A 57,671-nucleotide genomic window follows, 5' to 3' on the forward strand; every position below is an offset into this window, starting at 1 on the left:
GCAGAGATGACACCCCTAGCGACGGAGCTTCAGCGTCCGGCTGTCCTCTCGTCCGAAACCACGAACCTCGATATGGTCCGCCCGGATTTCGACGATGGCGAAGGTATTCTGGCTCTCGGTATCAACCATGCCCTTGAAATTCAGGAAATGGCATCCGTCGAGCGTGCCGAAATTGCCCGCGTGGTTATGTCCACTGAAATAGGCGGCCACATGGCCGTGCGCAGCCAGTAGCGCGATCATCCGTTCGCGGTCCCAGCCGTCATGCTCGTTCGGCGGATAGACTGGGTAGTGGTTCATGACGATGACGCGCTCGCCCGCGGCACCGGCGTCCTCGATCTGGTCGGAAAGCCAGGCGAACTGCTCGTCACCAGGCATGGCGTTCCAGTCCTGTGCGTTGGCGGCGCCGGTGGCCCGGAGCTCGGCCAGCCGGCGAGCGGCAACCTCCCGATCGGCATGCCCTTCCGGCGGCGCAAAGGTGCTGACCTCGTTGCCATTCAGTGCAATGAACCGCCAGCCCTGCCTGACGAAGCTGTAATAGGATGACGCCAGACCGACGCGGCTGGCGACATCGGCCAATCGATCGGCGGCAACCGCAAAATCATGATTGCCAAGCAGAAAGTAGTTTTCGTGCTTCAGCCCATCGTAGACCGGCAAGATGTCGTCGAAGCTCGCGAAATCCCGGTCGATGATGTCGCCGAGCGTGATGACGAAGCTCAAATCTTCGCCATTGAAGACTTCGATCGCCTCCGACAGCTTGGCGAGGCTATTGGCATAATGGCGGTCCATCCCGATATGCGGCTCCCTCGCCGCATATTGGGGATCTGCGACGACGCCGAAGCGGAGAACGGGAAAATCGGAAAAGGACGTCATGGCAGCGATTTAGGCGCGCCGCATGACACGCTTGTGACGATCTCGAAACAAAAACACCCGGCGTTTCGAGGCGCCGGGTGCTGACATCTGTTCTTGCGAACCGCTTACTTGGCGGCGGCTTCGTAGCGCTCCAGGACGTAGTCCCAGTTGATCAGGCTGTCGACGAAGGCTTCGAGGTACTTCGGACGCGCGTTGCGGTAGTCGATGTAGTAGGAGTGTTCCCACACGTCGACACCGAGGATCGGGGTTGCGCCGTGCACAAGCGGGTTTTCGCCGTTCGGGGTCTTGGAGATTTCGAGCTTGCCGTTCTTGACGGAAACCCAAGCCCAGCCGGAGCCGAACTGCGTCGTGCCGGCCGCGATGAAGTCGGCCTTGAACTTGTCGTAGCCGCCGAGATCGGAATTGACCGCAGCTTCGAGTTTGCTCGGCAGCTTGTTGCCGCCGCCGCCCTTCTTCATCCACTTCCAGAAGTGGACGTGGTTGTAGTGCTGGGCAGCATTGTTGAAGAGGCCGGCATTGGTGCCGAACGACTTCTTCACGACGTCTTCGAGGGAGAGATCGGAAAGGCCTGCCTCTGCCGCAAGCTTGTTGCCGTTGTCGACATAAGCCTTGTGGTGCTTGTCGTGATGGAATTCCAGGGTTTCCTTCGACATGAAGGGCTGAAGCGCTTCATAGTCATAGGGAAGTTCGGGCAATTCGAAAGCCATTGCGGGTCTCCTTTGGCAATAGTTTGCGTAATCGGCAGGTGAGGCGGAACATAGGAGCGCAAGCATGGAGAGGCAACCGGCGAAATATCAAAAAAGACGGACGGAGAGGAAAAATTGCCTTCGCCAAGCACTTGGCTTTGCAGCCCTAAATCGCTGATCATGGGCGCGTTTCGCAACAGCAGGAAGACGGGGCTCTTCAGATGCAGAGGAATAAAATCCGCTTTTGCATGTTTGCCATCGCAATCGCTGCGGCGGGGACCGCCCGCGCCTCCTCAGGCGACGCCTGGCAGCAGTTCGCGACCGAGGTTGAAGGAAAGTGCAAACAGGCGGCGCGGGCCTCGATCGAGTTTCCGCATGCCGTCGTCGATCCGTTCGGCAGCGAGCACTACGGCATCGCGCTGGTGACCGGCAAGCCGAAGGGTGCGAATGGCTTCGTCAGCTATTTCTGTGCCTATGACAAGCAGACGAAAGAGGTCGAGCTGGGCAGCGAAATTGAGACGGACGAGATGCGGATTCTACCCGACGAATAAGGTCGTCTGCCGTTGTTGCACAAACATCACAGGTACGCCCGTCAAACCTGTTGATTGTCATGTTGCGTATTTTGACACCGACACATAGCCGTTTCTAGATGCACGCGGAGCATGCGTTTACGGACTCACGGCAATTTTCGATCGGTCGCTTAATTAGCTGAAATCCATATTTCGCCGGCGTTTTTGGCAAGTACTTTTGGGGCACAAGTCATGGTCATGAACTTTTTTCGTCGCGCAGAAGACGGCGGCAAATCGCTGTCGACGACAGGATACCGACCCGCATCAATTACCGATGAGCGCCCGGCCGATGAGCCGCTGCGTTACGCCATTCCCGACGTCAACGACTTTGCAGCGTTCGGCTCGGCGCTGGAAGAAAACCAGCGGACGTCGGAGGATCTCATGTCGAGCCTCGCATCGCTGCAGGAACGCGTTTCCTCGCTGCTCGGCACCCACAGCCAGTCGCTGAACGAAACCGGCGCGCTCCGCGCCGAATGCGCGCGCATCAGCTCGCTTCTCGACTACGAAAGCAACGCTCGCCAGAAGGCCGACCAGGACAACCTTCGCCTCGGCGCCGAAAACAAGGATTTTCGTGCCGACAACACGCAGCTTCGCTCTGAGATCGAGGCGTTTCGTGACGAGCTGACGAAGCTGCAGGGCGTGCATCAGGTCGCTCGCGAAGAATTCACGATCATCGAAAATCGGCTGCTTGACGCCGAGCGAGAGCTGACGGATCGCGCCATCCAGTTCGACGAAGCCTCGACGCTGCTGAAGCGCGCCCAGACTGAGCTCGACCAGCGCAGCCGCGAACTCTCGGCCACCCGTGAGAAGCTCGACAACGAAGCGACGGCACACCAGCTGCTGATCGAAACGTCACGTCGCGAAAACGGCGTCCAGACCCGCGAAATGGCCCGGCTCAACGAGGAACGCAGCCATCTGAAGTCCAGCCTCATCGAACAGGAAGCCCAGGTGCGCAACCTGCAGATGGCCGTTGCCAATCTGAAGCAGGACCTTTCGCTCGTCGAGGAGCGCCACAAGAGGCTCGAGGTCGAGCATGAGACGCTGCAGGCGTCCTCGGCGCTGGAGATCGCGCACCTGACGACGAAGCATGAGGCGATCGGTTCCAAGGCCGAACTCGTGGAAAAGCTTCTCATCACCGCGAACGGCCGCAACAAGATGACCGACGAGGAGCTGCAGGCGGCACGCGCCGATCTGAAGCGCGTCAAATCGGAACTCGCCACGTCCCTCTCCCGCTCCGAGCGACTTGCCGAAGAACTGCAGCGCGCCCGCACGACCGGCGCTGAAAGCGAGGCCGCCCGCCGCGAACTCGCGACGCAGGCAAATGAGCTGACCCTGAAGTTGCGTGAAGCCGAAAGCCTGCGCGTGCGCCGCGACCGGGATGCCGACGCGCTGCGCCGCGACATCGACACACGCATGGATTCTGATCGCTACGAAATCGGCCAGCTGCGCACCAGCCTTGAGATCGCCAAGTCGGAGATCCGGCAGCTGCGCGCGGAGCGCGCCATTCTGACCGGCCAGCTCGAGGTCGCGCGCAGCGAACGGGCTGGTGGTCTTGTCCCCGCCGCCCCTCTTGATGAACACGACGACGTCCGCATGCCGGCGGCAAGCTTCACGCCAATGATCGACATCTCCGAGAAGTCACTGCGCGCACCGTCGACCGATGGCACGCCCGCCGAATGAGGCTTGACGGCATCGGGCCACGGCCTGATGCCAAGTCTTGCTTTTGCCTGTATTGTATTGGTTTCTTAAGGAGCTAAGGCGGATCGCGTGAACAAAGACTTGCGCGACCTGCCTTAGGTCTTTGTTCTTATGCATGTCCTCGCCTCGAAGCGGCTCGCTTTCGGCAGGCATGCATTGGCCAGGAGGAGACCATGGCGCTCGGCACGTCGCATCGCTTGCAGGATGGCATCGAAGCCGTCGAGAGCATGACCCGCTTCGCGTTCGCGATCCTGGCGCTTGCCTCCGGCGTTTACACCTACCTCGGGGTCCGAAGCATCCTCGACGGATCGGCAACGGCTGTCTTCTTCGCGGCGCTTATCTATTCCAGCGCCGTTTCGGTGGCGATCTATGCCTTCTGGACCTACATGGCCCGCTTCTATCCGCACGTAACCACCGCAGGCGGCCGCGCAGCGATGCTCGGCGTCATGGCGCTCGGCTGCGCGATGATCATCGCCATGTCGAGCTGGCTGAACGCGGCCGCGCTGGCGGGCTCCGCAGCACTCGAACAGCATCTCGCCGAAACGCTGGAAGACTACACGGCCGACCTCGACCAGGCGCACCAGAACGCGCTTGCCGCCCAAAGCCTGCTGCCCGACATCCAGCGCACGCAGGAGCGGTTTCAGCGGCTTGCCGATCAGGAGCGGGAAACCGGCGCGCTGACGGGTACGACCGGGGCCGGCAGCGTCGTGCAGCTTCTGTCACAAATGGCCTCGCAGCTGACCGAGCTGGAAAACGGCATCAACGCCTCGCGCGAGCGGGTGACGACGCTGTTTGACGAGGGTCGCAAGCATCTCGAAACAATGCGGACGCTGGTGTCGGCGCCGGGTGCGATCAACCCACGTGCCGACCAGTTCGCGGCCGAAGTCGTCGGGCTTTCTGGCGTCATCACCTCGCTGGAGCAAACCTCGATCGCACCGTCGGTCAAGCGCGCGGCAGAAGACCTGTCGCTCGGCTTCATCGCGCCGGTTGCGGATGGACGCGAGGCGGATCTCGCGACACGCCAGGACCAAGTGATGGAGACGATCCGATCCTCCGTTGCGGCGCAATCCAAGGTGCTCTCGCAGGCGGCCGACCAGATCCTCGAACGCAAGCCGGTGGCTGAACGGCGGTTCGTGCCACTCTCCTCGGCGGAGGCCGTGCTGCGCTATGCCGGCGATTTCATTCCGAGTTGGGCCGGCGCCATCTCGATCGACATCCTGCCGGCGGTGCTGATCTTCATGCTGTCGATCGTCCATTCGACGCTGCGCCGCCAGGAACAGCGCCTGCCCTTCGCAGAACGGATCACTGCCGCCGAGCTTCTGCAGGCGCTGGAAGTGCAGCGTGAAATCCAGCGCCACGGGGTTAACATCGAGACCGCCGTTGACTCTGCGGAGCGCACCGAAACAGCGGACCAATCGAACGTCGCGAACTTCGACCTGTCGGGCAAGGGACCGCGCAAGGGACCGCCCGCATGAGACTGGAAACAGCGGGGCAGAAGTTGAAGAACTACGTTCTCTCCGCCGATGACGGCAGGCTGATGCGGCATGCCTTCCACGCGCTGCTGACGATGGCCGCAATCTTCGTGGTCATCGACTGGCATGAAATCACCGCCACCAACACCGACACGCCAGCCTTCGATCCCACGATGCCGGGCGCCCTCCCCATGCTTCCGCCGGCTCTCACCGACGGCAAGCCACAAAGCGCACCGGCCGAGATCACCACAGACCCCGAGCTCCTCAAGAAGGCGATCCGCTTCGAACTGCAACCAGACGGAGTGCTGCTCGCGCAAGGCACGATCGAACCAGGCGCGGCCGCCCGTTTTGAGGCTGAGATCAAAGCTCGTGGCGAGTATGTCAAAACAATTTCGCTCGACTCACCGGGCGGGTCGATCGGCGACGCGATCGCCATCTCCACGGTTATCCGCGAACGCAAGATCGCAACCAGCGTTGCTGGCGGCGCACTTTGCGTCTCCTCCTGTCCAATCGTCATGGCGGGCGGCGTCGTGCGAATGGCGGAGAAGGACGCCGTCATCGGCGTGCATCAGATTTTCAATGGCACCAGCGAAAAGCTGTCGCCGGAACGTGCCATGTCGGAAGCGCAGCGCACCACCGCTGACGTCACCCGTCATCTCGACGAGATGGGCATCAAGCCCGGCCTCTGGATTCACGCGATGGAAACGCCGCCCGACCAGCTCTACTATCTCTCGCCCGACGAGATGAAGGACTTCGCGCTGGTTACGCCGACTGCCCCGGTAGCTAAGAAGACGAAATAGTGGCAAGTTCGGAAAGCTGCGCGGAGCTGCCGGCAAGTCAGCAGGAGCTGAGAGAATTGCTGGTTAAAGCTCGCAGCACGGCTTGACTGACGTTGGTAGCTTAGGGTTGCGTCGCCGCTTGAGCGGGACACACGCCGCAATTCCTCTCGAGCTTCTCCAGGGCGCCGGCACCGGCCCATCCTTCAAAGCGATATTCGCTAACGCGTTGCTTGATGAGGCAGCAGTCGGCGCGACCGGTCAAGGCCGGCTCAAGTGGATCATCGGTCCAAAACCTTTCTGCAGGCTTCCAGTAGCCTAGAACATCGAGCAGCGACACGCCGAAATAATATTCGTCCGCATAAGAGTCCCCGTAGCCGGGGTCATGCCGATAGCTGCCGTCTGCGTTCAGAGTGTTCTCGAGCGACCAGCGCAACATCTGGCGAATTTCCTCGCGGGCCATCCCGCGCTCTTCCTCGCTCATGTGCGGCCAGCCGAACTTGAAGATCGAAGCCACATCATAGAGGTTGTGGTTGGTAAACTTCCCGCCGCTGCGCCACCCGAAAGGATACGGATCGTCTTTGATGGCAAGCGTCGTCTTGATGATCTGCGGCCAATGCTCCACGTCGCCCTTGCTGTAGCGCACGACATGAAATGTCATGCTGAGATCGGCGGTCTTGCGTATCTTGCCATCGATCACGTACCAGGCGCCCCAATAGCCCGTTTCGGTATCCTGTGCGCCGTGGATGAAAAACCAGGCAGCTTCGCGCAGTTCATCCCAGGCGATGCTCTCGTCGAGTGCTACGTAGCCGGTAAGAATCTCCTGCAGATCACGTTTGTAGGCTGCCGTTGAATAACTGGTCATCACGCTGCTTAGTTCGCCACGGTTGTCGACACCCGTGTTTTCGATGTCCGAGATGAGCAGGCTCTGCAGATAATTGATGAGTTCCCGGCCGGTGCGGAGCCTCGGGCGCAGACGGTAGTGGGGCGGCTCCCCTTGGCTTGTAAGAAGGCCGATCGCCGCCGCTGTCGCCCCCAGTCGCATGAACCATTGCTCGTAGCAAAGCCCCCAGAAGCCATCGACCGCCGATTGCTCGCTGGCAAACTTCTGATCCTTATCCTTCAGGCTCCGCTCTATGCGATCCAGCTTGTCCTCCAGCGCCTTCCAGTTTGCCGTGTAGCCAAGCAGCCATTTTGCCTCGAGATAGAGCTGTTCTGAGCATTGCAGCGTATTGCCGGCGGCTTGTTCGGCGGCGATCCCGGCAGCGAGCGCCTCGAGACGCTCCGTGTATTGCTGACGACGCTCTCGATAGTTGGGGTCGAACGCCTCGAACTCGCGCACAATGACGTCCCGCATGTCGGTCTGGCCCGCGAACGCGGCTGACGGGGAGCCACCGAATACAACGAGTCCCGCGAGCGCCAGCCGAAGACCTGCGGCAATGCGGTGACTGAATAGCGTGTCCACCATGGTCTTTTCCACATCCACCAGGGCTGGTTGGTCTTCGAGACGGTCACATATGCAGGGCGTCAATCAGCTTTGCGTCTTTGTGGGCCTCGCAGGCGTTGTTGATTGCCACGAGCAGATTGCCCTGGCTGAGTTTGCCCAGCTTGGGATCGTTCTTTAGCGCCTGGCGCACCGTGGAACCAATCTCGACCATGCCGTCGTGGCTGGCTGCATTATAATCCTTGCAGGTCACCGTGGTCGGATCGATCGCGACGGCGCCAAGCGTTGGCAAAGCGGCGGTGGCGAAGACCAACGAAAGTGGAAGGCGGCTAACCATCGATCTTCCTCCCTCGGTTAACTTGCTCCGCAATAACACGCGGCCAAGACAGTCTAGCAGAAATTGAAAACCCAATCGCGCATGATGTCCGCTTTCGCTTCTATCGCTGCGACCGCCACGGTTGTACAGTTCGCCGGGAAAGCGAGCGTCGTGCGTCGGAGCACGCTCTGTAAAGGGAGGATGCCTTGCCTAGATCGTTGTTCCTGTCACTTGCGCTGGCTGTCGGCCTCTGCGTCCCAACAATATCCGTGCCGACCGAAGCAAGCGCACAGACCAATATAACCATCAACATCGGCACCAATCTCAATAGAGGCCGGGGAATTACCTGCAGTGAGGGCGAGAGGCTGCTCCGCAACCGCGGTTTTAGGGATGTCAGGAGGATCGACTGCCGCAGTCGTTTCTTCGTCTATCGTGCCTGGAGAGGCGGTAGCCGCTTCGAGATTGCCGTGCGGCAACACGATGGGCGCGTTGTCGATATGCGACGCATCAGTGGAAGGCGATAAGCCCCCAAAGCGGGCATCGGCTCTGTCAGTCATGCCCCCGAACGGACTGGCGAGAATGCCAGCCTATGCGACAAGACGTGCGGCAATCAATCCGGGCAGCGCCACCAAGACCAGCCCGGTGGCTACGAGGACCTCACGAAATTGCGGACCTACCTGTCGCCTCTGATAGCGTCCGGCAATGATGTCGCGCTCTTTGGTAAGATGATGGATTCCGTATCGACCGAACATTCCTGTCTCCATCAGACACATTAATGGAATGAGCGTCGCATGGTCCGGCGTATGAAATCGATACGGTGACGAGCCGCCAAAAATAAGTGTCGCATAAGCGTCGCGTTCAGAAGCAGCGCCACTATGAGATTTTGATTTCCGCGCGCTCGCGTTCGTCTGGAACCCTAACACGCCTGCAGCCATCTTCTTGCCACAGCCGATTTTTGAGAATTGGAGCACGAAGATGTATTTCGAACTCAAAGACGCTACCGCCGACATCCTCGCCAAGAGCCGGCGCCGCGAGGACACCTGCGATCTTCCACTGAACCTGATTGCCTCGGAAAAGGAGGCCTACGACATCCAGGCGATCGCGCAGGACGCGCTGGGCTTCGCACGAAGGGGCTATGCGCTTATCGGGACAAGCGACGCGTCGTTGCGGACATTGGGTTTGACCAAGCCAGTCTATTCCGAGATTCCCGCCTCCTTTTTGCTTGAGGGCGTCAAGGAGTTCAGACTTCCGCCAGAGACGATCGGCGTCCAATGCGAGTTCGTGTTCACGATGCGCCGGTCCTATCCGGAGGACAGCGAGCCTATCGACACCAAGACTGCCGGCGACGCCGTCCTGGGCTGCCGGCCGGCCATTGGGATCGTCGGCCGCCGGACTCGCCGGACATTCATCGGCGACCATGCGGCGATTGCCGACTTCGGCCTACATGTTGCTACGATCTGCGGCGACCCGGTTCCGCGCATCTGGCCTGGCGAAGTCGCCAAGATCGAGGTGACGACCTTTCTGTTCAAGCAAACCGTTTTTTCGGGAAGGGCGACGTCGGTCATGGGTGATCCACTGAACGCCGTCGCCTGGCTTGCGGCAGAGCTTGCGGCAAAGCGCCGACGGCTCGAACCGAACGACATCGTCGCGACTGGCTCATGCACGAAAATTCTCCAGGTCTGGGCGGGCCAGCACCTGGCAGCCGACTTCGGCCCACTTGGCCAAATCGAGTGCGTCTTCACCTGATACGGTGCTTTGGGCGACCCATTAGAAACCGGTGCCTCCGCATGCTAAGTGATGTCCACGGGCGGTGGTTCATCGAGCGAGACCGCATGGGTATCAGGAACTTTTTGATCGAAGGCGTGTCCGGCACTGGCAAGACCTCAATTGCCACCGGATTGCAGCAGCGCGGTTATCACGTCATCCACGGTGATCGTGAACTCGCATATCAAGGCGACCCTGAGACGGGTGAACCACTGGATGGCTCAGCGTTAAAGCGGAGCGTTCTGGATGTCGCCTTCGGCCACAAGCACCATCTTTGGGACGTCGACAAAGTCAAATCTATGGTGGCCGATCAAAGCCACCCGATATCTTTCTTCTGCGGCGGTTCGAGGAATTTCCATCACTTCATCGACCTGTTTGACGAAGTCTTCGTCCTCGACGTCGATTTGGACACCTTGAAGAGGCGGCTCGCCAGCAGACCTGAAGGCGAGTTTGGCGCAAAGCCCGCCGAACAAGAGGTGATCATGCGACTCCATGCGACGAAAGAAGACATTCCCAGAAACGCGACGGCCATTGACGCCACCGCGCCGCTCGCCTCCGTTATCGACGATATCCTGTCGAAGTGCGGAGAGACCAGAACCGTGGTGGCTGCCTTTGGTTCTGTGCGGCCCTGAAGTATCGGCTGCCGCTTGTCCGTTTCAGTCCTTCGGACAGCCGAAAGAAAAACGGCTTCCTGCGATCTATGGTATGACTTCATTTAGTCCCCTCTCCAAACCGAAGCAGGAGGAGTGCGATGCCCTTTAACGACAGGTCAAAGCATATTACCGAGGGGGTGGCACGCTCGCCTAATCGCGCGATGTATTACGCGCTCGGTTATGAGAAAGCGGATTTCGACAAGCCAATGATCGGCATTGCAAACGGGCACTCGACGATCACGCCCTGCAACGCAGGACTACAGCCGCTGGCGGATGCGGCGATCGCATCGATCAAGGCGGCGGGTGCCAACCCTCAAGTCTTCGGAACGCCGACGATATCTGATGGTATGTCCATGGGCACTGAGGGCATGAAATACTCACTGGTTTCCCGCGAAGTGATCGCAGATTGCATCGAGACGGCGGTCCAGGGGCAATGGATGGACGGGGTCCTCGTCATCGGCGGTTGCGACAAGAATATGCCGGGTGGGATGATCGGCATCCTTCGAGCAAACGTTCCTGCAATTTATGTTTACGGCGGGACGATCAAACCGGGTAGATGGAAGGGGCAAGAGCTATCCATTGTTTCCTCCTTTGAGGCCGTAGGCGCGTTCATGGCGGGAAACATGAGCGAGGAAGATTTTGTCGGGATCGAACGCAACGCCTGCCCCTCAACTGGTTCGTGCGGTGGAATGTACACGGCGAACACCATGAGTTCGTCGTTCGAGGCGCTGGGTATGTCGCTACTCTATTCTTCCAACATGGCAAACACCGACCAAGAGAAGATCGATAGCGCCTCTCTATCCGCGAGCGTGCTGGTCGAGGCCGTCAAAAAAGGCATCAAACCTCGCGATATCGTTACGCGCAACGCTATCGAAAATGCGGTCGCCCTGATTATGGCTACAGGTGGCTCCACCAATGCCGTCCTCCACTATCTCGCGATCGCACACGCAGCAGAAGTCGAATGGTCCCTCGACGATTTCGAGCGCATACGCAGGAAAGTACCGGTCATCTGCGATCTCAAGCCGTCCGGAAGATACATGGCGGTTGATCTCCATCAAGCCGGAGGCATTCCTCAGGTGCTGAAACTTCTACTCAATGCGGGCCTGCTGCACGGGGATTGTCTCACCGTCACCGGCCGCACTATTGCCGAAGAACTCAAGGGGTTGGCAGATCAACCCCGTGCGGACCAATCTGTCATTCGAACCTTGAATGCCCCGCTTTATAGCGAGGGCCATCTTGCAATCCTCAAAGGCAATCTGGCCGAGGATGGGGCGGTCGCAAAGATCAGTGGTTTGAAAAAGCTTGCAATTGCCGGCCCCGCGCGTGTTTTCGAAGATGAGCAATCGGCTATGAATGCCATTTTGGCTGACAACATTCGGCCGGGCGACATACTGGTTTTGCGCTATCTCGGTCCGAAGGGCGGTCCCGGCATGCCTGAAATGCTGGCTCCGACATCTGCGATCATCGGTCGTGGACTTGGCGACAGCGTGGGGCTTATCACCGACGGCCGGTTCTCGGGTGGGACCTGGGGAATGGTCGTTGGCCACGTTACACCTGAGGCGTTCGTCGGAGGGACAATCGCGCTTGTTCACGAGGGCGACATGATTACCATCGACGCGCATCGCAAGCTCCTTCAGCTTGAGGTGGGCGAGGATGAAATCGCGCGCCGGCGCGCGCTTTGGAGACAACCCAATCCCAGGTACACCAAAGGGGTGCTCGCAAAATTTGCGGCGCTCGCCAGACCGGCTAACGAAGGAGCGATAACCGGATAGTTTCAACTGGCTGCGTTTGGCGCAAAACGGCATGTCGATTGTCGGCCCAAGCACACGAGCGGTCAAATCCTTCCCGCCCGATGACCTCATACATGCTTGACGATGTCGGAGATGCCATGCCTTCAACGTCGGAGGCTGCTGGCGGCGGCGAGCATTTCCGCCGCGTTTGGAAAGGTGCAGAGGCTGTCAGGCCCGTCGCGCGCTTCAATTTGCACCCAGCGAACGATGCCATCGCCGTCGATGAGGAAGTGTCCGACAAGCTGTGTGGGGTGGCTTGCGAAGATGGCATGGTCAACCTCAGTAAGCTCGAAGCCGTCTTGGGCGTTGAGTAAGGCATTGGCCGCCATCGGATGTAGCGCGTCCGGCAGTTCGCCCGTCGGGTTGATGCGAGCGGCCTCGAATTGCTCCATGCTTGCCCGATAGGGCCATACTGGTTTCTCGGAGCTGCCCTCGGGCAGGAACTCACCGTACGGCACACCAAAGGCCCGGTGCGTGGAGCAATCCTGGTCGCATAGCAGCACGGCCGGCGTCGGCCGGTGGTCGAAATATACGCGGGCGCGCTCCACCGGCGTGTTGATCACGGCAACCGTTTCCACCCCCGCAGCGCGCAGGGCAGGCTGTAGACTACCTAGTTGTCCGACCTGACGCCGGCAGAACGGACAGTGCAACCCGCGGAAGAAGGCGATCAGAAACGGATGACCGTGAAGGCTGGCAAGAGAAACCGTTCCCTCTTGATTTGCCGACGGAAGCGCGAAGGCGGGTGCGTATTCCCCTGGTTGGAGCGGGCGCATCTGGTCTCGCATGGCATCTGTCCTTTGCTAGGAGTTCAGTTGGCTGCTGTGCTTGATCCAAGTGCAACACCTATCACGCCGTGGCACCACTCGCTATGTTCACGGGTGCAATCGGCTGGAGTGCGAAGCTTCAGGAGCCTTGCAGCGCAAACGGGCGGTCGGACAACGGGCGAGTCCCCGGAACAGTCGAGATAGCGGCGAAAACCTAAATCGGGCCTGACCGGCCGCTTGGAAGAGGAGAGAAAATGAAACGCATCGACATGGAGGTGAGCGGCGGCTGCCAATGCGGTGCGGTGCGCTACCACGCAAAAGCAATGCTCGACAATTCGCATCTCTGCCATTGCCGCATGTGCCAGAAAGCTTCGGGGAGCATCTTTGCCGCGCTCGTCGCCGCACCCGACGATGCGCTCACCTGGACACGCGGCAAGCCGAGCGTCTGGAGGAGCTCGGAGCTTGTCGAGCGCGGCTTCTGCGCCAATTGCGGAACGCCATTGTTTTTCCACCACCTTAAAAACGGTCGCACCAACCTGATGATAGGTTCGCTTGACGATCCGCACGCATTCCCGCCGCTTGCCAATACGTGCACCGAAAACATGGTGGTATGGTTCGATACGATCACGGGCATAGAAAACGCCGGTGCGACCGAGAACAACGGCGCCGACTGGGCCGCAGCAATCAAGGAAAGCAACAACCAGCATCCCGATCACGATACCACCTCATGGGCAGTGAGGGCGCGCGATCGCTGAGTTCGGGCGGCTGCAAGCGATTGCGGCTCTGCCGGGCGCGGCGTTAGAGGACAAGGCTTCAGGCAGATTCAGCGACCGGCTTTGCTTTGCCGAACCATCGCGAGGTGGCCTGTGCGGCGTCCTCAAGATCAGGGGCAGTGTCCGAGGCCCAGGCGACGACTCCATCCGGGCGCACGAGCAAAGCACTCAAACCCAGCCGGTCTTTCGCGGTGCCCGCGACGTAGGTCATGCGTTCACTCCAACCGTTTGCCAAGGCTTGAAGGGGAGAGCCAGGGCCAAAGTCCAGCAGCAGGCCTTGCCCACGCCTGAGGCGTTCGCCGAGTTTCGTCCCGTCGGCGAGCTCGAAGTCGGGCGCGCTACGACCGACCAGCGGATGGCTGCCGCCTAGATCCTGGCGGAGAGAAACGCCCGATACCCGCTCCGCGAAATAGGTCGCCCCGTCTCGAGTTTCGATCAGATCACGGATGATGGCTTCGAGCGCTCGCGAACTGCGGTTCGGCCGCATGAGCGCGACCTGGGCGCGCGACCAGTCGAGGATCTGAGCCCCGACAGGGTGCCGCTCGCTTGCATAGGTGTCGAGCAGGCCGTCCGCCGCATCGCCGCGGATGGTGGCGGCAAGCTTCCATCCGAGGTTCATCGCGTCGCCAAGCCCGAGGTTGAGGCCTTGGCCGCCCAGGGGGGAATGGACGTGCGCTGCGTCGCCGGCGAGCAGCACTCGCCCGTTGCGGTACTCTGTCGCCTGATAGGCGCGATCCGTCCAGGTGGTGGCGAGCTGGAGTGCTGTTATCGTCACGTGGGCAGCTGAGATCCGGTGCAAAACCGCCTGCACATGCTCGAGCGTAATCGGTTGCGTTCGGTGAAAAGCACCCCCGTCAAACTCGACCATCGCGATCGTCCCGGGGCGGGAGTACGTATACATGCCCGTCCGCGTATAGTGACGGCCGAGCTGGAGCTTGTCCGGATCGGCCATTTCAACCTCGACGGAATAGCCGGTGAACTCGGGATCGGTACCGACGAATTCAAAGCCGGCGGCCTTGCGCACGGTGCTGCGGCCACCATCGCAACCGACGAGCCAGCGTCCCTCGAAGGTTTCACCACCGGCGCGGACGCTGACGATTTCGCCGGACTGCTCGAGCTCCTCGACGCTGAAGCCGCGCCGGATCTCGACGCCCATTGCGGTTGCGCGGGCGGCCAAGACGGCTTCGAGGTGCTCCATCTCGATCACCATGCTGGTGCCGGCCGGACTTGGCAGACGATACTGCCACTTCGCGGTGTCAATGTTGTCTTGGTAAAATTGGATACCGGCGAAATGGCCCGCCGGCCGGCGCGCCTGTTGCATCCAATGCGCGGATGCCGGAGCGCTTCGGTTGCCCGGGTCGTCCTTTGCAGGTTGCGGAGCAGTGATGTCGTCCAGCATTCCGCGACGGTAGAAGGCTTCGATGGTGGGAGCCGAAAGGCCGCGCATTCCGAATGGAAGGCGCTTCAACGGCGAAATCGGGTCTTCGACCTGCTCCAGAACCAAGACCGAGAGGTCCGCAAGCCGCAGCTCGCAGGCGAGAAATAGGCCGACAGGGCCGGCGCCGGCGATCACGACGTCATAGATGGTCGATTGGCTGTTGTGCATGAACTGCTCCCTTGTTGGTGTTCGACCCGGAGCGGTTCATCGACGCGAGAACCACACGGACGAACAATCGGCACCGCCTGAGCGGCCCGATGCTCGTCGTGGGGGATCTCATGCACGAGGCAGGAGGCCAGAGCTTTCGTTTCCAAAAGGACTTGGGCTTACCAAACCAAGTCTGCCTTTTCCGACGCAGGCTGTATAACGGATTGACGACCGGCCTGCAACGCCGGCTGCGGCGCGAGCCCGATCGAGGCTGCAGCCGCAAGAACCCGTCGACCCAAGCTGGCGCTGGGGCATTTCGAGGGTCGGTCGCGTATTTGCCGAGTTGTTCTCCAAGCGCTAGACGTTGCGACCGAAAAAAACGTCCACGGAGGCGACCTTGTCGCCCCTAAAACGTAGAACCTCCATGTTGCGGAACGCGCCGCCGTCATGCTTTTCGGCGCGGTAGCGGACCACGGCCTCGTCGCCTGCAATCTGGAGGTATTCGATCTCCATGTCGCGAAATGGTGGCGGCTCTGGCCAACAGCGGCTGAAATATTCGATCCGATCGATACGATCGTCGCGTGGGCTGGAGAAGCTGAAGTCCTCCGTCAGCAGTGCACCGGCATCATCCTTGCGGCCCTCGATGTAGGCAGCGTAAAGGCTGCGAACGATGCCCTTGCGTCGTGTGTCATCGCCTGCCACCGCCCGGTCCTTCGTTTTAATTCCGATTGCAATTTGCAATCAGTTTATAGCAGAGGGAACCACCTTGCGCAACCGCGGCCGGGAATCGGCTGGCGAAGGGCTGATGGTGACGGCCTGCGGCGGGTTGCATCGGAGACCAATCGAACACCACGGCGCCGACAAAACGGCTTCGAAGCCGCCTTGATGGATGGTCCGCGAGGGAGCTATATGGGCGTGTACCCACCCCGGAACGATCTGCGCATCCACTGCCGGGCAACCGCCCATGCGCTCGACACCGACCGGCTCCCGCTTCCCGACGCCTTCACCCGCGCCGATTTCCTTGCCGCCGCAAAGGGACATGCTTGCCTCCCGCGCGGCTGAACTGACCTATACGATCAATGCAAAGGCCATGAAATGACCGATACCAAATGGGAAGCCGCCGTCGTCGACAGCGGTTCGATATACTGGAAGCGCAATCTGGTCATCTCGCTGCTCGGCTCGTTCACGACGATCGTCGCAATGACGCTGCTGCTCCCCTTCCTGCCGCTCTATGTCGAGGAGCTGGGCGTCAGCGACCATGCAGCGATCGTGCAATGGTCGGGCATCGCCTATGGCGCGACCTTTTTGGCCGCCGCATTCGTGGCGCCGCTCTGGGGCCGCCTCGGCGACATCTATGGGCGCAAGCTGATGCTGGTGCGCGCCAGCGCCGGGATGACGGTCGCGATCTCGCTGATGGGCATGGCCGACAATGTCTGGCAGCTGGTGGCGTTGCGCCTGTTCGTCGGCCTTGCCGGCGGCTATTCGTCCGGCTCGATGGTATTGGTCGCCACGCAGACGCCGAAGGACCGTTCCGCCTGGGCGCTCGGCATGCTCTCGTCCGGTATCATGGCTGGCAACCTTGTCGGGCCGCTGATAGGTGGCGCGCTGCCGCCGTTGATCGGCATCCGCAACACCTTCCTCGCCGCCGGCGCGATGATATTCCTGGCGTTTCTCGCCACGACCTTCCTGATCAAGGAAGAGAAGTCCCCTGCCCGCAAACAGGCCGCAAAGGCGAGCGGCGGCTGGGCCTCGATCCCGGACAAGGGACCCGTCATCGCGATGCTCGCGACCGGTATGCTGCTGATGCTCGCCAACATGTCGATCGAGCCGATAATCACCGTTTATGTCGCGCAACTGGCAGAAGACCCGCGCAAGGTCACCATGATCGCGGGTATCGTCATGTCGGCCGCAGCTCTCGGCAGCATCCTGTCGGCCTCGCGGCTCGGCAAGCTTGCCGACCGGATCGGTCACTGGCCCGTTATAGCGGGCGCGCTTGCCGTTGCCGGCCTGCTGCTCATCCCGCAGGCATTCGTGACCAGCTCCTGGCAGCTGATCATCCTGCGTTTCCTGATGGGGATAGCGCTCGGCGGGCTTCTGCCCTGCATTTCCGCGGTCATCCGCCATAGCGTACCGGACAGTGCGGCTGGCAGTATCCTCGGGCTTTCGGTGTCGTCGCAATATGTCGGCCAGGTCGCCGGCCCGGTGCTCGGCGGCTTCATTGGCGGCCATATCGGCATGCGGGCGGTCTTTCTTGGAACCTGTGTGCTTTTGATTGCCGGTTCCGCCTATGCCTGGCTGGTGCGACCGCGCGCCGTCACGGCACGCCGCAGATAAGATCGACGGCGGAGCGCGCCAGCGCTTCCAGCGCCTCACGGGTTTCCCCGGCCCGCGCCCGCACTGCCAGCGAGTGCATGATGGTCGAGGCCAACCGGGCCAACGCCTTCGGATCGGTCTTCTCCGGCAGCTCTCCGCGTTCGATAGCGAGGCCGAGGCGATCTTCTATCGCGCGGTCGAAATCAGCAAGGCTGCGGCCCAGCACCTCGCGCACCCGCTCGTGCCGGACGGCTTCGACGGTCGCCGTGCTGATCAACAGGCAGCCACGCGCTGCCGTATCGCCGTGAAGGTAGGCGGCAAGGGCGCGATCATACATCCGGGCTAGATTCTCTCGGACCGGCAAGGACGGATCCAGCGCGTCCTCGAGCGCAACCATGCTGTCGGCCCGGTAGCCCTCCAGCGTGTCCAGATAAAGATCCTCCTTGTCGCCGAAGGCATTGTAGAGGCTTGGCCGGTTGAGGCTCGTGGCGGCGCTCAGATTGTCCAGCGACGCCGCGGAAAATCCCCGGTCCCAGAAAACCTCACGCGCCTTGCCGATCGCGGCGCTCGCATCGAACGCGCGCGGACGGCCGCGCTTTTTCTCATCCTTCATATTTTTGTACCGCTTCGCATTAAATTCTTGACGAGCATATTTTTATGCGAAACAGTACAAATGTCCAATGAATTGATGCCGGCACGCCAATGCCGGTCTGCGGAGGAGGAAATCCAATGAAACTTTACATGCGTGCTGCCGCCTGTTCGCTTTCGCCGCATATCGTTTGCCGTGAACTCGGGATCGATGTGGAACTGATCATCGTCGATCCTGCGACCCACCGAGCGGAGAATGGCAACGACTATCTTTCCATCAACGGCAACGGCTATGTGCCGGCCCTGATTCTCGACGATGGCAAGGTGTTGACCGAGGGGCCGATCATCGCCCAGTTCCTTGCCGATAGCGCGCCTGAGGGAACATCTATGCTGCCGGCAGCCGGTACCTTCGAGCGCAGCCAGGTGCAATCCTACCTGAACTTCATCGCATCGGAGCTGCACAAACCGATGGTCATGTTTTTCGATGCAGCCTATGCCGGCGCCCATGACCAGATCCACGCCCTGCTCGTCAAAAGGCTGGAATGGCTGAGCAGCCATATGAAAGGGCCCTACCTGACCGGTGAAAATTTCACCGTGGCCGATGCCTATCTCTTCGTCTGCCTGAACTGGTCGCCATGGATCGCTATCGACCTCAGACAATGGCCCATGCTTTCCGCTTTCATGAAGCGGGTTGCCGAGCGGCCAAGGGTGAAAGAGGCGCTACAGGCCGAGCAGCTGCTGGCCTTTGAACAGGACGGCGTCTTTTTTGCCCCCGAGGTCTACCTTACCGCGGCCAACCGGACCGGCACGCCTGTCCTGCCCTGACCTAATGTCGGCGCGTGGACGCAGGAGGGCCTACATCAGCAGGTAATCCACCGGCACCGGGAGCGGCGGCAGGTCCGTCTCTCCCAGCGCTTCGCGCAGATTGATCTCGATCGTGTCTGCAAGGGCGCCGATCGGCAGCGCGTTCGGCTGGTTGCCGAAGGGGGCTTCCAGTTCGTCGCCCAATGCGTCTAGGCCGAAGAAGGTGTAGGCGACCAAAGCGGTGGCAAACGGCATGAACCAGCCGAGAACATCATCGAAGCCGAACGGCAACAGCAGGCAGAAGAGGTGCGCCGTGCGGTGCAGCAGCAGTGTGTAGCCAAATGGCACCGGCGTCCAGCGGATACGCTCACAGGAGGCCTGCGCCAGCGTCAGCTCGCCAAGCGTCTTATCCAGTATCTGATAGGAGATGTCTGACAGCATGCTCTTGGCGCGCAGATCGGCAAGCCCTCGGGAGATTTCCAGCGAAATCGCCTCCGGCGGCGTGCGGCTTGCGTGATAGCGCGCTTTCAGTTCGGGCGGTAGCAGGCGCTCGACCTTTTCGCGGCCGCTGCCGGCGCGTAAGTGCGGCACCAGCGACTGAATGAAGGCGATGACGAGTGTGACGAGGCGTTTGCGCGCTTCGGCACCGGTTTCACCCTGCCCCGTTTCGAGGATCAGCGTCTGCCGTGCGAAGTGGCGCGCCGAAAAGATCAGTTGCCCCCACTGCTTGCGCGCCTCCCACCAGCGGTCATAGCAGGCGTTGTTGCGGAAGCCGAGGAAGATGGAGATTGCGATACCGAGCAGCGCGAAGGGAGCGCCGTTGAAGACCGGCAGAACCCCGGGCCAGACGGTGTGGACAAGGACCACGATCGAGGAGATGAAGCCGGTCAGCAGAATCTGCGGAAAGACCTGCTTGATGATCGAGCCGCGGAGAATGAAGAAGAGCTGAAGCAGGCTGGGACGGGGGCGCACGATCATGACGCGGGCTTCTCGGTCGTTCGATTGATGAAATCTCGGCCCTTCCTCCCTACAGCCGACCGAATGGCCGCGGCAAGCGCGACCATTCCATTCAGATCCGAGACAACAGACTTAGCTGTCGCTTTCGCTGCGACCGAAAGCCCAGTCCATGTAGAGCTCGAACGCCTTGCGGGTGACCGGCCCCGGCTGGAAGTCGCGGCCGTCGAGGCGGCTGATGCCGACGACCTTGGAGTAGTTGCCGGTCGTGAAGATCTCGTCGGCGTTCATGAAATCCTCGACGGAGAGCGTCATTTCTCGGACCTCGAAGCCTGCCTTGCGCAGGAGGCCGATGACCCGGGCGCGGGTGACGCCGGCCAGGAAGGTGCGGTTGGCGATCGGGGTCGAGACGATGCCGTCCCTGACCATGAAGATGTTGGAGGATGCCGTTTCGGCGACGTTGCCGCTCATGTCGCGCATCAACGCGTTGTCGAAGCCGCGGCTCTTGGCTTCGGCAATGGCGCGACCGCTGTTCGGATAGAGCGAACCTGTCTTGGCATCCGTCATCGCCGTTTCCGGTGATGGACGGCGGTAGGGCGAAACGGTGAGCGAATTCGGCGCATGATTGCCGAGCGGCGCTTCGAAGAGGCAAAGTGCGAAGCGGGTCGATTCACCGTCAACCGTGACCACACTGCCGGCCGAGCCATGCTCGCCCCAGTACATCGGCTTGATGTAGATCGGCGTCTTGCCGTCGAACTTCTTGATGCCTTCCCAGGCCAGCGCCTCGATTTCCTCGGCTGTCTTGACCGGCTTCAGACCCATGTTGATCGCCGAGCGATTGACCCGCTGGCAATGCAGGTCGAGATCAGGCGCAATGCCATCGAACCACCGGGCGCCGTCAAAGACCGTCGAGGCAAGCCACATCGCGTGCGAGGTTGGTCCGATCAGCGGCGGATTGCCGGGAAGCCACTCTCCGTCAACGTAGGTCCAGGTGGTTGAACGGGGCGATGTATCGACGGCCATTGCGTCCTCCTTGAAAAGTCAGAAGAGCAAAATCCCCCTGCAGAGAGGCGGTCAAGGAGAAATCCGCGCCCCGGAACCCTACGCAAGAAAATGGCGAAGAGCGTTTGCAGGGAGTAATATTCGTGCGCGACCTGTTGAACGCCATCGATGGGTCTATCACTGAAAATCATGGATTGCGCGATTGGAAGCAACGCAGGCGCTGTGCCATCATGCGCCACGAACGCTGCGACCGACGGGGAGTGATAGCGATGAAAGCCATGTTCTACGACGCCTTCGAGAAGGCTCCGGAAATTCGCGCCCTCCCCGACCCGACGCCCAGCGCGGACGGCGTCGTCATCGCCGTCGGAGCGTCCGGGCTTTGCCGCAGCGACTGGCACGGCTGGATGGGCCACGATCCCGATATCAGGCTCCCTCACGTGCCGGGCCACGAGTTGGCAGGCAAGGTGGTTGCGACAGGCAAGGGCGTCATGCGCTTCAAGGTCGGCGATCGCGTGACGGTCCCCTTCGTTTCCGGCTGCGGTCATTGCAGCGAATGCCATTCCGGCAATCAGCAGGTCTGCCCGAACCAATTCCAGCCGGGCTTCACGCATTGGGGTTCGTTCGCGGAATACGTGGCGATCGACTACGCCGATACCAACCTCGTGCATCTGCCTGACAGCGTCGACGACGCGACCGCAGCAAGCCTCGGCTGCCGCTTCGCGACATCATTTCGGGCGGTCGCCGACCAGGCGCGCACCGGCCCCGGCGAATGGATTGCCGTGCATGGCTGCGGCGGCGTCGGGCTTTCGGCCATCATGATCGCCAGCGCGCTTGGAGCCAACGCGATCGGTATCGATCTTTCCGATCAGAAGCTTGCGTTTGCGCGCGAATGCGGAGCCGTGGCGACGATCAATGCCAGCAACGTGGCCGATGTGGCGGAAGCCGTGCGCGAAATCACAAAGGGTGGCGCGCATGTCTCGATCGACGCACTCGGCCACCCCGTCACCTGCTTCAACTCAATCAAGAACCTGCGCCGGCGCGGGCGGCACGTGCAGATCGGCCTGATGCTCGGCGAATATGCGACACCCAAGATCCCTATGGCGCAGGTGATCGGCCACGAGTTGGAGATCTACGGCAGTCATGGGATGCAAGCCTGGCGCTATGATGCGATGCTGGCGATGCTGACGTCGGGCAAGATCGCGCCGCAAAAGCTGATCGGCCGGCGCATCACACTCGAGGAGGCAATCCCGGGCCTGATGACGCTGGATCGAGCCGAGGGTGTCGGGATCAGCGTGATTACGCAGTTCTGATTTGGTTGTACACCCTGCTCTCTGCGGCCGGATGAACCTGTGTGGAGGGGCGCCCGCGACGAGATCGCCAGGCGCCGTGCAGACCAACACAAAAGTCAGCGCCGCCGCTTGAAGGGTGGCCCCCACGTCTACGCCCGCAGCCTATTCGCGCTTTGCAATCGCCAGACCCAGAGCCAACGTCGCATCGTTGACAATTCCGAGGCGGGCCTCGATGACTGCAATTTTTTCGGGCGTATCGGCATTCAGCGCCTCGATGTCTATAAAGAGCTGCTCGCAGCCTCCCGGCGTTACTGTCCCGAACATCTGACCCGGCTCGTCGCTGATATTCCGCCAGCTGTGCTGAACATGCGGCGGCAGAACGACCACTGTTCCAGGCGGAGCATCGAACTCATCGTCCCCGCATCGAATGCGGTATAAGCCACGGATGACGCGAAAGACTTCAGTTTCGCGCGTGTGCGTGTGGGGCGCCGGGCCTTGTCCGGGCGGGGTGAAGGTTTCCCACATTCCGAATGCGCCACCGGTCTCGGCGGCCGTGGCGTGGATAACGATCCTGGCGCCGAAGGGCGTCCGAGCGACGCGCTCGCGCCCCGGCAAAGAGACAACTGCACTTCGAAAACCGGACATGGCCGCCCTCTCCTGTTGATTGTATTCACGATAGCACACGACCAAAGTCAGGTGAACGCCGGGTCCCGGACGGGAAGGCCCGCGATGCGGCGGTACGACGCGCCGTCTTGATGCCGCAGGGATCGCCACCCATATGCCGGACGACGCTGCAAGCGCCAATCGACGAACTTGAGCGGGTTGCCAATGACCTCGGAAAGGTCTAACCGGCTCGCCGCCAAGAACAAGAAAAGCGAGACATGATGTCCAACTCATTTGTGAAAGCGCCTGCCCCGGCGAGCGCGAAGGTGTTCTTCGTGCTGGGCGATCGGATCGAGCGACGGGCTCGTCTGCAGGGAGCCTGGCTCAACATCTTCGACATTACCGTGCCGGCGGGTAGCCGGACGCCGCTTCACCGCCACGCGAGCCCGGAGGTCTTCCGGATCATCGAGGGCCGGCTGACAATCCGGCGCGCGACCGAGAACGGCATTGAGGAATTTCAGGCGACGGCGGGCGATATCGTCCGCATCGAAGCGAACCAGCCGCACGCCTACTCCAATCCCGGTCCTGACGCCGCCGTGTTCTCGGCGATCGTCGATAGCGACATGGCGGACTTCCTGGAAGCTGCCGGTTCGCAGGAGCCGCCAAAGGCGACACCTTCCACCGAGACAATGGAACGCATGAAGGCTGCGGCCAATGCGCACGGCATCACCATCCTGGCGGCATAACCTCGACGCCCGAGCTGCTTGTTCGGGCGATCTCTCCTGTCTTAAAAATTGCTGTCATATGAGGACGGTATGGCGGTTTCGGGCGCTACCCGTGCGCCCGTCGCGTTTCCTCGACTGTATTCGGCGCTCGCCTTCGCCGGCTATCCGTGGGCAAAAATTTGCCCTTGAGCTCGCCAGGCGGGGCCGCAACATCGACAACGCGCGGCGTCGAGCGTATCAAGGAATGCGTAATCAAGGAGACGTTTCATGGCATGGTCTGCCGGCCAATATGTCAAATTCGAAGATGAGCGCACGCGTCCCGCGCGTGATCTGCTCGCGCAAGTGCCGCTCGAGCGCGTGCGCCATGCCATCGACCTCGGCTGCGGTCCCGGCAATTCGACCGAACTGATCGTCGAACGCTTCGGCGCTGAGGGCGTTTCCGGCCTGGACAGCGATCTGAACATGCTGGAGGCCGCGCGCAAGCGGATGCCCGGCACGTCCTTCGTCGAGGCAGACCTTGCCACCTGGCACCCGAGCGAACCGGCAGACCTTCTTTTTGCAAACGCCGTGTTCCAATGGCTGCCGAACCATCTCGACATTTTCGATCGCCTGATGGACGGGCTGGCGCCGGGTGGCGCGCTTGCCGTGCAGATGCCTGACAATCTGGCTGAGCCGACCCATCTGCTGATGGAAGAAACCGCTCATTCCGGCCCGTGGAAGGCGGCCTTCGAGGCGAAGAGCGTTCGCCGCAAGCCACTGCCGCCGGCCTCGACCTACTACAGCCGGCTAACCGCCAAGGCGGCGCGGGTCGACATCTGGCACACCGCCTACAATCATCCAATGGCTGATGCCGCCGCGATCGTCGAATGGGTGAAGGGTACGGGCCTCAGACCTTATCTCGATCATGCAGGCGAAGATCATCGCGACGCATTCCTGGCAGATTATCTCGGCCGCGTCGAAAAGGCCTACCCCAAGATGTGGGACGGTCGCGTCTTGCTGCGTTTTCCGCGGATCTTCATGGTGGCCGTCAAGAGCTGACAACAGCGCGTCCATCTTTGGGGGCGGTACGGCCTGATCCCTCTGACATCGCCTTGCAATGGTCGGTCGGCATCCTGCTTGCCGCCGAACCAGCGCGCACTATAGTCGTGACAAACAGCGAGGAGAGAGCTTTATGGACGCCGCCCCCATTCCGCCAGCCACCCTTGTTATCTTTGGCGCCACGGGCGACCTGACGCGGCGCCTGCTGATCCCGGCAATCATCAATCTGACGCGGAGCGGGCTGGTCGGCGACGACCTGAAGATTCTCGGCGTCGGCATCGAACCAGGCGATGACGCCTCGTTGGTGGCACGGCTGGACAGCTTTCTCGCCACCCTGAGCGAACCGATCCGGCCGGAGACCGACGATGCATGGCGTCGGCTGCGCCAACGCATTTCGTATATCTCAGGCGATTTCACGCAGGACCCCATATTCGTCGAGATCAAGAAGCACCTGACGAGCTGCAACGCAGCCTTCTACTTTGCGGTGCCGCCGCAGTTTTTCGGACCGCTGGTCGAAAAGCTGCATGCGCATGGGCTGACCAGCGAGGCCGAGGGATGCTTCCGGCGCATTGCGATCGAGAAACCTTTCGGCACCGACCTAGCCTCCGCCCGTGCGTTGAACGCGCATATCCTCAGCAACATCTCCGAGAACCAAGTCTATCGTCTCGATCACTTCCTGGGGAAGGAAACGGTGCAGAACATTCTGACGGCCCGCTTCGCCAACATGATGATCGAATCCCTCTGGAACAACAATTACATCGATCATGTGCAGATTTCCGCGGCGGAGATCGTGGACGTCGGCACACGCGGCAAGTTCTACGACGCGACCGGCGCCCTGCGCGACATGATTCCCAATCACCTGTTCCAGCTGCTGGCGATGATCGCGATGGAGGCCCCGAACGGTTTCGGCGCGGAAACGATCCGCACCGAAAAGAGCAAGGCGCTGAGCGCTCTGCGCATCTACACGCCGGAAGAGGCTGTCTCGCACGCGGTTCGCGGCGCCTATGCGGCCGGCACGCTCGACGGACGCGACATTACCGCATTCCGCGAGACCAAGGATGTCTCGCCGGACAGCAACACCGAGACCTATGTCGCGTTGAAGCTCTATGTCGACACTTGGCGCTGGGCCGGGGTGCCGTTCTACCTCAGAACGGGCAAAGCCTTGAAGGCGCGTGATACGGAGGTCGTGATCACCTTCAAGCAGGTGCCGTTCGCGCAGTTCCGGAAGAAGGACGTCAACCGCCATTTGCCAGCGAACAAGATGGTCATCCAGGTGCAGCCGGATGAGGGGTTGAGCGTCGAGATCTCCATCAAGTCGCCCGGTCTTTCCGTCGATACCGTCCCGGTCTCGCTCGACTTCCGCTATGCTGACGAGTTCGATATCGGCAAGATGACCGGATACGAGTCGCTTCTCTACGACCTTTTCATCGGTGACCAGACGCTGTTCCAGCGCGCCGACGGGATCGAGGCCGGCTGGGCGGCGGTCCAACCCTTCCTGGATATGTGGGCAAAGAGCAGCGAAACGCCGGAGGCTTACGCGCCCGGAAGCAGCGGCCCATCCTGTGCTGACGAGCTCATCCGACGCGATGGCCGGGAGTGGCATCAGCTGGGCGAAGCGCCGCACAACCAAGGCCAAAAGTAACTTAAGAAATACCCGCCCAACTGAAGTAAAACCAAATGGCATTTCTATGCCACTCTCGCATAGCGAGCATAAATATCGATTCAGAGATGTTTAGACGCGATCGCCGACAACATATTTATGGTACGCTATACAAAATATGGATGAATTGACCCCTTCACCTGGCACAACGAAGATTCCTTTGCTGACCGCGTTGCTTTTTCCGGCGACAAAGAAGGCGGGGCTCGTCCAACCCCGACGGGCCCTTCTTATGTTTTTCTAGCATTTGGCGAATAAAGCATATATTAGTCGAAATTGTTAAAGCTCGATTAATATATTTACTTGCGCTCTTACGCGGCCTTGCTAAATCTATCCTCAGGGTTTTGGGGTATTGACATGGTAGATACTCAATTGGCTAAGAATCGTTCGACTTCCGATCAGCGTATGGAAACCTGCAGGTCGGAGTTCGAACCGCTCCTCTTCGAGCTCATTCGCAATGGCGAGAAGCGGGGATGGAAGGCAGCAGAAATCGCGATGGCGCTGGCCGACGCGGCTGACGACGTGATCCTCAAGCTGGCGAGAGAAACGAAGAGCAAGCATTGATCCGCTTGCCTCGCCGATCCCGATACAATGGCGCTTCAGAAGTGCTCCTTTAGCAAGTAAAGAAATCCTTGAGCTTGTCTCGTGTGATTCGTTTGCGCTTGCGCCAAGCAAAGGGGCCCTATGTTGCAGTTCATTGCCGCAGCTCTTTTTGCCTGTGGATGCGTCAGCCTCGCCGAGGTTGCCGACTGGGCGCCAGCGGACAGCTATGTGCCGAAGGTTAGTTGCCGTCAAAGCGGGGCGGCCGCGCGCTGCGAACAGATCCGCGCCGACTGGACCGGCCTCTACGCCGATGCGATCGGCGGCCGCATAGAAAGCCAACGGAAAGTCTCCTTTTGCCTGAGCACTGGCTGCGACCGCGGCATCGTGGTCGAGCCCGTCCTTGGCTGCGCTTGGCGCGAGGTCATCGCAGCCTCTCGCAACCCTCAGATCACCGATGCCGATCGGCGCAATGTCGAGCGCTATTGCGGCCCTCATGTGCTTGACGCGACCGGACGCGCTGCAGCCAGCGACCAGTCGCGGAACTGGCTCACCTTGCTCGGCATAACGCCGTAGCTACAATGCAAACGGGCGGGACCAGGCCCGCCCGCTGAAAGCTTGACTCGTCCGCTTAGACGAACTGGCTGAGACCGGGAACCGAGCCGACAACCTCGTCAACCACTTCCTTGCCGGCATACTGCTCGGCAATCGCGATGGTTTCCTTGGCAAGCGTGGTGATCTCGCCCATGCCGAGGCCTTCCGACATCAGCTGCTGGCCGAGCGCCATGATACCGCCACCGCCGAGAGCGCCCATGATGCTGCCGAGGATGCCGCCGCCGCCAGTCGCGCCCTCGCCGTTGTACTTGGCAACGAGGTCGGAGGCGCCCGGAATGGCTTCGATCATCTTGGCGACCGGACCGTCCGCCGCTTCGCGCTGCAGGAAGCCGAGCATCATGCCGAGCGCCTTTTCGGCCACCTCTGAGGGGATGCCCACGCGCGCGGCGATCTGGTCTACTATTTCATTCATTGTCAGCCTCCTATTTTTGACGTTAACGTCAACGTTAATCGAACTTTCGGGGCAACTCAAGACGCCTGCCGCGAAAGCGGGCTTTATCCTAGTTTTCCTTTTAATGCAGACAGTTGTCCGCACCGGGCTCCCTGCTTATAACAGGCAAACGATATTACAATGACCGTGCGGAAACGTTGCTCCGCATTTTGACGCAATCGGCGCCGACAGCCGCAGGGAGAATTTTCGAAATGCTCGAGGATGGCAAGATTTTCGTCGGCGTCAGCCGCAATCCCGATGACAGCATCAACAAGCCGGAATATCTCGACCTGAAGTTCGGGAACCGCCACGGCTTGGTGACGGGCGCGACCGGCACCGGCAAGACGGTAACGCTGCAGGTGCTCGCCGAGGGGTTCTCGAGGGCCGGCGTGCCGGTCTTCTGCGCCGACATCAAGGGCGACCTTTCCGGTATCGCCGCCAAGGGCGAGCCGAAGGATTTTCTGACCAAGCGCGCCGAGCAGATCGGCTTCGACGACTACGAGTTCGACCAGTTCCCGGTCATCTTCTGGGACCTGTTCGGCGAGAAGGGCCACCGTGTCCGCACCACCATCGCCGAGATGGGACCGCTGCTGCTGGCCCGCCTGATGGATGCTTCCGAGCCGCAGGAAGGCGTCATCAACATTGCCTTCAAGATCGCCGACCAGGGCGGCCTGCCGCTGCTCGACCTCAAGGACTTCTCCTCGCTGCTGAACTACATGGCAGAGAACGCGACGGAACTCTCCAGCAAGTTCGGCCTGATCTCGAAGGCGTCGGTCGCCTCGATCCAGCGGGCGATGCTGGTGCTGGAGCAGCAGGGCGCCGAGCATTTCTTCGGCGAGCCGGCGCTGAAAATCACCGACATCATGCGGACCAACAACCGCGGCTACGGCCAGATCTCGGTGCTTGCAGCCGACAAGCTGATGATGAACCCGCGGCTCTACGCGACCTTCCTGCTGTGGCTGCTTTCCGAACTCTTCGAGGAGTTGCCTGAAGTGGGCGATCCCGAGAAGCCGAACCTCGTTTTCTTCTTCGACGAGGCGCACTTGCTCTTTAACGACGCCCCGAAGGTGCTGCTGGAGCGTGTCGAGCAGGTCGTTCGCCTCATCCGTTCGAAGGGCGTCGGCGTCTATTTCGTGACGCAGAATCCGCTCGATGTGCCGGAAACGGTGCTCGCGCAGCTTGGCAACCGCGTGCAGCACGCGTTGCGCGCCTATTCGCCGCGCGAGCAGAAGGCGGTGAAGACCGCTGCCGACACTTTCCGCCCCAACCCTGCCTTCGACTGCGCCACCGTCATCACCACGCTCGGCACCGGAGAGGCGCTGGTGTCGACGCTGGAGGCAAAGGGCTCGCCCTCGATCGTCGAGCGGACGCTGGTCCGCCCGCCGTCCGGACGTGTCGGTCCGCTGACTGATGCGGAGCGTCAGCAGGTCATGGACAGGAGCCCCGTGCTCGGCGTCTATGATGAAGACCTCGATCGCGAGTCCGCCTTCGAGATTCTGGCGGCACGCGCGAAGAAGGCGTCGGACTCCGATGCCGCCAAGCAGGTGCAGCCGACAGAACCGACCGAAGGCAGCGCCTCGGGTCGCTGGACCCTGCCGGGCTTCGGTGACGACGACAACGAGCCGCAGGCCAAGAGCCAAGGTCGCGCCCGGTCCTCCGGCTATCAGCGTGAAACGGTCGTGGAAGCCGCGATGAAAAGCGTTGCCCGGACGGTGGCGACACAGGTCGGTCGGGCGTTGGTGCGCGGTATTCTCGGCAGCTTGAAGCGCTGAGGGAAAGGGCGTTATCGCCCTTCCGCCCAACGACGGGCACACCACCTAGCGCTTACGGACAAATTCCGTGCGCAGCACAAGGCCCTTGATGGCGTCGTGGCGGCAATCGATCTCGTCAGGATTGTCCGTCAGCCTGATCGACTTGATGACCGTGCCCTGCTTCAGCGTCTGATTGGCGCCCTTCACCTTCAGGTCCTTGATGAGGGTGACGGAATCGCCATCCCTGAGGACGTTTCCGGAAGCGTCCCGGACCTCGGCATTTCCCTGCCCGGCGGCCAATTCGGAAGCCGGACGCCATTCACCCGTCACTTCGTCATAGACGTATTCGTCGTCACCGCCTGCCATGGCGCTTCTCCTGGAGTTCAGAATTTTACCTGTCAGGGCCGCTTACAACAACCAAGCCGCCTTGCGCAAGTTGGCCTGCGGTCCGCCCGCCGAAGGCCTGGATACAACCGCCTCGATTGCATTTTTTCCTGCCGGATGGTATTTCGCCTATGCACTCAAAGAGAAAGGAGGGTCGCGTGCAAAATTACTATTTCCGGTTCAACCGGCAACGTGGCCCCGTCAACGCCCTGCAAATGCGTTTGCAGGGGTGACCAGAGACCGTTTCTCACAAACTTTCTTCCTGGTCTGCCTCTCGTGGCAGCAGTTCGGGCATTCTGCTCGTCTGCAATTCCTCATCCACCGAGCTTGAGCACACGCACGCGATGACGGCTGCATGCCCTCGCTCGTGTGATCGTTCGGCAAGACCAGAGCAAGATCATGACCCTTATCAATATCCGCAATCTCGGCGTCACACTTAGCGCACCGCTTTTCGCCAAACTCGACCTCGTCATCAATCCCGGCGACCGTCTCGGGCTCGTTGCCGCCAACGGCCGCGGCAAGTCCACCCTGCTCCGCTGCATTTCAGGGGCACTGGAGGCAACCCAGGGCGACATCACGCGCTCGCGCGGGCTGACGATCGGCTATGTCGAGCAGGACGTGCCGGCCAAGCTGCTTGATGTAGCTTTCCACGATGCCGTGCTGCAGGCACTGCCAGCAGATCAGCAGGCGAACGAAAGCTGGCGCGTCGACATCGTGCTGGATTCTCTCGATGTGCCGGAATCCTTGCGCAGCCGGCCCGTCGGGCAGCTCAGCGGCGGCTGGCAGCGACTGGCGATGCTGGCGCGGACCTGGGTGATGGAGCCGGATGCGCTGCTGCTCGACGAACCGACAAACCACCTCGATCTCGCCAAGATTGCCGCCCTTGAGGATTGGCTGAATGCCCTGCCCCGCGATGTGCCTGTGATCATCTCCAGTCACGACCGCGCCTTTCTCGATGCCGTCACCAATCGTACGCTGTTCCTGCGGCCGGAGCAGTCGCAGGTCTTCTCCCTGCCCTACAGCCGGGCGCGGGCCGCATTGGACGAAGTGGATGCGGCCGACCGGAGGCGCTACGAGCGCGACATGAAGACGGCCGAGCAACTGCGCAAGCAGGCGGCGAAGCTCAACAATATCGGCATCAACTCCGGCAGCGACCTGCTTGTCGTCAAGACCAAGCAGTTGAAGCAGCGCGCCGAGAAGCTGGAGGATGCGGCCAAGCCCGCTCACCTCGAGCGATCGGCGGGTGCGATCAGGCTCGCCAACCGCGGCACGCATGCCAAGGTGCTTGTGACACTCGACGACGCGGAGGTCCGTACCCCGGATGGCATTGCGCTCTTCCGCACCGGCAAGCAGTTCATCTGCCAGGGCGACCGGATCGTCCTGCTCGGGGAGAACGGCGCCGGCAAATCGCGGCTGATCGCGATGCTTCGGAAAGCGATCACCAGCGCAGAGACGGCGCAGGACGGCATCAAGGCCACCCCTTCATTGGTGCTCGGCTATAGCGACCAGGCGCTTGCCGACTTGAAAGACAGCGATACGCCGATGGAGACGATCATTCGCCGCTTCGATGTCGGCGACCAGCGGGCTCGCGGGTTGCTGGCGGGCGCCGGTATGAGCATCGACATGCAGGCGCGTCCGGTCGGGCGGCTTTCGGGCGGCCAGAAGGCGCGGCTCGGCATGCTGGTTCTGCGGCTGGCGGAACCGAACTTCTATCTGCTCGATGAACCCACAAACCATCTCGACATCGACGGACAGGAAGCGCTGGAGGGCGAACTCATGGCCCATCAGGCGAGTTGCCTCGTCGTCTCCCACGACCGCAGCTTCGTGCGCGCCATCGGCAACCGGTTCTGGCAGATCGAACGCCGACGGCTGATCGAAGTGGAGAGCCCGGAGCCCTTCTTTGCGGCTGCACGGCCTTAGCGTACCGGTCGTTGCAAGAAGGCGGTGGCGAGGCATGGCAACCCTCGCCCAGCGGCGAATTGCGAGGCGAGGCGATAGAGAGTACAATTTTCGACAGTCATTCGACTGGGGGACAAGGCAATGAGCAGACTGTTGATCCTGTCGGCTGGCGCCATCCTGGCACTGGCTTCCGTGGCGTCCGCCGCACCGGCTATGCAACCGCTGAAGATTTCCAAGGAATGTAGCCAGTACACCGGCCAGACGCCGAGCTTCTGCACGATTACGGAATCGAACCTCGCGGCGATCCCGGCGGGCACCAAGATCTTGTACTATGGGCCGGTGACCGGTAGCCCTCTTTTCGGCAGTAGCGCGGCAGTTATTGCCGTCGGAAACGGAGACACGGCGGTCGGGTACTGCGTCACCTACGACACCGCCAGCCCGATGCAGGGAACCTGTGCGTTTCATGCCGGCAGCGGAACGCTCGCCGGTTTCCAGGCGGTCGTCAAGGTGACCGTCGACGACAAGCAAATCTATCACTGGGACGGAGGCTACCTGCTTGGCGCCGACGAGGCAGCCAAGTGAGAGAAAACGCAAGTCTGGCCGTTTGACGTGAATTCCTGCCCTGACTCCTGAGTGACAGCGGCGGGAATCTCCGTGAGGGCTGGATTCTCGGGCGATCGGCCGCCTCTCAGGAGGGGCTGGCGTGCGAAAGCCTACCCTTATGCCGGGCAAAGGATACGCACCTGCCGGCCTATTCTCGATGCGCGGACGCCGGATGATAGCGGATTTATCCTTGGATTGATGACCCAGGAATGCGGCTATCAGAACGAGGCCGGCGTGGCGCCGAGCAAGGTGAGCTTGCCGCCGCTGAGGGAATAGAGGCTCATCTTGCGCTCCACGGTGCCGGTTGGCATCAGTCGGAAGAGACCGGTCACGCCGCGGAATCCGACTTTGCTGGTCAGGTTCTGCGCGTTCACCCCTTCCGGCCCCTTTGTCCGGACGATGCCCGAGGCGACCGCCACGGCGTCATAGCCGTAAGCCGCATCGGTGGAGAGCGTCCGCTTGTAGTGACGCTGATAGCGCTCGGCGATCATCGTCGCGCCCTCGGGCTCGACCATGGCGATCACGGTGCCGGCGACGGAGGGATTCGAGTGTGTCTGCGGCGGCCAGGCATTGGTGCCGACGAAGGTCACGTTCGTCTTGCCACTCGCCTTTATGGCTCCGGCAATGGTCGTCGTGATAACCGTCTTGCCCAGGACGAGCACGGTGTCGGCATTCTGGAGATTGGCAGCGCTCCTTTTGACGGCGTCCGCAGCCGCAGCATCGGTCAGATCGTAACGGGTGAGCCCCAGATATGTGCCGCCGCCGGCGCGGATGGCGCTTGCCAGACGTTCCTCGCCTGCAGCCGGAAAATCAGTCTGCGCAAAAACCACCACCTTCTTGTGGCCGCTGACAGCGGCTGCCCGCACACCCTCGATGGCGCTGTCGATCTCATCGGAAATGAAGTTGTAGACATTTCCCGATGTTGGCGGCACGGGCGCGCCGAGGTTGAGCAAAGGCGGCCGCTGATCGGCAGGGATCGCGGCGACAGCCGCGGTGACGGCCGGCGATGCATAGCTAACGAGAAGCACGGAACCACGCGCCTTGGCGGCGCTCACGGCCGTCGCGGCGGCAGGTGCGCCGGAGGCTACGTCGACGACCTTCACAAAGACCTGGTTGCCGCCGAGTTCGCCGACGCCGAGGCCGGCGCCGTCACGCACGTCACGCGCAGTGCCCTCATAAATACCCGCCGTGCCCCTCGGCAGCAGCAGAGTGATTTCCGCTCCGGTTTCGCCAAAGCTCTCATCAACCTCGCTCGAAGGTGCCTTGATGTCATTAGTCTTGACGTTCTTGGCGATGCCATCGACGTCGGACTGGCATCCCAAGAGCGCACCGCAGGCGACGACGATCGACACCGCGAGGACGGATTTGGTCAGTTTCAAGGGGCCGGCGCCTTCCTGAGGCGGCGCACGCCGTGCCGCGCGTAAACCATGCGCGCGTTGCGCCTGCTCGATCAAATGCACCTTCACCGTTTCCCCACTCTCTCAATCACGGCCTTTTCCGGCCTTTTGGCAGGGGTTCATATCTGCACAAGCGACCCGCGAAAGCAAACCCTTCGCCCAAACTTGGTTGATGGACACACTAAACTTTTATGTTCTTTTGAACGGATAATTTATCCCACCCTTATCCACGCTTAAATACCTGATTTTTATAGCTGTTTTGTACGTTGTCCTCACCCAAGAAGAGGCGACGACTTCATGAAGCGCAGTATAATAACAAACAACATTGCCGCTTTTACTCTGGCTGCATTTGCGGCCAGTGTTGCACCGAGTCTTTCCGGCGCGTCGGTCCTGCCGTCCCCACAGATTTCAAGCGCGATGTACTCCGCCGATTTCGCAGCCGATGCGGCGCGCGCGCTGACCTTCGGCAGCGTTGCCAGCCTCGTTAGCCTGGCGACGAACGATATCGCAAAGACCATCGCCGCCATCGATGTGGCCGCACTGACCCGAACGCTGCAGCCTGAGCCAGCCGGCTGGGTCAAGGAGAGCGTCGCGCCGGAACAGCCGGTCGCGCGCGCGACGATTGCCGCGCCGACCGGCACTGCTGCGTTTGGAACCGTCGCCATCCCTTTCAAGCGGCTCGCCGCATTAAAGAAATTCGCACCTTCGCTGTCGGAAATGACTGATGGGACCGCCATTGACTGCAACCCGGCTCAATGCTCCGAAACGACGACGGCGATCAAGGTTGCCTTTGCCAAGACGTCGCAGTCCTCGATCCGCGACAAGTTGAACGCGGTCAATGTCACCATCAACCACACGATCCGCTACAGCCGCGACATCGACACCTACAAGGTGGCGGATTACTGGGCGACGCCGGCCGAAACCCTCTCGCGCCAGCAGGGCGATTGCGAAGACTTTGCAATCCTGAAGATGGCGGCTCTGCATGCCGAAGGCGTCGACCTCAAGGACATGTCCGTTGTCGTCCTTTTTGATCAGAGGCGCCACTTCTACCACGCGGTGCTTTCCGTCGCGGTCAACGACAACCGCTTCATCCTCGACAACATGCGTGACGAGGTGCTGCCGGACACGAAACTACCCGACTACGTTCCGCTCTATTCGATTGCGGACGGCAAGGGCTACCTCCACGGAACGCGCACCGGCGCCAAACAAGTGGCTTCGGCCATGCCGTTGGAAAAGGTCGCTCCGGGCGAAGGCGTGGCGTTCTGAAGTAACCATGGCTGGGGCAACGGAAAGGCGGCTGAATTTCAGCCGCCTTTTCCATGTCCGCATTTAGCGATCAGTAGCGCGAGACGTAGCCAATCAGCATCGGCTTCTCGTGCGTCGGTGCGAGAGCCAGATTGATCTGGCCTTTCATCGAGGCCGCTCCGACGGCAATCGTGAAGCCGGTGTTCAGCGTCTTGCCTCGGTTGCGATAGAGCGTAGCGATCGCCTCGTCGATCTGTGTATCGATCGAGAACCGCAAGGTCTTCGTCAACTGCGCCGCATCGCCAAGCGGCAGGCGCTGGCGGAGCATGGTCAGGAAGGGATCGTTGAAGAGCTGGATCTTCTTTTCCTGGGTCAGCAGGATTGTCGGCGATGGCGACGCCTGAATGATGGCGTTGACGTTAGCCATCGATGAGGCGTCCTCGACGGTATCCAGCCGACGGAGCGCCCATTTGAAGCTGAGCACACGCAGCAGCGAGGCAAGGTTGCCGGACTCCGGCATCTGCGAGGCGGTGTAGTGCACGAGGTCGGCCGTGCTCATCTTGCCCGCCGACGACATGCGGCCGAGGCCATCCCAGTAGATCCCCTCGAGACGGATGCCGCGACGCTCGCCGCCCCGACCGACGACCGCCCGGAAGCGCGGCTCGATCTCGTCGGCGGCGATGGCAGGCAATGGCTCTTCAATCGGCTCGAGTTCGGAGAGGGCATTGCTGCTTGGCTTGACGATCAACATCTATCGCTCCGTCAGCGCTTCGCTGCGCGCCTTGTTGATCGGTTTCATCAGGTAGCTCAGCACCGTCTTGTTGCCGGTCATGATCTCGACCGATGCGACCATGCCGGGGATGATCGGGTAGGACTTGCCGTTGCGCTCCAGGGCGGACTTGTCGGTCTTGACCTGCACCAGATAGTAGGTCTCGCCCTTTTCCTTCTCCACAAGACTATCGGCAGAGATGTTCTCGACGATGCCCTCGAGGCCGCCGAAGATCGAGAAGTCATAGGCGGTGATCTTGACGACGGCCGGCTGGCCGCGGCGCACGAAGGCGACATCGCGCGGCGAAATCTTCGCTTCAACGAGCAGCGTGTCGGCGGTCGGCACAATGCCGGCGATGACGCGGCCCGGATCGACATAGGCGCCGATGGTGTTGACCTCAAGCGTGTTGACGATGCCGTCGACCGGCGAGCGGATATCGGTACGCTTGACGCGGTCGGACGCGCCGCGGATCGTCTCGTCGACGACGGAGAGTTCGGCCAGCGCCTGCGCCTTGTCCATCAGCGCCTGCTGGCGCAGTTCGAGGGCAAGATCGCCGAGCTGCAGCTTGGCTTCCTGCACCGCGGCCTGCAGGCGGTCTATGCTTTCCTGGTAGACCTTAAGCTGGCCTTGCTGATCGGTGAGATCGCGCTCGGTCTTCAGCACTTCCGTCTGGGCGACCAGCTTTTTCTGGGCCAACGGATGAATGAGGTCGTATTGGCGCTGCGCTCCTTCGATATTCTGCTCCAGCCGATCGATATTGGCGTGCGCTTCGCTCAGTTCGTTCTCGCGCTGGCGGACGCGTTCCTGCAACACCCCGAGCTTGTTCTGGTAGCTCGCGCGATCAGCGGCGAAGAGCTTCTCCTCGTTGCTGCAGACGTCCTTGGCGACCGACATGATTTCTTCGGGGCAGACGAACGCGGCGTCGTATTGGCCGGCCTCCTCGAGCTTCAGCCGTGCAACCTTGGCACCCAGAGCCCGCGCCTTGGCAACGGACTCGCCAAGCGTGGATGTCGTTGTGGTGTTGTCGAGTTGAACGAGCAGCTGGCCTTTGCGAACCACCTGACCGAGTACGACGGCGATCTGCTGGACGACGCCGGGCTCCGAGGACTGGATGATCTGCGTCTTCGAGACGGGAATGACCTTGCCCTCACCGCGGGCGATCTCGTTGATGTCAGCGATTGCCGCCCAGGCGATGAAGCTCGCAATGACGAGAGCCACCAGTGCCAGGATACCGCGAGCAAGAAGCGGAGGATTGTCGTGGCGATTGCTGAGGCTCATGACTGCGCCCCCGCCGGCTTGCGCTGCATGGCTTCGATGACCGCATTCTTCGGCCCGTCGGCGATGATCCGGCCCTTGTCGACGACGATCAGGCGATCGACGAGCTCAAGCATGCTGTAGCGATGGGTAGCGATCAGGAGTGTTGTGTCGCGGCTGATCGCCTGCGACAGGCGCGCAATCAGGTTGCGCTCGGTCGCCAGATCCATGGCGCCGGACGGCTCGTCGAGAAAGACGATCTTCGGTTTCGTGAGCAGCAGGCGGGCGATCGTCAGCGCCTGCTTCTGGCCGCTCGACAGGTTGGTGCCGCGTTCGCCGACCGGCATGTCGAAGCCGCGGGGATGGTTGCCGACAAACTCGTCGACGCCGGTCATGCGAGCGACCTCGAGGAGTTCCTCGTCGGTTGCGTCGGCACGCCCGATAAGCAGGTTTTCCTTGACCGTTCCAGAGAAGAGATCGGAAGACTGGCCGGCCACGGCGACCGCCGAGCGAACTTCGGCCATATGATACTGGCGGATATCGACGCCATCGATCAGCACGCGACCGCCCGAAGGGCAAAACAGCCCGTCGAGCAAGCGACCGAGGGTGGTCTTGCCCGAGCCGATGCGGCCGATGATGCCGATCCGCTCGCCGGGCTTCACGGTAAAGGACAGCTTGCTGATGACCGGATAGTCCGAGCCCGGATACTGGAACGACACGTCCTGGAAACTGAATGCGCCGCGGGTGATCTCCCGGTTGACGAAGCCGACAGTCGACGGGCGGTCGTCGGGCTGTTCCATGATCTTGTCGAGGATGCGCAGTGACATGGTTGCCTGGCGGAAGCGCGCCAGCGTCATGGCGATCTGGCCGAGCGGCGCGCCGGCACGGCTCGCCAGCATGACCGTCGCGACGATCGCGCCCATGGCAATCCGCCCCTCGGAGAACTCGTAGGTGCCGGCAATCACGATCAGGACGCTCACCATCTGCTGGATGAACATCGTCAGGTTGATCGCATTCGTCGAGATATGCTTGATATCCTCGCTGGTGCGGCTCGAATACTTGGTGAGCTCCTGCCAGCGGCGCAGCATCGTCGCTTCGGCGCGCAGGCTCTTCAGCGTTTCGATCGTCGAAATCGTTTCCACCAGCAGCGACTGGCGGCGCGATGCCTCGTTGGCAGCGGTCGCCATACGCTTGCCGATCGCCGCCTGCGCATAGAGGCCGATGACAACCGACAAGACGAACGCCACGGCCGGGATAACCACAAGCCAGCCGGCGATCAGATAAATGACGCCCAGGAAGATGAAGACAAACAGACTGTCGATCAGCACGCCGATGGTGTTCGACGTGAAGAACTCGCGGACGAACTCATATTGCGTCACGCGGTTGGCATATTCGCCCGTCGACATCGGCCGCGAAGCAAGCGTCGAATTGAGCACCTTGTCGAAAAGCAGCTGCGAGAGGCGCAGGTCCGCCTTGCGGCCCGCATAATCGATCAGCGACGAGCGCGCCGTCTTCAGCAGGAAGTCGAAAATATAGGCGAGCGAAATACCCGCGGCCAAGACCCAGAGCGTCGAGATCGCCTTGTTCGGCAGCACCCGATCGTAGACGTTCATGGTAAAGAGCGGCGATCCGAGCGCGATCAGGTTGATAAACAGCGCCGCGACCATGACACGCACATAGGTGCGCCAATAAGGCGCAAGCGTCGTCGCCAGCCAATGCCGCTTCTCGATCTCGACGGCATTGCCGACGAGCGCCTCTTCCGAGGCGTTCTGATAGTAGAGCGTAAAGGCAAAGGCCAGTTGCGGCTTCAGCGCCAGAAATTCTTCCCGCGTCAGACGGATCGCGTTGCCGGCAATCGGAACGATATCCGTGACATAGGAGCCGTCCTCGGCGATCTCAAGCAGCGGCAGCACGCTGCCATCCGCAAAGGCGACGATCGCCGGGCAATCGAAATTGCCCTGGCGGCATTCACGCTCCTGATGCTTGATCACCTGCAGGCCGATGCGCTCGGCCATGCGCTCGACATCATCCAGCTCAAGCGACTCGGTCACCTCGTCCGGAAGACCGGAGAAGAGGACCGTGTCGGAGCTTGGTCGGCCATAGAACGCAGCCACGGACTTGAATGCGGCTTTGAATGTCTGCAGCGGTGTGCTGCTGGAGGTCTCGAGCGCTACGTTCAGCATTGTTCCATGGCCATGTCGACTACTGCTGTCGAATTGGCGCTAGGAGGTCCAGGGGCATGCCGGCTTTCTGATGAGAATCAAGCTCGACGTATCCGGGATTCGCGACGCCCGCGGGGACAACAAACTCTTCCCGCGCATAAGGTTTGGACTGCTCGACCGGCTTCAGCTTCATCGTCTGAAGCAGATTGCCCGAGGCCGCCAGGATCTTGTACTCGGCAAACTGCGACGCGACGCGCGCGGTGTCGGCGAGAACCTGTGTGTTGAAGCGGGTGTTCTGCGCATCGAGCACGTCGAGCAACGAGCGCTGGCCGACCTTGAACTGCTCGCGGTAGGAGCCGACGAGCTGGTTGTTGATCGAGGCCTGCTTGTTGAGGATCCCGGATAGCTCGCCACGGCTGACGCGCTCATTCCAGGCAGAACGGACCGACTCTTCGACTTCGCGCTGCACCTGGGCGAGATTGTAACGCTGCTCGCCGGCACGGCGAATCTGCTCCTGCTCGCGAGCAACATCGATGCCGCCGCGATAAAGGTTCCAACGTGCAACGACGCGAACCTGATAGTCGTTGGTGTTGCCTTCGTCGCCGTCGATATCGTTGCCGACGCGGGCGGTGCCTTCGAGGTTGACCTTCGGCATGTAGTTGGCGCGCGCGCCACGAACGCCGGCATCGGCCGCATCGACATCAGCATTGGCCGAATAGATGCGCGGGCTGTTCTTGGCGGCGACGAACACCGCATCGTTCAGTGTCTTCGGAACGTACTTGGCGACCGATGGCGGCGTCTGCGTATTGGTGATCGGCTCGCCGACGACCTGGAGGAAGCGGATCTTCGTCTGCTCCAGCTCTTCCAGCGCTTCGCGCAGGCGCGCCTTGGCGGCCTGCAGACGCTCGCTGCCCTGGAGGCGGTCGGCATCCGTCAGGGCGCCGCCCTTGATGCTTTCGTCGATATCGCCGACCATCTGCGAGTGGAAGGCAACGTTCTGCTTTGCAGCTGCAACGATCTGGTTCTGGAGCACGTATTCCAGGTAGTCCTGCGTCACTTCGAGGGCGAGCGACTCAGAGCGTTCGAGGACCCGAAAGGAAGCGCCATCGACGCGCGAGGCCTGCTGCTGCACTTGAGCGCGACGGCTGCCACCATCGTATAGTGTCTGCGAGATCGTCACACCAACATCGCCCGGAGACAGATAGTCACTATCATCTCGCAGCGACCCGGAGCTGGCGTTCGACAGGCGACGTCGCCCGATCCCGCTCTCCAGATCTACGGAAGGCAAGTATAGACCACGCGCCTGGCGCAGTTCAAACTCGACAGCTTCACGATCCTTCGCAGCCTGCAAGATCTGCGGGTTCGTTTTCATCGTCTTTTCGATGGCCTGCTGCAGAGACATTGCATTGGCATCAGCATAAAACGAAAAACTTAAAGCAACCGTCGCAGACAATGCTGCAAAAATTCTTTTGGCCTTAAACAAGATCGATGCCCCTCAACATCAAAGATTCACACGGCGTACCCGTATACCAAAGACTGTTCTTCGGCAAATAAGTAACACCAATCTTTCCACATTCCAATTGCGACCGCGAGCATTCGTGCCAAAACAGTTAATCGCGGTGGACAACTGCCTAAAGCAAGAATTTTACAGGATTTTTTAACGGGGGTTTTGCCCGGACCTGTTTATCTGGTACTACTTTCAAACGGACATGACCGCGATGAATCTAGGCCAGCGTTACTCTTCCGCCACAATCGTTTCAGCTCTTCGGATCGCCACCCTCGGCGCTGTCTGCTTCGCGGCCGGATCCGTCGGCGTTTTACTTATCTTAAACCTTCTCGTGCCGGATCGACCAATTTTGGTGGGATTTGTCGGCGCAAGCGTAATTTCGCTTTTTGTTGCATTTCCGCTGCTCTTGATCTTGCAGTTCAAGGTCGCCGAACTCAAAAAACTACAGGAAGCCGTTAACTATACTGCGCGCCACGACGCCGTAACGAAGACGCTGAACGGAACGGCCTTTGCCGCGGCCGTCGAACACTACATCGACCGACGCAAGCGAATCGCCACCGACGCCGGCGGCGTGATGATCGCCGTGGTCGTCGATACGCTGGACGAGATCAGTCGGCGCTACGGCCCGCAATGGGCCGATACGGTCATGCAGTCGCTGGCCGCCATCATCCAGTCCTCGGTCAGAAAGGGCGACCTGGTGGCCCGTCTTGCCACCAACGAACTCGGGGTGTTCCTGCCGGGCGCTACCGTCGAGAACGCCCAAGATGTCGGCACCCGTATCCGCCGGCGGGTGGCGGAAGCGTCCTTCTCTGACGAAGGCACCCCAATGAGCATCGGCATCCGTCTCGGCGGCGCGGTCTTCGAGGGGCCGACGGATTTCAACCACATCCGCCAACTCGCCGACGAAATGGCCATGCAGCGCGGCGGCGACAGCGACGAGGCGATTCCGATGTCACGACTGCCGGCAGCTTGAGCTGATCGGTTCGCAAGAACCAGTCGAAGGGCGCCGACATGGCGCCCTTTTTTGTTGCTGGCTTGGGCACCGGTGAATGCCGGTCTCGCCCAGAATCGACCGTTCAAGACATCGGCTCTCGACCACATCCGCCGGCCTATCGCAGTTTCTCTAGGTAGAACAATGCCAGCGGCGGCAGAACGCGGTCGGTGAAGAACCCGCCGACTTCAAGCACACACGACACCTCGGGAATGAGTAGCCAAGCACCCTAACGAGCGATTCCGATGTCGCGGTCGCGGGTATCAACCCATGACCGGCAGCGGCTCGCGCGACGAGCGACGTGCCTAAGCCCATTTCTCTGTTTCAACGACTGAGGACGTGCGTTCGGCCGTGGACCGCTCGTGGATAAGCCCAGAATGCAGAAAAGGCGCCAAGCGGCGCCTTTTCCTTCGCTGATTCATACAAGCATCAGCCGACGTGCGGCGCCGTCGTCGTATCGTGCTTGTCGTCGTACAGGATCTTGACCGCTTCCGTGGTGTTCTGGAGAACCGCCACATCGTGCCAGCCGCCATTGGCGTTGACGCTGACCACGGTATCCGCACCTGATACCGTCGTCTTGACGCTGGCGAGCGCCTCGGCTTCGGTGGCCTGATGACCGAGCAGGCTGTCGAGAAGCTTCGACACATCGAGCGTATCGCCTTCGCTGGCCTTGTAGTCGGTGATCACGTCGGCGAGCTTGACGTCAGCAAGGGCATCGGCGTCGAGAACAAAGGTATCAGCCCCTGCCCCGCCTGTCAGCGTGTACATGCCTCCGGCTCCCGACAGGATGTCGTCACCGTCGCTGCCGATCAGCGAGTAGGCATTGCTGCCGTTTTCGCTGCCGCCAAGCGTGGTGTCGAAGGCGACCTCGACGAAGTGACCGGTCGAGCCGTCCGTCAGCGTATAGCTGCCGTCGGCAAGGATCGACTGGCCGTTGATCTCCGAGTTTGCAGCGTTCGCATCGAGGGAGATGCTGCTGATCGAATGATCCGCCAGGCTCGAGAGTTCGCCGCTGTCGGTGATGCCGTTGTGGTTCAGGTCCTGCCAGACGGTGAGCTTCGAGAAAGCCTCGTCGGCCGCATCGATCTTGCCGTCATGGTTGCTGTCGAGAGTCGCTAGCGCCGCCAGGCCATCGACGTAGCTGCCGCCGGCGAAGTGCGGCGAGAAGATCTCGCTGCCGTTGTCGATCTTGCCGTTGCCATCGACGTCGTAGGCCAGGATGCCATCACTGCCGGCCGTCCAGGCGATCTGATCCTTGTGGCCGTCGGCATTGATGTCGAACTGGACGCCGTGATCGAGCGTGGTCAGGGCGACGCCATTGTGGTCGAGGTCGAGGATGATCGGGTCGATGGCGGATGACAGCAGGGAGTACTGGCTTATCAATTTCGGCGCATTGGCATCCGTGACGCTCGTAAGGCTGTCAAAGACTGCAACAAGCTTCACAGTGCTGGTCGAGCCGCTGTTTGCGTCGGAACTGTAATACAGGGCGACATGATTGCTGGCGTCATAAGCCAGCACAAAAACACCGCCATTGAACGTGCTGCGCTGACCATCCAGCAAATCCGCTATTTTGGCCTCCGAATTTGCCGAGCTTGCAGTTACGTTGAAGACAACGAGATCCGCACCGCTGATACTTTGGTCACCGGACGAGTTTCCAAGAGTTGCATCAGTAACAGTGACAATGCTCGATATGCCTCCGGAACTCTGGTTAGCCAGGTCGAAATTGAGGAACTTCAGAGTGTCGCCACTCGTGAAATCCTTGACCGTATCGAAGCCGGTATCGTTCAGGTCGAAAACGAACGTATCGTTGCCGTCGCCACCTCTCAGCGTGTCGCTACCGCTGCCACCGATTACTGTATCGCTGCCGCTGCCACCTGTGATCGTGTCCGTGCCAGTAAAGCCGGTGAGGACCAATCCCTCGGTCTGATTGGAGAGATCCAGAATACCGCTCGATGTGAGCGTCACCTTTTCGATGGTCTGGATCTGACTGTTGCTCGTGCTGGCAAATTCACCTGCGACCAGAAGCGTATCAGTGCCGTTCCCGCCGGTGAAAGTATCTACGCCGCCGTTGCCGTTGATCGTATCGTCGCCACTACCGCCAATGATCGTGTCGTTGCCGGTGGAGCCGGTGATGACCAATCCTTCGCTCTGGTTGGAGAGGTTCAACGTGCCGCTGGACGTCAGGGTGACATTCTCAATCGTCTGGACCTGAATGTCGCTCGAGCTAATGAAGCCGCCAGCAACCAGGAGCGTGTCAGTACCGCTTCCACCGACGAAGGTGTCGTTGCCGCCGCCGCCCGTGATGGTGTCGTTGCCGCTACCGCCGGTGATCGTGTCATTGCCACTGGAGCCAGTGATAACGAGGCTTTCCGTCTGATTGGACAGATTCAGGATACCGGCCGAGGTCAGCGTGACTTTCTCGATGGTCTGGATCTGATTGTTATTCGCGCTGACGAAGCCGCCGGCGACCAAGAGCGTATCGGTACCACTTCCACCGACGAAGGTGTCGGTGCCGCCACCGCCTGTGATGGTGTCGTTGCCGCTGCCGCCGGTGATCGTGTCGTTGCCACTGGAACCAGTGATAATGAGGTCTTCCGTCTGATTGGACAGATTGAGGATGCCGGCCGAGGTCAGGGTAACCTTTTCGATAGTCTGGATCTGATTGTTGTTGGAGCTAGCGAAGCCGCCTGCAACCAGAAGCGAGTCTATGCCATCGCCGCCGATAAAGGTGTCGGTGCCGCCGCCGCCGCTGATCGTATCGTTGCCGCTGCCACCCGTGATCGTGTCATTGCCGCTGGAGCCGGTGATGACAAGGTCTTCGGTCTGGTTGGAGAGGTTCAACGCGCCGTTCGATGTCAGCACGACGTTTTCGATACCAACGATCTGTCCATCGCTCCCACTGGTGAAGCCGCTCGCGACCTTCAGTGTATCCGTGCCAGCTCCACCGTCGAAAACGATGTCGTTGCTCGCGCCGATGAGCGTGTCATCTCCATCCCCACCAAATAGCCAGTCGGCGCTGTTGCCGCCCGTCAAAGTATCGCTTCCTTCGAAGCCATAGATTGCTGTCGAGCTGGAGCCCGCAGCCGCAGCGATCGTGTCGCCGCCGCTCTTGCCGAGAATGACGTTGACGACATCGTCGCTGGCTGATCCGTCGCTGACAGTCAGCGTGCCGGTGAGAACACTGGTCTGTGCCGTCGGCGTCAGAGTGTTGTCGCCGACATGGAGGCCGGGGTTGCTGCCGAATGCGGTGGCAAACGGCGAAGCAAGCGTAAAGCTGGAGCTGTCCGGATCCGTGAGCGTGAACTTGATGCCGCTCTCGGTGACGACGAGGTTCGAGACGACCGGAGCATCATTTACCGCGCCCACCGTGATCGAGACCGTGTCGCTGTCGATCTTGGCGCCGCCGGAACCGTTGTGGCCACCGTCGTCGGTCGTCATCGTCAGCGTGTCGGCGCCGTTGTAGTTCAGCTCGCCCTTGTATGAGACGTTGCTGCCGGAAAGGGACGCATTGATCTGGGCAATGGTGCCGCTCAACGTCACGGTATCGCTTCCGTTGCCGCTGATCGAAGCGCCGCCGCCGACCGCGCCGAGCGTCAGTGTGCCATGCTGCACCGAGAGCGTCGTCGTGACGATCGAGGAGCCCGCATCGACGTCGGTGACGGACAGGCCGGTGATCGCCTTGCTGGTATCTTCGGTCGCGGCGACAGCCGCAGCCGGAACGGTGTTCACCGGAGCATCGTTGACCGGCGTCACCGTGATCGAGACCGTATCGGTGTCGGTCTTGACGCCGCCGGTGCCCGTGTTTCCGCCATCGCTGGTCGTCATCGTCAGCGTGTCGGAACCGCTGTAGTTCAGATCGCCCTTGTAGGAGACGTTGTTGCCGGCGAGCGCGGCATTGATCTGATCAAGCGTGCCGCTCAGCGTTACGGTGCCGGTTCCGCTGCCGATCACGGATGCACCGTTAAATGCTGCAAGCGTCAGCGTGCCGTGCGCCACCGAGAGCGTCGTCGTCAGCGTCGAGGAGCCGGCATCCACGTCGGAGACGGAAAGGCCGGTGATCGCCGTGCTGGTTTCTTCCGCCGCCGTGACCGCGGAGCCCGGAACCGTATTGACCGGCGCGTCGTTGACACCCGTCACGTGGACGATCGCCGTCGCGGTATTGGAGTTCAGACCGTCGTTGACCACAACCTGGAAGGTACGGTCAGCGCCGTTCGGGTTTTCCGAGCTGTTCGCAAAGCGGACGGCTTCGATCGCAGCTTCGTAAGCAGCCTTGGTGGCAGAACCGGTGAAGGTAACGGTGTTGCCGCTGATGCTGTAGGCGATACCGCCGATCGTGCCGGTCGTGGTTGCCTGGCCGGCGATCGAAAGCACGTCGCCTGCCTGGCCGTTGGTCAGCTTGACGGTGGCCGAGCTCATGTTGGCGTCGGCATCGGCAATCACGGCGTTGGTAACGACCGCAACAGCCGAACCGCCTTCGATGAACGTCGGCGTCGTCGTGTATTCGATCTTGACGTTGTCGATGAAGACCTTGTCGCCGTCATCGATATCGTCATTTGAGTAGAAGCGGATCGTGGTCGCGGACGAGATGTAGGCCGAAAGATTGACGGTTACAGTCGTGTAGCCTGCGTCATCCTGACCATTACCGCTGACGGTCGCCACCTCCACCCAGTTACCGCTGCTGTTCAACACCTGCACATGGATGGCATCGCTGGACTCCATGCTGACCCGCTTATAATCGAAGGTCAGCGTCGCCTGGGTCGCGCCCGTAAGGTCTACCGTACGCTGGACAAAATCGCCGAAAGTGTCGACCTCTGCATCCGTATCGGTAAGAAGCAAGGCGCCATTGCTCACCCGGACATCGCCGGTCGTAGCAGCGTTGCCGCTGTCTTCACCGTACTCGATCCAGTCCGTCTTCCAGTTCGCGGTACCGTCGTTGCCGTTGTAGGCCTGCTGGTTGAACTGATCGAGGACATAAGCGCTATTCGACAGAGTCAGGACCGGCGCAACGTTTTCCTGGAGATCCTTGACCGTGACATTGAGCGTCTGGGTGTCGGTCTTGTTGCCGTCGGAAACCTGAACGATGACGTTATAGATGTTGTTCGCGCCATTATCGAGCGGATGCTCGAAGTCCGGCGCGTCCTTGAAGCTCAGGTTACCGGAGCCGTCGATCTTGAACAGGTTCTGGTCGTCTCCGCCAACGATCGAATAGGTCAGATTTGCTGCCGGCGTATCGACGTCGGTCGCCATCACCGTCGTGACCGACGTCGAGTTCTCGTCGACCGTAATGGCCGCGGTATCGCCACCGCCGTTGGAGATGATGACCGGCGCGTCGTTGACCGAGGCCACCGCGATCGTCGCCGTCGCCGGCGTGCTGTCGGCCAGGCCGTTGTCGTCGACTGCCGCGTAATGGAAGCTTGTCGTGCCGTTGTAGTTCGCGGCCGGCACAAAATAGACCGTCGAGCCGCTTACCGTGTCTCCAGCATGAAGTTCGGTCGTCAGACCCGCATCGCTGTAGAGCTTGCCGTTCGACGGCAGGTCGCTGATCTTGTAGGATGCGACCGTGCCGTCGATGTCACCTCCCGACAGAGCAACAGAGATCGAGGATGCATCCTCGATGCCGCTGCCCGATGCCGCGCTGGTTTCCGGCGCATCATTGGTTCCGCCGATGCTGACCGTCACCGTCGTCGTTGTGCCATCTGCCGAGGAGACCGTGAATACCTCCTGATAGGTGTGGCCCGCCTTGAACTCGTCATGCGCGGAATTGGCCGTATAGGTCCAGTTGCCGTTCGTATCGATCGAGAACTTGCCGTAGCCGCCGGGGTTGGAGACGTCGCTCTGTGCCACGAAGGTGGCCGGGCTGTCCGGGTCAGTGATCGTCAGCTGTCCGGACGTGCTAATCACAGCCGCCGTGTCACCTTCCGTCAGGTTGGCAACGACCGGTGTCAGCACCGCCGCGTCATTGGTGCCGAGAATGTCGACCGTCACCGTCGTTGTCGTGCCGTCCGCAGACGTCACCGTCACGCTATCGGTATAGTGCTGGCCGGCGACGAACTCGTTGTGCGCCGAGTTGGCCACATAGGTCCAGGCGCCGCCCGCGGTGATCGTGAACTTGCCGTAGCCGTTCGAGCCGGCAACGTCCGTCTGCGCCACGAAGGTCGCAGCACTGTCGACGTCGGCGATCGTCAGCTGTCCTGATGTGCTCAGCGGCGCGTCGGTTTCTGTCAGGTTGACCGAGGTCGTGCCGCCGATAACTGCCGCGTCGTTGGTGCCGAGGATATCGACCGTCACCGTCGTTGTCGTGCCGTCGGCAGACGTCACCGTCACGCTGTCGGTGTAGTGCTGGCCGGCGACGAACTGGTTGTGCGCCGTGTTGGCCACGTAGGTCCAGGCGCCGTTCGCGGTGATCGTGAACTTGCCGTAGTCGTTCGTGCCGGCAACGTCGGTCTGCGGTACGAAGGTCTCAGCACTGTCGACGTCGGTGATCGTCAGCTGTCCTGATGTGCTCAGCGGAGCGTCGGTTTCCGTCAGATTGATGGAGGTCGTGCCGCCGATGACCGCTGCGTCGTTGGTGCCGAGAATGTCGACCTTCAGCGTCGTCGTCGTGCCGTCGGCGGACGTCACCGTCACGCTGTCGGTGTAGTGCTGGCCGGCGACGAACTCGTTGTGCGCCGAGTTGGCTACATAGGTCCAGGCGCCGTTCGCGGTGATCGTGAACTTGCCGTAGCCGTTCGTGCCGGCAACGTCCGTCTGCGGCACGAAGGTCGCCGCACTGTCGACGTCGGTGATCGTCAGCTGTCCTGATGTGCTCAGCGGAACGTCGGTTTCCGTCAGATTGACGGAGGTCGTGCCGCCGATGACCGCTGCGTCGTTGGTGCCGAGAATGTCGACCTTCAGCGTCGTCGTCGTGCCGTCGGCGGACGTCACCGTCACGCTGTCGGTGTAGTGCTGGCCGGCGACGAACTCGTTGTGCGCCGAGTTGGCTACATAGGTCCAGGCGCCGTTCGCGGTGATCGTGAACTTGCCGTAGCCGTTCGTGCCGGCAACGTCCGTCTGCGGCACGAAGGTCGCAGCACTGTCGACGTCGGTGATCGTCAGCTGTCCCGATGTGCTCAGCGGCGCGTCGGTTTCCGTCAGGCTGGCCGTCGTCGTGCCGCCGATAACCGCCGCGTCGTTGGTGCCATGGATGACAACGGTAATCGAGGATGGGGTCGCGGTCGTGCCGTCGCTGACCTGGATGTCGTACTTGATCGTAATCGTCTGACCAGCGCCCAGGAAATCGAGGTTCTGTGCGCCCGGATGGTAGCTCCAGTTGATGAGCGAGACGCTGCCGTTCGAGATCGGCGACGATCCGAAGGTCAGGGCAGCTGCGTTGGTAAGGGCGGCCGCAAGCTCCGGCGTCAGGACACCGCCGGTCCATGTTGCCGTAGCGCCGGTCACGGAGGGCGTTTCGGTATCGCCGACGTCGAAATCCGCAACCATCAGCTGTCCTGAAACATTGACAGCCTGGGCATGGGCATCCGGCAGCTCATTGACGTCGTTCACAGGCGAGATGACCCCGACAAGCGGAATATTGTTATCGCCCGTGACGTGAATGGTCAGGGTTGCCGTGGACGTCAGTCCGGACGGATCCTTGACCGTGTAGGTGAAGGTATCGTCGACCTGAGCACCCTTCGGAAGCACCTCGGCGGCGAGAGCGTTCGCCGTGTATTGGTAGGTGCCGTCAGCCTTGATGACCAGATCACCATACTTTCCATGGCTGACAGTGCCGGCCGCGGTGACGGACGCAGCGACGCCGTCATTGAAGCCCTTGATGGCGCTGACCGCGAGATGACCGGTATCGCCGGCATCCGGGTCTGTATCGTTCGCAAGCACGCTCTGGCTCGAAACGACGGTCTTGTTCTCCAGCACCGCGTTTTCGTCGTTGACGCCGACAGGTGCCTCGTTGACGTTGTTGATAACAAGCGTGAAGTTCTTCGACGCATCGACCGGACCACCGACGGTCGGATCGTTCACATTGACCGTGACGTCGTAGGACGACTTCGCCTCGAAGTTCGGTGAGGTGCCCACGTAATAGAGAGCGCCGTTCTTGATCGCGAAGGATGCCGCGTCGGCGCCCGAAAGCGAGTAGCCATTGGTGCCGAGCGCATCGTCGACCACGCCGAGCGTCGCAACCTTGATGCCATCGGGACCGACTGCGGTGTTCTCGTCGATCGATGTGACGACATTCGAGAAGGTCACCGCCGTCGGCGCTTCGTTGACATCGTTGACGTTGAGCGTGAAGTTCGCCGATGCGTCGATCGGACCACCGACGGTAGGATCGTTGACGTTGACCGTGACGCTGTAGGACGACTTCGCCTCGAAGTTCGGCGACCCACCGACATAATAGAGGTTGCCGTTCTTGATCGCGAAGGAAGCCGCGTCGGCGCCCGAAAGCGAGTAGTTGTTGGTGCCCTGCTCGTCGTCGACAACACCGAGCGTCGCGACCTTGATGCCGGCTCCGATGACCGTGTTTTCGTCGATGGAGGAAACGACGCCCGTCAGGGTGACCGCCGTCGGCGCGTCGTTGACCGGCGTGACATTGACGGTGACTGTTGCCGTCGCGGTGCCGCCATGGCCGTCGTTGACGGTGTAGGTAAACGTATCCTTGCCGTTGTAGTTGGCGGCAGGGTTGTAGGTGATGACGCCGTTGTTCAGCGTTACCGTACCGCCGTGCGCGGAGGCGCCGCTGACGCTGACGAGGCTCAGCGTGTCGCCGTCGACATCGCTGTCATTCGCCAGCAGGTCGGCAGCCTTGATCGTCAGCGAGGTGTCCTCGGCGGTCGTGATCGGGCCGCCGCCGGTCGATGCCGTGAAGTTGTCGTAGGCAATGCCGTCATCGTTGTCATCAGTGTACACGCCGTATCCGCCGAGCGCCGGAACGTCGGAGCTATGGAGAACGACGGGCTGGCCGTTGCCTTGCACCGTGACATTGATACCGTCGCCATCCACCTCGACCTTGAAGTGTATCGTGTTGGGACCGAGGTTGGCCTTGTCGACAATGTCGAGGACCGTGACCTGATTGCCATCCACGCGCTCGAGAACGAGATCGCGGTGGGTGCCCTCGTCGGCGTACTCGGTGCCGAAATCCTTCCAGTAGGCGCGGTAGTAGTGGGTCGAGTCCTGATAGCCGAAGACCACGCCAAGCGCCTGGTTGGACTTGGGGTTGCCATTGCCGGTGTTTGGATCGCCATCGACTTCGATCGTGTAGGACTTGCTGCCGGCCGGCAGGCTGTTTGCCGGTGCGAGCGCGATGCCGTTGCCGTCATTGGAGGACGAGTCGGTCCGCTCGACGAGGCTGCTGCCGTTCATCGACCAGCTCGGATTGCCCGAGAGCTTGACGAAGGTCCAGCCGTCCGTTCCGGAATTGTTGAAGTTGTCGCGATAGGTGGCCGCAACGCCGCCCAGCGTCGTGTCATCGACAGCCACCGGGTTGTCGTTGGAGCCCTGGACCGTGATGGTCGCGCTCGCCGTGTCGCTGCTGCTGCCGTCGGAAACCGTGTAGTTGAACTTGATGGTCGCGGTCTCGTTGACACCCAGCGCCTTGAACGGATCCTCACCGCTGTCGGACCAGATCTTGACGTCGCCATTCGAGCCGACGGACATGTGGGCGTCGCCGAAGTTCGTGGCGATCTTGTAGACGCCGTTTCCTTCGCTCGCCACAGAAAGCGTCAGGCCGGTGCCGCTGGCGGTATTGACCGTCACGTTCGAAATGCCAGTGACGTTCAGGCTGGCGCTGTCGACATCCGTGTCGTTGGCGAGAACGTTGCCGACTACCAGCGGGCTCCCCGACGAAGCATGAGAGGAAACGCCGTCTTCGCTTGCCGTGAAGGTGTCGTCGTTGGCGACCGGAGCATCGTTCGTTCCACGCACCGTGATGGTAACGGTTTGGGTGTCGGTTGCGCCGTGGCTATCGGTGACCTGAACCGTGAAGGTTTCAAGCTTATTGTCGCCGTTCTTCAGAGCCTGGGTTGCCGGCAGGCCGTTGTCGAGCGTGTAGGTCCACTTGCCGGCCTGGTCGACGGAAAGCTTGCCGTAGACACCCTTCACCGAGGAGCCGTCCTGAGTCTGGCTGCCGGAGGCGACCACCGACCAGCTGTCGTTGCCGCTGTTGTCGTCGCTGTCGACGTCCGTCTTGGTCAGCGTGCCGCTCTCGCTCGCATCGCCATTGGTGCCGGCGCCGGCCTCAGTGACCGTTGCGCTCGTCGTGCCGCCGGTAATGACCGGCGCATCGTTCGTGCCGGTAATGGTGATGACAACGTTCTGCACATCCCTTTCGCCATGGCTGTCGGTGACCCACACCTGGAAGGTCTCGGTGACAACCTTGCCCGCAGACAGGCCCTGCGTATCCGAACGGCTGTTGTCGAGCGTGTAGGTCCACTTGCCGGCCTGGTCTATCGAAAGGGAACCATACTTGCCGTTGTCCGTGGTCAGCCAAGGGTTGCCGACACCCCAGAAATCGTTGGCCGCATTGTCGTCGGAGTCGACATCCGACTTCACGAGCGTATCGGAAATCGTCGCAATGCCGTTCGTGCCGACACCCGCTTCGATGATGCTGCCAGTTGCATGGGAATCCGCGATGACAGGCGCGTCGTTCGATCCGAGGATATCGACGGTGATCGTCTTGATGGCGGTCGCACCGTGGCTGTCCGTGACTGTCACATCGAATTTCTCGCTGGCCGTCTTATCCAGGGCGAGGCTTTGCGTCGAGGCCAGCGTATTGTCGAGCGTGTAGGTCCATTTGCCATTGGCATCGACCGATATCGATCCGTAGAGACCCTTGACAGAGCCTCCGTCAACGACCTGGCCGGCGCGAGGCGTGATCGACCAGGAGTCGTTCGAGCTGTTGTCGTCGAGGTCAGCGTCGGTCTTTGTGAGAGTGCCGCTGGCAGTGCTCTCGCCGCGCGGCAAGCCGAGCCAGTTGTAACCGTGCTCGACGACCCAGTCGCTCGTCGAGCCGCCGGTAATGACCGGCGCGTCGTTCGTGCCGTTGATGACGATCGTGACGACCTGGCTAACCTTGCCGCCGTCGCCGTCGTTGAGGAGGACGGTGTATTTCAGCGTGACGTGATCGTTCGCGCCGAGATAGTCGAACGTCTTGTCCGGAGCAGAGAACGTCCACTTGATCTCGCCGGCCGTGCTGCCCGCTGCCTTCGTCACCGAGTCGATCTTGAAGAACGACATCAGGTTGGAGGGCAGACCGGTCTTCGTGTCGGCAGCGTCAACGCCGGTGACAGTGGCTGTGTGGCCGACGTCGTTGAGATCGACATCGGTAAACGTCAGGCTGCCTGACGCCTTCTGCTCGGAGTTCGAGCCAGTGGCGTTGGGCGCTTCGGTCAGCGTTGCACCGGCGTTCGCCGTTGTGAGCACGGGCGCGTCGTTCGATCCGGTAATCGTTACCGTGACGGTCTGCGTGTCGCTCGCGTTGTGGCTGTCGGTCACCTTGACCGTGAATGTCTCGGTCCGCGTCTCGCCAAGCGCGAGACCCTGCGTTGCCGCACTGGAATCGTTCAGCGTGTAGGTCCACTTGCCCGCCTGATCAACCTTGAAGGTGCCGTAGGCGGTAACAACGCTCGTCTGATCGGATGGCGTCTGTCCGTTGCCTGCAACAACCGACCAATTGTCGTTCGAGGGCTTGTCGTCCGAGTCGACGTCGGTCTTTACGAGCGTATCGGAAACGGAGTTTACGCCGCGGGCGGTTCCCGTCACGTCCATGCCCATTTCGATCACAGCGCCCGTCGCATGACTGTCGGCGATGACAGGCGCGTCGTTCGTGCCGGTGATCTTGATCCTTAGCGTCTTGGTATCGGTTGCACCCCATTCGTCCTTGATCGTGAAGGAGAATGTCTCATAGCGCACTTCGCCCGCCGCCAGCGCCTGCACGGATGCTTTCGTGTTGTCTAGCGCGTAGCTGTACGTGCCGGTAGACGCATCCCAGGTGAGCTTGCCATAGTCGCCCGCAACGCCCGTCGAGCCATTGCTCTTTCCATCGACGCCCGCAACCGTCAGGACCGCACCGTGATCAACGTCCGACGCGCCGTTAAGCAGGTTGCCGGTCGCGACGGAGCTATCCGCGGTCGAAATCCCCTCCTTGACCGTATTGTACTGGAAGTCGGCGCTCGGCGCGTCGTTGGTTCCCTTGATCTCGATCGTCAGGGTGGTCGTCGAGATGGCGCCGGACGCGTCCCTTACCGTGTAAGTGAAGGTCTCGTGGGCGGTTTCACCCTGAGCAAGACGATTCGTATCCTTGTCGAAGTTGTTGAGGATGTATGTATATGAGCCGTTCCTGTTGAGCTCCAGGACGCCGTAGTCGCCGTTCTTGACGAAGACGCCAAAGGCATGGATGTCTGCGTCCTTGAGGTCCGAGACGACCTTTGTGTCGCCGGCATCACGGTCCGAGTCGTTGCTCAGGACATTGCCTTCGGCCTTCCAGTCGCCCAACGTCCCGACGCCGGCTTCCTTCACCATGTTGGTGTCGGCGACCGCGACGGGAGTATCGTTGGTGCCGTCGAGCGTGATCGTCAGCGTCTTGCTGTCGCTGGCGCCGGCGCCATCGGTCACCGTCAGCGTGAAGTTTTCCGTTGCGCCGTTCTTCAGTGCTTCGATCGCGCCATCATTCGGCACGTAGGAATAGGCGCCCGTCGCGCTGTTGAGATAGAGCGTGCCGTAGGTCCCCACCTTTTCGATGTTATAGCCACCGGCAAAATTGCCCGTGACGACACCGGTACCGCTGATGCCATAGGTGGCGGAATCGCCGACATCGACGTCGGAGGACTGCAGCTGACCGACCACGGGCGCAAACGTGTCGTCGCCGGCCGTATCCTTGAAGGTCCAGCCGGTAATCGCGGAGAGCTGCGGCGCGTCGTTGGTGCCGTTGACAGTCACCGTAATCGTCTGCGTCGCGGTGCCGTCAGCGGAGGTCACCGTCAGCGTCTCGTTGAAATGCGCTCCCTGACCAAGCGACTGAGCGAGCCCATTGTTGAGCGTATAGTTCCATGCCCCCGTTGCCGGGTTGAAGCTGAAAATGCCGTACTGGCCCGCAAGCGACGAAGGCGTCTGGAAATGATTTTCGCCGTGATCGACATCCTTGACCGAGAGCAGGCCGTTGGCTTGAAGCTGACCGTCCTCGACAACGGTACCGGCAGCAACGCCCGAGATGGACGCCGTATCGTTCACACCGGTAATCTGGATCTGATAGACGCCGGTCTTGCTGTCGCCATCGGAGTCAATCACGGTGAAGGGAACGGTGACGGTGGCAATTTCGCCGCCATTCAGCGAATCGAAGACACCAGCTTTGATGACGATTGCGCCGTTCTGATAGAAATAGTCCTCGGCATGGAGCGTCAGGGCGATGCCTGCCGCCGACGCAACGGTTGCGGTTCCCAGCACCACCTTGCCAGCGCCGTCCGCGCCGAAGTTGAACTGCTCGCCGGCCGCCAGCTTGAAGGACATCACGTCGTCTTCGCCTGCCGCACCTGTGAAGACGGCAGCGGTCGTGCTCCCTGTCAGGCTGACATTTGCGAGGTAGGTGCCGGTGTTGTCGGAGCTATTGCCGACTTCCTTGAATGTCAGCGTATTGGTACCGCCGATCGCCGTAAGGTCGAGATCGATCGACTTCATCGAGGAGGTCGGCGAGTAGGTGTAGACCAGCTTGTTGTTCCAATAGACTTCCAGCCCCGAGGATACAGGACTCGGCGATCCTGCCTGGAAGCTCAGCTTGTAGGTCTGCCCCTCGGCAAGCCCCGATATATCCTGGGAAATCGTTGTGTTGCCCGGGGACGATCCCATGTCGACCATCGGCGCGCCATTGGATGTCGTCATGCCCAAATAGCCGCTGCCAACGCGTTCAAGCTGCACGCTGCCGGTACCGTCGACCTTCCAGCCGATATCAGCGTTGGCCGCTCCGCCAAGAGGGCCACCCCAATCGCTGTGCTGTTCCCAAGTGCCGGCCGCAAAATTGCCGTTGGCGAGCAGGTTGACCGCCTGGACGGCTCCATTGATCGTCGGCACGTCGTCGTGGATATCGACCTGCACCGTGCCGGTGTTCCAGGCGGTCTTGTCGCCGTCACCGTCGGTAACCGCAAAGTCGAATACCAGGCGAAGGTCGTCGCTCTTTACAGGATGATCGATCGAGGCGAACTGCTTGTATTCATAGGCGCCAGTCGCCTGGTTGGCGGTCAGCGTGAAGACCACGGTGTTGCCGGCGGAGGCTGTCAGTGTGATCACGCCGTTGACGGTCGTCGTCGTGTAGGTCAGCGCGACGCCATGCGAGCTTAGTGGCGGATAGCTGTTCGAATTGTCCATGTCGATCGACGTGCGGAACGTCAGATCGGTCACAACCGCGCCGTCAGCGCCGCCGTTGAATACCAGTGTGCCTTTCGCCGACTGCGGCGTGAAAGCACCGTTGGTGCCGTCTTCCGTGATCGTGACCGTGCCGGAATAATCCGCTGTCGGCGTGTCATCGTTGACATCGACCGCGAACGAACCGTTCGCAGTGTCGCCGTCGGCGTCGCTCGCCACGAAGTTGAAATGCAGGTCGAGCTGCGTGTTGCCGGTTTCAGAGTTCTGCGGATGATCGAGGGGTTGCAGCAGCGTGAAGCTGTAGGCGCCGTTCGGAGCTGTCGGATCAAGCTTGACGACCAAGACTTCGGTGCGGCCCTCGCCTTCGCCGATGAAGCCGGTCAGCGTGTGGCCGTCGGGGGAGATCGCGAACTGAATCGTCTGGCCATCGGACTTCAGACCGCCGAGCTGGTCCTGCGCTGTCGAGAACGTCAGATCGCGATGCGCGCCAGCATCGGCGCCCCAGTGAATGCCGAGCGATACGTCGTGAACGCTTGCGTTGTTTCCTTCGCCGGAAAGCAGGTCGGACTCGTTGATCGCGCTCGGGCCAACACCGTCGCCGGTGCTCGGACCATCGTCGTTGATGTCGATCGAGGCGACGCCGGTGGCCTGGTCACCGTCCTTGTCGGTGACGGTGTAGCTGAACTGAAGGCGCAGGATATCATTGACGCCTGCCTCGCCCTTGTCCGGGTGATCGAGCGGAGCGAATTGCGTAAAGGTGAAGGCGCCGGTTGCCGCGTTCGTAACGGTCAGGACGAAGACCGGCTGGCCATCGACGCTGCCGGTGATCGTCAGACCATCGACGGTGATGACGACCGGCTTGCCGTCGGACATCAGGTCAATGTGCGTCCCGTTCTGCGTGCCCTCAACCATGTTGAGCGAATCGGCAAGCTTGACCGCGGTGATCTCCCCGACATCAGCGCCACCGTCGAACCCGAATATGCCGTTGACGGTTTGCGTCTCGAAGCCACCTTCTGCGCCTTCCGTTTCCGTCAGGCTGAGGTTTGTCGTCCGGTCAGCGGAAATGGTTGGCTGGTCATCGAACAGTTCCCGGCGGTCGCCGAGACCCGGATCGGGCTGCTGGGTGTCGGCCAGCAGCTGCGCGAGCTGGGTCGGGTCGTTCGGATCCTGCTGGATGGTGTCCTGGAAATCGGCACCGGAGCTCGGGGCGGAGGCACTTGCCGAATAGGAGCCGTCGGGACCCGCGGCGACGTTGATGTTGTTCTGCTCGAGCGCGGCGATCACGGCCTGCTGCGGCAGCTCGACTTCGCCGAGCAGGAAGGTCGGCACATGCAGGGCGCCGTTGACGATCACAATCTCCGTGCCATCGGCCTGGACAAGCACCAGGTTGTTGCCTTCGACGCGGATGTCGTCGATCGACACGTCAGCGGGGAGATGCGCAACATTGTTCTGATCCGGGACGATTTCGGCTGGATGAGCGTTGGCGGCTATCGTCTGCGGAGCCGCCGGCACGCGGTCGGTCTTCTCGGGCTGTTGGCTATTGTCGACCTGTGCAACTTCGACACCCTGTGCAGCAGAAACGTCAATACTTGCGTCTTCATGAATGTCCTGACGGAAGTCGTGCGAGACGTTTTCGCTTGCAGTAGCGGAAATG

The 57,671-nt window shown here is 61.1% G+C and carries 43 protein-coding genes (1 of these 43 cut by a window edge); 22 read left to right on the top strand and 21 right to left on the bottom strand.

The features are described from left to right. Positions 1-15 precede the first annotated feature (15 nt). A complete protein-coding gene (locus FHT77_RS01730; RefSeq protein ID WP_183751963.1) occupies positions 16-870 on the bottom strand; it encodes a metallophosphoesterase in 855 nt (284 codons plus the stop codon). Between the two features lie 104 nt (positions 871-974). Continuing rightward, complete coding sequence (locus FHT77_RS01735) at positions 975-1,577, bottom strand: superoxide dismutase (protein WP_016553204.1); 603 nt, start codon at positions 1,575-1,577, stop codon at positions 975-977. Between the two features lie 200 nt (positions 1,578-1,777). On the opposite strand from FHT77_RS01735, the gene FHT77_RS01740 reads away from it, so the two are divergent. The 4 genes from FHT77_RS01740 (at position 1,778) to FHT77_RS01755 (ending at position 6,095) form a co-directional block, all read left to right on the top strand. Then, entirely contained in the window at positions 1,778-2,107 is a 330-nt protein-coding gene (locus FHT77_RS01740) for a hypothetical protein (RefSeq protein WP_183751965.1), read from the top strand. A gap of 210 nt (positions 2,108-2,317) precedes the next feature. Then, positions 2,318-3,805 (top strand): hypothetical protein, encoded by a 1,488-nt coding sequence (locus FHT77_RS01745; protein WP_183751967.1) that lies wholly within the window; start codon positions 2,318-2,320, stop codon positions 3,803-3,805. Positions 3,806-3,996: 191 nt separating this feature from the next. After that, positions 3,997-5,298 carry a hypothetical protein gene (locus FHT77_RS01750; RefSeq protein WP_183751969.1) on the top strand — a complete coding sequence of 434 codons (1,302 nt, stop codon included), beginning with the start codon at positions 3,997-3,999 and terminating at the stop codon, positions 5,296-5,298. Then, the gene (locus FHT77_RS01755; RefSeq protein ID WP_183751971.1) at positions 5,295-6,095 is read left to right on the top strand and encodes an ATP-dependent Clp protease proteolytic subunit; all 801 of its coding nucleotides are present in this window, start codon (positions 5,295-5,297) and stop codon (positions 6,093-6,095) included. Before FHT77_RS01750 ends, FHT77_RS01755 begins: the two co-directional genes overlap by 4 nt. 100 nt (positions 6,096-6,195) lie before the next feature. Here FHT77_RS01755 and FHT77_RS01760 read toward each other — a convergent pair whose 3' ends face one another. The 4 genes from FHT77_RS01760 to FHT77_RS01775 form a co-directional block, all read right to left on the bottom strand. Further along, entirely contained in the window at positions 6,196-7,539 is a 1,344-nt protein-coding gene (locus FHT77_RS01760; RefSeq protein WP_183751973.1) for a hypothetical protein, read from the bottom strand. A 43-nt stretch (positions 7,540-7,582) separates the two neighbouring features. After that, the gene (locus tag FHT77_RS01765) at positions 7,583-7,852 is read right to left on the bottom strand and encodes a hypothetical protein (protein WP_183751975.1); all 270 of its coding nucleotides are present in this window, start codon (positions 7,850-7,852) and stop codon (positions 7,583-7,585) included. 206 nt (positions 7,853-8,058) lie between these two features. Then, positions 8,059-8,388: a hypothetical protein gene (locus tag FHT77_RS01770; RefSeq protein WP_183751976.1), complete on the bottom strand. Its 330-nt coding sequence runs from the start codon at positions 8,386-8,388 to the stop codon at positions 8,059-8,061. Positions 8,389-8,418: 30 nt separating this feature from the next. Beyond that, entirely contained in the window at positions 8,419-8,823 is a 405-nt protein-coding gene (locus tag FHT77_RS01775; protein ID WP_183751978.1) for a hypothetical protein, read from the bottom strand. Between FHT77_RS01775 and FHT77_RS01780 the strand changes: the two genes are divergently transcribed. From FHT77_RS01780 to ilvD, 3 genes are all read left to right on the top strand, one after another. Further along, the gene (locus tag FHT77_RS01780; protein ID WP_183751980.1) at positions 8,807-9,577 is read left to right on the top strand and encodes a 2-keto-4-pentenoate hydratase; all 771 of its coding nucleotides are present in this window, start codon (positions 8,807-8,809) and stop codon (positions 9,575-9,577) included. The genes FHT77_RS01775 and FHT77_RS01780 overlap by 17 nt on opposite strands. A gap of 86 nt (positions 9,578-9,663) precedes the next feature. Beyond that, positions 9,664-10,227, top strand: a complete 564-nt coding sequence (locus FHT77_RS01785) for a nucleoside kinase (protein ID WP_183751982.1) — start codon at positions 9,664-9,666, stop codon at positions 10,225-10,227. Between the two features lie 119 nt (positions 10,228-10,346). Beyond that, positions 10,347-12,020, top strand: coding sequence for a dihydroxy-acid dehydratase (gene ilvD / locus FHT77_RS01790; protein ID WP_183751984.1), 1,674 nt, complete (start codon positions 10,347-10,349; stop codon positions 12,018-12,020). 122 nt (positions 12,021-12,142) lie between these two features. Here ilvD and FHT77_RS01795 read toward each other — a convergent pair whose 3' ends face one another. After that, positions 12,143-12,823, bottom strand: coding sequence for a redoxin domain-containing protein (locus tag FHT77_RS01795; protein ID WP_183751985.1), 681 nt, complete (start codon positions 12,821-12,823; stop codon positions 12,143-12,145). A 233-nt stretch (positions 12,824-13,056) separates the two neighbouring features. Here FHT77_RS01795 and FHT77_RS01800 point away from each other — a divergent pair, with 233 nt between their 5' ends. Next, positions 13,057-13,557 carry a GFA family protein gene (locus FHT77_RS01800; protein ID WP_183751987.1) on the top strand — a complete coding sequence of 167 codons (501 nt, stop codon included), beginning with the start codon at positions 13,057-13,059 and terminating at the stop codon, positions 13,555-13,557. Positions 13,558-13,615: 58 nt separating this feature from the next. Here FHT77_RS01800 and FHT77_RS01805 read toward each other — a convergent pair whose 3' ends face one another. Further along, entirely contained in the window at positions 13,616-15,181 is a 1,566-nt protein-coding gene (locus FHT77_RS01805) for an FAD-dependent monooxygenase (protein WP_183751989.1), read from the bottom strand. A gap of 336 nt (positions 15,182-15,517) precedes the next feature. After that, positions 15,518-15,862, bottom strand: coding sequence for a nuclear transport factor 2 family protein (locus FHT77_RS01810; RefSeq protein WP_183751991.1), 345 nt, complete (start codon positions 15,860-15,862; stop codon positions 15,518-15,520). A gap of 213 nt (positions 15,863-16,075) precedes the next feature. Here FHT77_RS01810 and FHT77_RS31180 point away from each other — a divergent pair, with 213 nt between their 5' ends. Further along, positions 16,076-16,222, top strand: a complete 147-nt coding sequence (locus FHT77_RS31180) for a hypothetical protein (protein WP_246712545.1) — start codon at positions 16,076-16,078, stop codon at positions 16,220-16,222. A gap of 33 nt (positions 16,223-16,255) precedes the next feature. After that, a complete protein-coding gene (locus FHT77_RS01820; RefSeq protein ID WP_183751993.1) occupies positions 16,256-17,494 on the top strand; it encodes a multidrug efflux MFS transporter in 1,239 nt (412 codons plus the stop codon). On the opposite strand, the gene FHT77_RS01825 is transcribed toward FHT77_RS01820, so the two are convergent. Next, the gene (locus FHT77_RS01825) at positions 17,475-18,086 is read right to left on the bottom strand and encodes a TetR/AcrR family transcriptional regulator (RefSeq protein WP_183751995.1); all 612 of its coding nucleotides are present in this window, start codon (positions 18,084-18,086) and stop codon (positions 17,475-17,477) included. The genes FHT77_RS01820 and FHT77_RS01825 overlap by 20 nt on opposite strands. 116 nt (positions 18,087-18,202) lie before the next feature. On the opposite strand from FHT77_RS01825, the gene FHT77_RS01830 reads away from it, so the two are divergent. Next, the gene (locus FHT77_RS01830; protein ID WP_183751997.1) at positions 18,203-18,886 is read left to right on the top strand and encodes a glutathione S-transferase family protein; all 684 of its coding nucleotides are present in this window, start codon (positions 18,203-18,205) and stop codon (positions 18,884-18,886) included. 30 nt (positions 18,887-18,916) lie between these two features. Here the strand turns inward: FHT77_RS01830 and FHT77_RS01835 are convergent, their stop codons facing one another. Both FHT77_RS01835 and FHT77_RS01840 read right to left on the bottom strand, forming a co-directional pair. Further along, positions 18,917-19,843: a bestrophin family protein gene (locus FHT77_RS01835; protein ID WP_183751999.1), complete on the bottom strand. Its 927-nt coding sequence runs from the start codon at positions 19,841-19,843 to the stop codon at positions 18,917-18,919. Between the two features lie 111 nt (positions 19,844-19,954). After that, positions 19,955-20,842 carry a branched-chain amino acid aminotransferase gene (locus FHT77_RS01840; RefSeq protein ID WP_183752001.1) on the bottom strand — a complete coding sequence of 296 codons (888 nt, stop codon included), beginning with the start codon at positions 20,840-20,842 and terminating at the stop codon, positions 19,955-19,957. Between the two features lie 248 nt (positions 20,843-21,090). On the opposite strand from FHT77_RS01840, the gene FHT77_RS01845 reads away from it, so the two are divergent. Continuing rightward, positions 21,091-22,131: a zinc-dependent alcohol dehydrogenase family protein gene (locus FHT77_RS01845; protein ID WP_183752003.1), complete on the top strand. Its 1,041-nt coding sequence runs from the start codon at positions 21,091-21,093 to the stop codon at positions 22,129-22,131. Positions 22,132-22,272: 141 nt separating this feature from the next. Here the strand turns inward: FHT77_RS01845 and FHT77_RS01850 are convergent, their stop codons facing one another. After that, a complete protein-coding gene (locus FHT77_RS01850) occupies positions 22,273-22,755 on the bottom strand; it encodes a cupin domain-containing protein (protein WP_183752005.1) in 483 nt (160 codons plus the stop codon). 236 nt (positions 22,756-22,991) lie between these two features. On the opposite strand from FHT77_RS01850, the gene FHT77_RS01855 reads away from it, so the two are divergent. The 5 genes from FHT77_RS01855 (at position 22,992) to FHT77_RS01875 (ending at position 27,249) form a co-directional block, all read left to right on the top strand. Next, positions 22,992-23,459 carry a cupin domain-containing protein gene (locus tag FHT77_RS01855; RefSeq protein ID WP_183752007.1) on the top strand — a complete coding sequence of 156 codons (468 nt, stop codon included), beginning with the start codon at positions 22,992-22,994 and terminating at the stop codon, positions 23,457-23,459. A 246-nt stretch (positions 23,460-23,705) separates the two neighbouring features. After that, positions 23,706-24,476 carry a trans-aconitate 2-methyltransferase gene (gene tam / locus FHT77_RS01860; RefSeq protein ID WP_183752009.1) on the top strand — a complete coding sequence of 257 codons (771 nt, stop codon included), beginning with the start codon at positions 23,706-23,708 and terminating at the stop codon, positions 24,474-24,476. Between the two features lie 133 nt (positions 24,477-24,609). After that, positions 24,610-26,118: a glucose-6-phosphate dehydrogenase gene (gene zwf, locus FHT77_RS01865; RefSeq protein WP_183752011.1), complete on the top strand. Its 1,509-nt coding sequence runs from the start codon at positions 24,610-24,612 to the stop codon at positions 26,116-26,118. A gap of 372 nt (positions 26,119-26,490) precedes the next feature. Beyond that, the gene (locus tag FHT77_RS01870) at positions 26,491-26,697 is read left to right on the top strand and encodes a hypothetical protein (protein ID WP_040674033.1); all 207 of its coding nucleotides are present in this window, start codon (positions 26,491-26,493) and stop codon (positions 26,695-26,697) included. 120 nt (positions 26,698-26,817) lie between these two features. Continuing rightward, positions 26,818-27,249, top strand: a complete 432-nt coding sequence (locus FHT77_RS01875) for a hypothetical protein (protein WP_114711973.1) — start codon at positions 26,818-26,820, stop codon at positions 27,247-27,249. A 55-nt stretch (positions 27,250-27,304) separates the two neighbouring features. Here the strand turns inward: FHT77_RS01875 and FHT77_RS01880 are convergent, their stop codons facing one another. After that, positions 27,305-27,700 (bottom strand): hypothetical protein, encoded by a 396-nt coding sequence (locus tag FHT77_RS01880; protein ID WP_183752013.1) that lies wholly within the window; start codon positions 27,698-27,700, stop codon positions 27,305-27,307. Positions 27,701-27,930: 230 nt separating this feature from the next. Here FHT77_RS01880 and FHT77_RS01885 point away from each other — a divergent pair, with 230 nt between their 5' ends. After that, positions 27,931-29,490: a helicase HerA-like C-terminal domain-containing protein gene (locus FHT77_RS01885; RefSeq protein WP_183752015.1), complete on the top strand. Its 1,560-nt coding sequence runs from the start codon at positions 27,931-27,933 to the stop codon at positions 29,488-29,490. A 45-nt stretch (positions 29,491-29,535) separates the two neighbouring features. Here the strand turns inward: FHT77_RS01885 and FHT77_RS01890 are convergent, their stop codons facing one another. After that, a complete protein-coding gene (locus FHT77_RS01890; protein ID WP_183752017.1) occupies positions 29,536-29,835 on the bottom strand; it encodes an alkylphosphonate utilization protein in 300 nt (99 codons plus the stop codon). 417 nt (positions 29,836-30,252) lie between these two features. Between FHT77_RS01890 and FHT77_RS01895 the strand changes: the two genes are divergently transcribed. Continuing rightward, positions 30,253-31,773: an ABC-F family ATP-binding cassette domain-containing protein gene (locus tag FHT77_RS01895; RefSeq protein WP_183752020.1), complete on the top strand. Its 1,521-nt coding sequence runs from the start codon at positions 30,253-30,255 to the stop codon at positions 31,771-31,773. 120 nt (positions 31,774-31,893) lie between these two features. Further along, positions 31,894-32,334, top strand: a complete 441-nt coding sequence (locus FHT77_RS01900) for a hypothetical protein (protein ID WP_183752021.1) — start codon at positions 31,894-31,896, stop codon at positions 32,332-32,334. 239 nt (positions 32,335-32,573) lie between these two features. Here the strand turns inward: FHT77_RS01900 and FHT77_RS01905 are convergent, their stop codons facing one another. Then, the gene (locus FHT77_RS01905) at positions 32,574-33,734 is read right to left on the bottom strand and encodes a hypothetical protein (RefSeq protein ID WP_246719624.1); all 1,161 of its coding nucleotides are present in this window, start codon (positions 33,732-33,734) and stop codon (positions 32,574-32,576) included. 315 nt (positions 33,735-34,049) lie between these two features. Between FHT77_RS01905 and FHT77_RS01910 the strand changes: the two genes are divergently transcribed. Further along, positions 34,050-35,018, top strand: coding sequence for a transglutaminase-like cysteine peptidase (locus FHT77_RS01910; RefSeq protein WP_183752024.1), 969 nt, complete (start codon positions 34,050-34,052; stop codon positions 35,016-35,018). 70 nt (positions 35,019-35,088) lie between these two features. Here FHT77_RS01910 and FHT77_RS01915 read toward each other — a convergent pair whose 3' ends face one another. From FHT77_RS01915 to FHT77_RS01930, 4 genes are read right to left on the bottom strand one after another with little or no spacing between them, the layout of a single operon-like run. Further along, the gene (locus FHT77_RS01915; protein ID WP_183752026.1) at positions 35,089-35,748 is read right to left on the bottom strand and encodes a ribbon-helix-helix domain-containing protein; all 660 of its coding nucleotides are present in this window, start codon (positions 35,746-35,748) and stop codon (positions 35,089-35,091) included. Then, on the bottom strand, positions 35,749-37,044 hold the full coding sequence (locus tag FHT77_RS01920) for an HlyD family type I secretion periplasmic adaptor subunit (RefSeq protein WP_183752028.1): 1,296 nt from the start codon (positions 37,042-37,044) through the stop codon (positions 35,749-35,751). It lies immediately after the preceding gene. Beyond that, positions 37,041-39,203: a type I secretion system permease/ATPase gene (locus FHT77_RS01925; RefSeq protein ID WP_183752030.1), complete on the bottom strand. Its 2,163-nt coding sequence runs from the start codon at positions 39,201-39,203 to the stop codon at positions 37,041-37,043. Before FHT77_RS01925 ends, FHT77_RS01920 begins: the two co-directional genes overlap by 4 nt. 19 nt (positions 39,204-39,222) lie before the next feature. Further along, the gene (locus FHT77_RS01930) at positions 39,223-40,584 is read right to left on the bottom strand and encodes a TolC family outer membrane protein (protein ID WP_183752032.1); all 1,362 of its coding nucleotides are present in this window, start codon (positions 40,582-40,584) and stop codon (positions 39,223-39,225) included. Between the two features lie 517 nt (positions 40,585-41,101). On the opposite strand from FHT77_RS01930, the gene FHT77_RS01935 reads away from it, so the two are divergent. After that, positions 41,102-41,662: a GGDEF domain-containing protein gene (locus FHT77_RS01935; protein WP_246719626.1), complete on the top strand. Its 561-nt coding sequence runs from the start codon at positions 41,102-41,104 to the stop codon at positions 41,660-41,662. Between the two features lie 447 nt (positions 41,663-42,109). On the opposite strand, the gene FHT77_RS01940 is transcribed toward FHT77_RS01935, so the two are convergent. After that, positions 42,110-57,671, bottom strand: partial view of a VCBS domain-containing protein gene (locus FHT77_RS01940; RefSeq protein ID WP_183752036.1) — the 3' portion only. The gene runs 20 nt beyond the window's last position; 15,562 of the gene's 15,582 nt are visible here — the last part of the coding sequence; its start codon lies off the right edge, out of view; the stop codon is at positions 42,110-42,112.

Origin of the sequence: Rhizobium sp. BK181 (assembly GCF_014193305.1) — a bacterium.
In the GTDB taxonomy this organism is placed as follows: Bacteria; Pseudomonadota; Alphaproteobacteria; order Rhizobiales; family Rhizobiaceae; genus Rhizobium.

Coding starts and splice junctions, on each gene's coding strand:
- FHT77_RS01730 (WP_183751963.1), bottom strand. CDS start 870: ATGACGTCCTTTTCCGATTTTCCCGTTCTCCGCTTCGGCGTCGTCGCA.
- FHT77_RS01735 (WP_016553204.1), bottom strand. CDS start 1,577: ATGGCTTTCGAATTGCCCGAACTTCCCTATGACTATGAAGCGCTTCAG.
- FHT77_RS01740 (WP_183751965.1), top strand. CDS start 1,778: ATGCAGAGGAATAAAATCCGCTTTTGCATGTTTGCCATCGCAATCGCT.
- FHT77_RS01745 (WP_183751967.1), top strand. CDS start 2,318: ATGGTCATGAACTTTTTTCGTCGCGCAGAAGACGGCGGCAAATCGCTG.
- FHT77_RS01750 (WP_183751969.1), top strand. CDS start 3,997: ATGGCGCTCGGCACGTCGCATCGCTTGCAGGATGGCATCGAAGCCGTC.
- FHT77_RS01755 (WP_183751971.1), top strand. CDS start 5,295: ATGAGACTGGAAACAGCGGGGCAGAAGTTGAAGAACTACGTTCTCTCC.
- FHT77_RS01760 (WP_183751973.1), bottom strand. CDS start 7,539: ATGGTGGACACGCTATTCAGTCACCGCATTGCCGCAGGTCTTCGGCTG.
- FHT77_RS01765 (WP_183751975.1), bottom strand. CDS start 7,852: ATGGTTAGCCGCCTTCCACTTTCGTTGGTCTTCGCCACCGCCGCTTTG.
- FHT77_RS01770 (WP_183751976.1), bottom strand. CDS start 8,388: ATGACTGACAGAGCCGATGCCCGCTTTGGGGGCTTATCGCCTTCCACT.
- FHT77_RS01780 (WP_183751980.1), top strand. CDS start 8,807: ATGTATTTCGAACTCAAAGACGCTACCGCCGACATCCTCGCCAAGAGC.
- FHT77_RS01785 (WP_183751982.1), top strand. CDS start 9,664: ATGGGTATCAGGAACTTTTTGATCGAAGGCGTGTCCGGCACTGGCAAG.
- ilvD (WP_183751984.1), top strand. CDS start 10,347: ATGCCCTTTAACGACAGGTCAAAGCATATTACCGAGGGGGTGGCACGC.
- FHT77_RS01795 (WP_183751985.1), bottom strand. CDS start 12,823: ATGCGAGACCAGATGCGCCCGCTCCAACCAGGGGAATACGCACCCGCC.
- FHT77_RS01800 (WP_183751987.1), top strand. CDS start 13,057: ATGAAACGCATCGACATGGAGGTGAGCGGCGGCTGCCAATGCGGTGCG.
- FHT77_RS01805 (WP_183751989.1), bottom strand. CDS start 15,181: ATGCACAACAGCCAATCGACCATCTATGACGTCGTGATCGCCGGCGCC.
- FHT77_RS01820 (WP_183751993.1), top strand. CDS start 16,256: ATGACCGATACCAAATGGGAAGCCGCCGTCGTCGACAGCGGTTCGATA.
- FHT77_RS01825 (WP_183751995.1), bottom strand. CDS start 18,086: ATGAAGGATGAGAAAAAGCGCGGCCGTCCGCGCGCGTTCGATGCGAGC.
- FHT77_RS01830 (WP_183751997.1), top strand. CDS start 18,203: ATGAAACTTTACATGCGTGCTGCCGCCTGTTCGCTTTCGCCGCATATC.
- FHT77_RS01835 (WP_183751999.1), bottom strand. CDS start 19,843: ATGATCGTGCGCCCCCGTCCCAGCCTGCTTCAGCTCTTCTTCATTCTC.
- FHT77_RS01840 (WP_183752001.1), bottom strand. CDS start 20,842: ATGGCCGTCGATACATCGCCCCGTTCAACCACCTGGACCTACGTTGAC.
- FHT77_RS01845 (WP_183752003.1), top strand. CDS start 21,091: ATGAAAGCCATGTTCTACGACGCCTTCGAGAAGGCTCCGGAAATTCGC.
- FHT77_RS01850 (WP_183752005.1), bottom strand. CDS start 22,755: ATGTCCGGTTTTCGAAGTGCAGTTGTCTCTTTGCCGGGGCGCGAGCGC.
- FHT77_RS01855 (WP_183752007.1), top strand. CDS start 22,992: ATGATGTCCAACTCATTTGTGAAAGCGCCTGCCCCGGCGAGCGCGAAG.
- tam (WP_183752009.1), top strand. CDS start 23,706: ATGGCATGGTCTGCCGGCCAATATGTCAAATTCGAAGATGAGCGCACG.
- zwf (WP_183752011.1), top strand. CDS start 24,610: ATGGACGCCGCCCCCATTCCGCCAGCCACCCTTGTTATCTTTGGCGCC.
- FHT77_RS01870 (WP_040674033.1), top strand. CDS start 26,491: ATGGTAGATACTCAATTGGCTAAGAATCGTTCGACTTCCGATCAGCGT.
- FHT77_RS01875 (WP_114711973.1), top strand. CDS start 26,818: ATGTTGCAGTTCATTGCCGCAGCTCTTTTTGCCTGTGGATGCGTCAGC.
- FHT77_RS01880 (WP_183752013.1), bottom strand. CDS start 27,700: ATGAATGAAATAGTAGACCAGATCGCCGCGCGCGTGGGCATCCCCTCA.
- FHT77_RS01885 (WP_183752015.1), top strand. CDS start 27,931: ATGCTCGAGGATGGCAAGATTTTCGTCGGCGTCAGCCGCAATCCCGAT.
- FHT77_RS01890 (WP_183752017.1), bottom strand. CDS start 29,835: ATGGCAGGCGGTGACGACGAATACGTCTATGACGAAGTGACGGGTGAA.
- FHT77_RS01895 (WP_183752020.1), top strand. CDS start 30,253: ATGACCCTTATCAATATCCGCAATCTCGGCGTCACACTTAGCGCACCG.
- FHT77_RS01900 (WP_183752021.1), top strand. CDS start 31,894: ATGAGCAGACTGTTGATCCTGTCGGCTGGCGCCATCCTGGCACTGGCT.
- FHT77_RS01910 (WP_183752024.1), top strand. CDS start 34,050: ATGAAGCGCAGTATAATAACAAACAACATTGCCGCTTTTACTCTGGCT.
- FHT77_RS01915 (WP_183752026.1), bottom strand. CDS start 35,748: ATGTTGATCGTCAAGCCAAGCAGCAATGCCCTCTCCGAACTCGAGCCG.
- FHT77_RS01920 (WP_183752028.1), bottom strand. CDS start 37,044: ATGAGCCTCAGCAATCGCCACGACAATCCTCCGCTTCTTGCTCGCGGT.
- FHT77_RS01925 (WP_183752030.1), bottom strand. CDS start 39,203: ATGCTGAACGTAGCGCTCGAGACCTCCAGCAGCACACCGCTGCAGACA.
- FHT77_RS01930 (WP_183752032.1), bottom strand. CDS start 40,584: ATGTCTCTGCAGCAGGCCATCGAAAAGACGATGAAAACGAACCCGCAG.